We start from the raw sequence: 57,671 nt of genomic DNA on the forward strand, positions 1-57,671 counted from the left end.
GGGTATTGCGGCCGCGCGAGAAACCGGAGGCGTGCTGCCGGCAGGATCGACGGCGGGCGTCTGCGAAAGGTCGACGCCGGTCGTCTGCTGGTGGGCGACGCCGGGCACCGCTTCCGTTGTACCGGCGGGGACCGCCGGCGTTGCCGGCGTCGCTCCGGCTACCGTCGCTGCTGGCGGAGCAGAAGCGCGGACTGCCGGCAGTATCCCCGGCACGGCGGCTGTATTTATGGCGCCGGCCTGGGAGGCGGACGCCTGCTGCGTGACAGCGACAGGCTGAGCGGCAGCGGCCTGCTGCTGCCGGGTGACGGCGCCAGGGACTGCGGGCAGCGAGAAGGCAGCCGCTGCTTGGGGTTGAGTCTGGGCGGGAGCCGAACCATCGGCCGAGGTCGGCATCCCCAGGTGCGCGGCAACCTCGACGAAAGGAGCGCCCTTCGCAGCCGGGGTGGGTCCGCTGCCAGGAACCGTTGATTCGGGCGGGGCAGCGGGCTGCACGGCAGCGGATGCCGCAGGGGCCGGGGACGCCGCTGGCGCTGCGGGTTCCGCAGATGCGGTCGTGATCAACTCCGGGCTCGCGACCAGGACCCGCGGGGATCCGGCCCGCGCGGGCGTCGGCGGTACGGTCGAGGCCGTCGAGGCCACCCACACAGGAAGTTCGGACGTGGGCAGAGCGGGCGTGGCCAGCAGCCGCGTAGACGTGGGCTGCACGGTTGTCGACGTCGTCGGCGCCACGATCGAGGCCGGCGCTGCAGTCGATGCCACCGGCGTGGGCCGCACAGTTGTCGACATTCTCGGCGCCACGGTCGAGGCCGGCGCTGCAGTCGATGCCACCGGCGTGGGCTGCAGAGTTGTCGACATTCTCGGCGCCACGGCCGAGGCCGGCGCTGCAATCGACGCCACCGGCGTCGGCTGCACAGTTGTCGACATTCTCGGCGCCACGGCCGAGGCCGGCGCTGCAATCGACGCCACCGGCGTCGGCTGCACAGTTGTCGACATTCTCGGCGCCACGGTCGAGGCCGGCGCTGCAGTCGACTCCACCGGCGCGGGCTGCACCGTCGCGGCCACGCCTGACCGCTGCGTGGCGGCGGGCGTCGGGGCTGCACCATTATCTGCAGTCACGACGGCGAGCTGAACCGTTGACGACTGCGGCATCGGCGACGCTGCGGCCGAGGGCCGAACGGTGCCGGCGGCGGGCACGGTGTCGGTGCCGGCGGCGCCGGCCTGGGCCAGACGGGAATCCGGTCGGCCCGGCGCACCGGGCACGAACGTGGCGAGTCCGGCGACCGCCGGAACAGGAGCAGAGGCGTCGGCCGACGGCCTGACGGGGCTGCTTTGCTCCCCAGCTATCGGGACCGCGGGGGCAAGGGGCCGCGCATTCTGACCGGAACCGGTACCGGTACCGGTACCGGCAGACGGCGCGAAACGATTTGCGTCCGGTCCGAGGATCCGGGCCGGGGTCTCAACGGACGTCGCAGCGGCCGGAACCGCTGCAGCCGGAACCGCTGCGGATCCGGTGGCCATCGACGGGCCGGCACCATCTGCAACAGCCGGAAACGCCAGGGCAGGAACAAACTGGGCATGAATTAGCTGGCCAGGCGCAACCAGGCCCGGGACCGCCGCAGCATCGGAGGCGGCCGCGCCGGCGTCGGAAGCCCCTGCGGGAGCTCCTGCGGTGCGCTGCTGTTCCGGCGTCCCGGTCTCCGGGTCCGTGCTGGCGGCTGGGTTGAGGAAGTCGCTGAGAACGGTCGCGAAGGAGCCCGTCCCCGTGAATCCGGAGGCCTCCTGCTGGCCGCCGCGGCCCTGCGCTGACGCTGCCGGCGCTGCAGCAGCCGGGAGGAACGCCGGAGCAACGTCCGTCGACGCCATCCCGTTCATGCTGCGGCCCCTGCCGGAACGATGCGCCGGATGGATGTCAGGTTCGAGTGCTGCTCCCAGGCGTCCCGGATCTGGATGGTTTTTCCGGGCACCGGGGCGTCAATGGCCTTGCCGTTGCCGAGGTAGATGGAGATGTGGTCCCCGCCGAAGCTGACCAGCAGGTCTCCGGGCTTGGCCTCGGCCAGGGACGCGACCGGCGTTCCCTGCCGCATCTGGTCGCTCACCACCCGGGGGATCTCGATGCCCAGGTCCTTGAAGACGCGTTGGGTGAAGCCGGAGCAGTCCATGCCGGTGGCGGGGTTGGTGCCACCCCAGACGTAGGGAACGCCGATGTACTTCTTCGCCTTGGCGACGACGTCGGTCCCGGTGACGGCCCCGTCGGCGGTGCCGGCGACAGCGCCGGGAGCGGTCAGTCCCCTGAGGGCACCGACCGCCGTCGTGCCCCCCAGGCCCAGGCCGCTGGCCAGGGAGGAGACGTCGGTTCCGGCGGTTCCACCCAACGCGGCCGTGAGCGCCTGGGTAAAGGAAGCGGCGTCGCCGTTGCCCGTCGCAGTGGCAAGGGCGGACGCGGCGGCGGACTTCGCTGCTGCGGCGTTTGCCTCTGCGGCCGGGCGCGTCAGTTCCGCAATCATGGTCTGGATGCCCTGCATCCTGCCGATCGCCTCGGTCATGCTCATTGCTTCACCTGCTGCTCATCGCGGTGCCACACTGTCGATGCGATTTCGTCCAGCGTGGATTGTTCGACGCGGAGGTCCTCGGTGGCGACCTCGGCGTGGTGGCGGGCCTGCAGCTTTTCCAGGCCGACGGAACGGGTGCGCGCGGCGATGAACTCGCTACGCGCGTCGGTTTCCTCGGACTCCGCAATCCGACCGAGGCTTTGCAGGTCCGCGAGCATGCTGTGGGAGGAGGACCGCGCAGCCGCAATGGCGCGCAGCGAGGCGGAACTGGAGATGGGGTCGTCGGTGGCACCCAGGTCCCGGCGCGCCGCGGCTTCCCTGGCCCGGACGGAGCTGGAGCGCGAGCGGGCGCGGGCCAGCCCTGTGGCGGCCTGGTCCTGCTGGATCTGGCGGAGGCGCAGGAGCCCTGCCAGTGAGAATTGGCGGTTCATGCTGCGGCTCCCAGGATCGAGGTGAGGTGATCGAGCCGCTGCCAGGACTCGGGATGGGCCGTGGATTCCTCCATCGGCTGCTGCAGGAATCTGCTCACGTCCTGCTCGTGGTTCAGGGCCGCGTCCACCAGGGGGTTGGTTCCTGTCTGGTAGGCGCCGACGTCGATCAGGTCCTGTGCCGCCTTGCGCGCGGCGAGGACCCTGCGCAGGGTCGCGGCGGCCTCGAGGTGGGGCCGGGAGTTGACCTTGGTGGCGACGCGGGAGACGGACCCGAGGACGTCCACGGACGGGAAGTGCCCGGTGACGGCGAGTTTGCGGTCCAGCACCACGTGCCCGTCCAGGATGGACCGGGCCGCGTCGGCGATCGGTTCGTTGTGGTCATCGCCGTCGACGAGCACCGTGTAGATGCCGGTGACGGACCCGGTTTCGGCGGTTCCGGCGCGTTCCAGCAGCCGGGCCAGGATCGAGAAGGTCGACGGCGGGTAGCCGCGGGTGGCGGGCGGCTCGCCGGCGGACAGGCCGATCTCGCGCTGGGCCATGGCCACCCGGGTGAGGGAGTCCATCATCAGGACGACGTCCTGGCCCTCGTCGCGGAAGGATTCGGCGATCCGGGTGGCGGTGAAGGCCGCGCGCATCCGCATCAGGGCGGGTTCGTCCGAGGTTGCCACAACGACGACGGAGCGGGCCAGGCCGGCTGGGCCCAGATCGTCCTCGAGGAATTCCCGGACTTCACGGCCGCGCTCCCCCACGAGGGCGATCACGGAGACTTCGGCGTCGGTGCCGCGGGCGATCATCGAGAGCAGGGAGGACTTTCCGACGCCGGATCCGGCGAAGAGGCCCATGCGCTGGCCCTTGCCCAGCGTGGTCATCGTGTCCAGCACGCGGACGCCGGTCTGCAGCGGGGTCTCGATCCGGGCGCGCTTCATCGCATTCGGGGCTTCGTTGTCGATCGGCACACGGGGTCCGCTGTTGAGCGGGCCCTTACCGTCGATGGGCCGGCCGAGACCGTCGAGAACCCGGCCGAAGAGGCCCGGCCCGGTGGGGACGAGGACGGTGCCGCCCTTGGCCCGGACGGGGTCGCCGGCGGCAACGCCGGCGAGCCGGCCCAGCGGCATGCAGCGCACCGCGCTGTCGAGGGCCGCGACCACCTCGGCGTCGAGGCCCGGGTTCTGCCCCACGGTCACAAGGTCGCCGAGCGCGCAGTCGAGTCCGGACACTTCAAGGCCCAGGCCCATCACGGAGGTGACGACGCCGACCCGCTGGGGGGCGGCGGCCCGAAGGGCTGCGGCGTAGTCGGCTCCCTTGGGGCGCCACCCGGCGATCATGCCTGGTCTCCGGAAAATCCGTCGCCCAGAAGGGCGGCACGGGCACGGGTCAGGGCGCTGCCCAGGCTGGCATCGAACCAGCCCTGCTGGTACTCCACCTTGGCGTCGCCACGGTGGAGGGACTGGTCCGCGAGCAGCGGCAATCCGGCGGGCAGGTCCAGGCCTTCCTTGGCGAGGACCTCGATGTCGGCCGGGTTGAGCCGGATCGCCAGCACGGTGGCGGCGTCGTTCCCGGACAAGGCACGCTCCAGGGCGGCGCGGGCGGTGCGGGTGCCTTCGGCGAGTTCATAGCCCAGGATGGCCTCGGCGAGCTCCAGCGCGGTGCGGGCCAGGACTCCCTCGGCGTCCTGCAGGGCCTGGACATTGCGGTCGGCGAAGTCGGTCCGCGCCACGGCCAGGGCACGGACGGCACGGTCGAGGTCCTGCTGACCGGCGGCGAGTGAGGCAGCCTGCTCCGCGGCCATCCGGTCCCGCCAGCGGCGCTGTTCTTTTGCAGCCGCGCGGACGCCGGCCGCGTAACCGGCGGCATGGCCCTCGGTGTAGCCGGCTTGTTCGCTGGCGGGCCCGCTGGAGCGAAGCGAGGGGAAGACAATCCGTGCCGGGACGGTGCCGGCCGCGGGCCCGTCAGTAAACATAGTCTTCTTCGTCCCCGCGCTGGATGGTGATGGAACCTTCCGCGTCGAGTTCGCGCATGGCCCGGACCACGGCTGCGCGGGCTTCTTCGATCTGGGAGGCACGCAGCGGACCCAGGGCGGCGATCTCGGATTCGAGGATTTCCAGGTTGCGGCCGGAGACGTTGGTGGTGATGGTTTCCAGGACCGGCTCGGAAGCGCCCTTCATGGCGACGGCCAGCACGGACGCGTCGAGGCCACGGAGCACCAGCTGGACGTCCTTGCGCTCGAGCTTCACGATGTCGTCGAACGTCACCATCTGGGCGCGGATCTCCACGGCGAGTTCCGGATCCAGCAGGTCCAGGCCGTCGAGCACGGAGCGTTCCGTGCCGGCGTCGGTCCGGTTGATGATCTCCAACAACGGCTGGATACCGCCCACCACCTTGGAGGCCTGCTGCGACACGGCGGCGCCGCCGCGAAGCTTGAGGGTGTCCGCCACGATCCCGATCGCTTCGGGTGCGCCGGAACCCATCGTCGCGATACTCAGTGCGACGTCGGCCCGCAGCGAGCCGGGCAGCCCGGACATCACGGCGGAGGCTTTGCGGGGGCTGAGGTGGGCCAGGACCAGCGCGATCGTCTGCGGCAGTTCGCCGTCGATCAGCGCCAGAACCTGCACCGGCTCCAGGTCTTCGAGGAATTCGAAGGACTTCCCGGCCATGTTGACGGTCAGCCGGTTGATCAGCCCGGCAGCCTTTTCGGACCCGAAGGAGGCCTCGAGCAGGCCTTCGGCGAGCTCACGGCCGCCCCGCGCCTGCCGGGGGCTGGACAGCGCGGCGTGGTGGAAGTCCTTCATGATCTGCTCGGCCACGTCCGGGTCGACCTTCCGGAGCCGGACGATCTCGGCGGCAATGTCTTCCGCCTCGGAATCGGTGAGCTGGGCCATGACCTTGGCGGCGTTGTCCGGGCTCATCTGCATGAGCACGACGGCGGCACGTTGGGTGCCGGTAAGGGTGACTTCGGCTAGTTTCATACCGGCTGCCTGTCATCCATGAGGCTGCGCAGGTAGTCGGCCGCCTTCTCCGGGTTGGCGGCAACCATGCTGTCGATCTCGACGCGGCGGCGCTCGGCCTCGAGCTGTTCGGGCGGCGGCCCCGGCAGCGGGGGCAGGGCGGTGAGCGGAATGGCCGACGTCGCGGGTGCCGGCGGCAGCGCCGTGACAACCGGCATCACCGGCAGGAGGTCCAGGTCCAGCCGTTCGCCGAGGTCCACCGGTTCGCGCTTCTGGCGGCGGCGGAGCACGATCGCGATGACCAGCGCCAGGATCAGCAGCCCCAGCAGGACGCTGCCGGCGGTAACAAGCGTCCCGAAAAACTCCGCCTGCTTCTGCGCTTCGGCTTCGGCTTTGGCGGCCTCGAGGGACGCGGCGGCCTGGTCGGCGGCGGCGGTGCTGAAGGGGACGACCTCCACCGTGACCACGTCGCCCCGTTCGGCGTCGATGCCCGCGGCGGCGGTAACCAGTGCGGTCAGGGAGGCCAGGTTCAGCCCGCCGGCGGCGGCCTGGTTGACGGCCACGGAAATCGTCTGGCGCCTGACGGCGCCCGGCGGAATAACACGGTCCTCGGTGACCTTGTTGACGGCGTTGTTCCTGGTGGCGGTGGCGGATTCGAAGGTGCCGTCTCCGGTGGCGCCGCCGGGAACCGCGATGTTGTCCGGGCCGAGGACCCCCGCGGCTCCTCCCCCGGTTCCGGTGTAGTTCTCGGTTTTGGAGGACTCGCTGAGTGGAAGGGCGCCTTCGGCGTTGGAGAAGGTTTCGCTCTTCTGCTGGGCCGATTCGCCGGTAACGTCCGCGGCCACGGCCACGGTGGAGTTTCCGGGACCGACCACGCGGTCCAGGACAGCCTTGACGGCGTCGGAGGTCCGCTGCTGGAAGTCCGTTGCCTGCTTGGCGGAGGATCCGGCGGCCCCGCCGCCGACCGCGGAGAGGACGTTCCCTGCCGAGTCGACGACGGAAACGTTCGTGGGCTTGAGGTTTTCGATGGCGGCGGAGGTCAGGTGCACGATGGCCTGGACCTTGTCGCCGGAAAGCGTGGAGCCTGGCGTGGTTTCCACGAACACCGAGGCGGTGGTGTCAGGAGTCGTCGACACGAAGACGGTCCTTTCCGGGATGGCCAGGCGGACGGCCGCGGTGTTCACGCCGTCCATGGCCGAGATGGTGCTGGCGAGCTCGCCTTCGAGGGCGCGCTTGTAAGTGACTGACTGCTGGAACTCGGAGGACGTGACGCCCATTTTGTCCAGCAGCGAATAGCCGGTGGCGGCCGCGGTGGGGAGGCCGGCGGCGGCGGCCTTGAGGCGTTCGTCGTAGACCTTCTCCTGGGGCACGAGGATGGTGGAGCCGCCGTCGCTCAGTTCGTACGGCACGTTGTCGTTGCGCAGCAGCTCCACGATGCCGTTGGCGTCGGTGTCCTTGAGGCCGGAGAACAGCGGGGTCAGGGCGGGCTTGGTCAGCCACGCTGAAAGGGCGATGATGCCGACCACCAGCAGGGCGGCGCCGATCACGGCGATAGTCCGCTGGCCGGCGGTGAATCCTTTGAGGCCCGCGCCGAAGCGCTGGAAAAAGCCGGTAATCTGCGGAGGCATCAGGCCTGCATCCTCATGATCTCGTTGAACGCGTCAACACCCTTGTTGCGCACGGTTGCCATGAGCTCAAGGGTGATCTGGGCGCGGCTGGATGCCAGGGTCGCGTTGTGGATGTCGTTCAGGTCGCCGGTGACCGCCGAGACGGCCAGCTCTTTCGACGTCGACTGCAGCTGCTGGAGGTTGTCCACGGCGCCGGTGAGGGTGCTCGCGAAGCCGGACCCGTCAGTGCCGGCGACGAAATTCGAGGGAAGCACGCCCTGGACGGGAGCGATCGGGGAAACAGGCATCAGGATCTTCCAATCTCAAGGGCGGCCAGATACGTCTCGCGGGCGCGGTCCACGACCTGCGCGTTGGCCTGGTAGCCGCGCTGGGCGATGATGAGCGCGCCCATCTGCTCGGCCATGTCGATTTCCGGGTACTTCACGTTCCCGTCGGCGTCCGCCAGCGGGTGGTCCGGCTGGTAGACGATCCGGCCCTCGGCGTCGCCGAGCTGGGTGCTCTTGACGTAGACGCCGGTGCCGTCGGAGCCTTCGGCGGCTTCCACGTAGCGGGCCTGGAACGCGTCGCCGCTGGTGGCCGAGGCGTTGTTCATGTTGGCAAGGTTGTCCGAGACGGCGTCGAGCCATTTGCGGTGGACGGTCAGGGCCGAACCGGCGATGCCGATTGCGTCGAAGGTCATCAGCTGGTCCTCATGGCGGCACGCAGGGAATTGAACTCGCCGCCGGCGGCGCGGGCCGCGAACTGGAAGCGCAGCACGGTGTCGATGTTGGACAGGGTTTCCGTGTCCAGGTTGACGTTGTTGCCGTTCAGCCCGGTCGGTTCGAGGGACGCCGAGGTGGTGGCTGCGGCGTGGCCGTCGCCGGACTTCACGGAGGCTGCGAGGGCTGCCTCGAAACTGACGCGCTTCGCCTGGTAATTCGGCGTGTTGACGTTCGCGATGTTGTTCGCGATGGTGCGCTGGCGCAGCGCAAGGCCGTCCATGGCGCTAGCCAAGGCGGCGGAAGTCACGGATTCGAGCACAGAGTCCTGCCTGGGATGGAAAGAAATGGCCGATCCGTGGCCGGTAAACGAGCGATCCGTGCTCTATCAGTTGTTATCGGCACTGGTCAGCCGCTCGTTAGGAGAAAATTAGACGGGTTTCTTGAGCGGCCCTGGGTCCGGCGTTTTTCACCCGTTGACGTCGAGGTAGACGGCACCCGAGGACTCGCCGACGCCGGGCACCGAGGAGACCGCCTGGAGCTGGCGGGCCACGTCCAGTCGGGCTTCTTCGAGCCGCCGGGCGACCCGCTCCTGGGCCTCCGAGAGTGCGACGGCGCGGCGCCGGACTTCGGCCGGTAGCGGGCCAATGGGCGTTGGTGGCTCCCAGCGCTTCTCTGGCTGAGGCGCCACCACGGGCCGGGGTGCGGCGGACAGCGGGCCAAGCGGGTCTCTTAAGGTGCGCTCGGCTGCGCCCACCGCCGCCTCCAGCACGTCCAGGATTGCCGTCCAGGCGGCCAGTGTGGTGTCCACGGCGGCAATCGGGGTCAGGGTTGATTCGGAGTGTTGGTTCCCGGCTCCCCCAAAGTCGGTTTCCACGTCCGCGTGGTTACCCAAAGCCGAGGCTCCCGCCACCTGTTCCGGGCTGGTTGTTCCAGGCGCCTGCCGGCGGGAAGCCTGTCGAGGCAGCGGCCGGGAAGGTGGCTGTTGTTCCGTAGCCTGCGGAAGCTGGGGCGGCGGGCGGCGCCGGAACCGCAGCGGCCGCCTCATGCCAGGCCTGGCGCAGGGGCTCCAGGAGTTCGATGGCTTCGCGGGTCAGTACCGGATCGCGCTGGATGTTCGCGTTAACCAGGGCGGTGAAGGCGTAGTTGTACACGCCAAGGAGACCGTCGGCGCCGTCCCACGCGTCGGTCTTCAGGGACGAGATGAGTTCAGCGATGATGGCTTGGCCATGGAGGAGGTTCTCCGAAGCGACCGGCCAGTTGGCGGCCTGCTGCGCGCTCTCCGCCCGTCCCAGGTCGAGGAGGAGACGGTCGTAGAGCATAGTGAGGAGGCGCGCCGGCGGAGCCGAGAGGACGGAATCAGCGAGGTATTGGTTCCGCTGGGCGGCGGTGCCGTAGCCGTTGCCATAAGTCGTGGTCATGCGGAGCTACTTCCTGAAGAAAGGCCGCCGAGCTGGGCGGTGAGCCAGGACTGCTGGGCCTGCATGTTGCTGAGGGCCACTTCCAGACCGGAGTACGTCCGCTGCAGCGTGGCTTTGCGGGATTCGAGCCGGGTGTCCCAGTCGCTGATGCGATTCGCGAGGTCACGGACTTCGGATTCCTGGCCGGTGATCTTTTTGGTCAACGTGCCGTCGTACTTGTCCGAAGCGGTGGTTGCGGCCGCAGCAATACGCGTGGCGATCTCCTGGACCTTGGCCGCGGTGCCGGCAGGGTCCGCAGCCAAAGCTGCGGCGAACTTCTTCTCGTCAAACTCCATCGTTCCGGTCTTGGTGATGCTGATCCCGATTTCCGACGGCGACCGCGGCGGAGTCCCGACGGGCAGGGACGCCGCAGACAATATGCTCTGGTTCACGGAGCGCACCGCGCTGTCGCCGGCGAAGATGCCAGCGGTGGTGGAGGTCCCGCTTGTGTTTGTGGTGCTCGTGACGGCGGTCTTGCTGGCCACGAGAGAGAAGATTCCGTTGACGCCTGAAACGAGGTCGGAGGCAAGCTTGGTGATGCCGGCGTCGTCACGGGCCACGGTGAGCGTGACGGGAGTGGCAGTCACTTCTTTGGCTGTGATGGAAACACCGGGCAATAGATCGGTGAAGGTGTTCGTCGAGGACTTCACGGTCTGGGCTGCTGCCGTGCCCGGCCAAAGTGAGATTTCGGCGTCTTGCGCCGTCTTGACAGTTGTGAAAGTAGTACCGGGATCACTGATGGTGAAGGCACCGGCTTCGCCGGACTTCGTCGCGGCGAACTGCAGGCGGTATTCACCCCCGCCGACGGCTACCTTGCTGGCAGTGACGCCGGCGCCGGCCGCGTTGACGGCGGTCACGACGTCGTCGAGGTTGCTAGTGAGCGGCTCGATCGTGTAATCAACGCCCCCGCTGTTGATGGTCATGGTGGTGTACGGCCATCCCGTCACCGCGTTCACTTTCGGCGTCACTGTGACTTGGGTCTGGGCCAGCTTGTTGACCTGGAAGTCGATGGAGCCGGCCTTGGCGGCTGAAGTCGTCGTGGCAACAACCTTGTCGCTGCTGGTCGTCGCGGCATAGAGGTCCATGGCGCCGGGCTTGGCTGCGGCGGTGGCCTGGGTCGCGAGGGCGGCGACCTTGCTGTTCAGGCCCTGCAAAGCGGACACCATGGACTGGAGGTCGTAGGACTTGTTCTTGAGCAGCGTTTGCGGGATGGCCTCAACCTGCATCACGGAGTTGATGAGCGCGGTGGTATCGAGCCCGCTGGCTAGTCCGTCGAGTGAGATTCCCATCGATGCCTCTCATTGCTGCAAATGATCACTGGTGCTGAGTGTTCGGAAATTCAGATGTTGCGAGTAAGGGCCGGACGATGGATTGCTCTCATCGTCCGGCCCTTCCGCAGCATGATTGATCGGTGGTATCTCTTTGTCGGATCAGGGTGGCAGCCTTACTGCCGGACCGCCGGAACCGGTTTAGCGCAGGAGCGAAAGAACACCCTGGCTGGACTGGTTTGCCTGGGCCAGCATGGCCGTGCCGGCCTGGGACAGGATGTTGGCCTTGGTGAACTTGACCATTTCCTGCGCCATGTCGACGTCGGCAATGCGGGACTGAGCGGCCTGCAGGTTTTCACCGGAGACATTCAGGGTCTTGATCGTGTGCTCAAGACGGTTCTGGGCTGCACCCAGATCCGAGCGGGAGCTCGAAACGGCTGCGATCTGCGTGTCGACAGTCGCAACTGAAGTCGAAGCAGCAGCGGCAGTCGTATAGGTGTTGGCCTTGACCGCCGCACCGATCACGGCCAGGTCCATGCCTGCGCTGGAGGTGCTGACGGTGATCTGGTCATCAGCGGGGGTCGAACCAGCACCGATCTGGAACGTCATGGAACCTGCACCGCTGCCGGACGTGCCGCCCGAGAGCAGCTTGATGCCGTTGAAGTTCGTGGAGGTACCGATACGAAGCAGCTCGTCTCCGAGTGCGTCGGACTCGGTCTTGATTGCCGTACGGGCTGCGGCATTGTTCGAGTCATTGCCGGCCTGGACAGCAAGGTCACGTACACGCTGCAGGATGGAGTGGACCTCGGTCAGGGCGCCTTCCGCGGTCTGGATGACCGAGATGCCGTCCTGGGCGTTGCGGGCGGCCTGGGCCGAACCGGTGACCTGTGACTTCAGGCCCTCGGAGATGGACAGGCCTGCTGCGTCATCGCCGGCGCGGTTGATGCGCAGGCCGGTGGACAGCTTCTCCAAGGACTTGGAGAGGTCGTTCTGGGTGGCGTTGAGGCTGCGGTAAGTGTTGTTTGCCGCAAGGTTGTTATTGATGACGAAGCCCATGGTGTTTCCTCCGTGAGTGGGACTGTAAGCGATGGCCCGTCCGTGGGCCTTCAGGAGTAGCTATCGCCCATTCCGAAGCACAGGTAAGCAGAAATCCAAAATTCTTTTCCGGACGGCTTTTCCTTGCCATTCCGCCTGTAATCCGCCTTATTTCCGCTAACGGATTCCACTCCCCTGCCGATAGTTTCTACGAACCTTGCTGATGGCTGCAGCTGACTCCTTATATGCACTGCATGCCCGGCACCATCGCGTTAGTCACCTCTGAGGGAGCCGTCCGGACCATGGCCATCCACGAACTTTCAGCCCTGCTGTGGCGGGAGCGTGAACTCCTGGACGTTCTCACTTTCAAACTTGAGGAGGAGCAGCTGCTGCTCACCGCCGGCAAGTCCCGCTGGCTGCCCCACGGCACCCGGGAAGTCGAACAGGTCCTGGGGCACCTCTCCCAGGCGAGCCTCGCACGGACCATCGAGGCCGCCGTTGTCGCGGAATCCTGGGGCCTGCCCACCAACGCCTCCCTCGGCGAACTCGCCGCCGCGGCGCCGGAAGGCGCCTGGTCCGAGGTTCTCACGGCCCACCTGAGCGCGCTGACCCGACAGACGACCTTGATCAAGGAACTGCGCGACTCCAACGAGCAGTACCTGCGCACGGCAGTCCGCTCCACGCAGGAGTCCCTGGCCGATCTCCGCCCCGCCGCCGGCACGTACGACGCGCATGGCAAGACCGGGGAAACCGCCGGCTCACGCATCTTCGACAAGCAATTCTAAGGAAGACGACCATGAGCACCTTCGGCGCCCTGAACACCGCCTACCGTGGACTGACCGCCGCCCAGCAGGGCATGAACGTTGCCGGCCAGAACATCGCCAACGCCGCCACCGAGGGGTACACCCGGCAGCGCGTGCAGCAGTCATCGAACGCTGCACCGGGCGCGCACGGCCTCAATGGCTCCGGCCGTCCCGAGGCAGGGCAGGGCGTGTCCGTGGACGCCATCGCCCGCATCGGCAACAGCTTCCTGGACGCCGGAGTCCGCTCGGCGGGCGCTCAAGCCGGCTACGCCAGCGTCCGCTCCTCCGCGCTGCAAGGCATCGAAGGCATCCTCCAGGAACCTGGTGACAACGGCATTTCCACCGCATTGCATGGTTTCTGGTCCGCGTGGCAGGGAGTAGCAAACCAGCCTGACCAGTCGGGACCGAAAGGCTTGCTGCTGAACGCTGCCAATTCCGTGACGGACAAGATCTCCTCTGCTTACAAGGCCCTCGACTCGCAGTGGAGCAGCGTCCGCGCCCAAGCCTCTGACAATGTCAACGCTGTCAACGCGGCCGCAGCCCAGGTGGCTGCTTACAACACAACCATCCGCTCCACGCTCGCTGCTGGCGGATCAGCCAATGAGCTGATCGACGCCCGCGCCAAACTGACCGATCAGATCGCCAGCCTCGCCGGCGGTTCTGTCCGCGAAAAACCCGACGGCACGCTGGACGTCCTGATCGGCGGAAATGCCCTTGTCACGGGCGGTTCCTTCCGAACGCTCAAGTTGGTGGGCGCGACGGCCATGGCTGACGCCGCTACCGACGCCCCGCGCGTCGAGTGGACCAACCCGAGCGGCACCGCAGCCCTCGACGGCGGTGAACTCGCCGGGGCCCTTTCCGTGCTGGCTCCGGCAGATAAGGGCGGTGCAATTGCCCAGGCAGCCCAGTCCTACAACACTTTCGCGACCACCATCGCTACGGCAGTGAACACTGTCCACCGGTCCGGAGTCACGGGCTCCGGCGCCACCAACGTGGACTTCTTCACCACCACCGGTACAGGCCCCGCCGCGCTGAGCATCGCCGGCCCCGCCAATGTCGACAACATTGCCCTCAAGGCATCGACGGGCGGCGCCCTCGACACCAGCATTGCGGACAAGATTTCACAGCTCGGCACCGGTGCAGGTTCGCCGGACAAGGTCTGGGCGGGCATCGTGACCAACATCGGTGTCCAGTCGCGCGGAGCCCAGCAGCACGAATCGTTGAGCTCGGCAGCAGAGATCTCCGCACAGAGCAGCCGCGCCTCGCAGGCATCCGTCAGCTTGGACGAAGAGAACATCAGACTGCTCGCCAACCAGCATGCCTATCAGGCCGCGGCCCGTGTGATGACCGCCGTCGACGAAGCCCTTGACGTCCTGATCAACCGCACCGGATTGGTAGGAAGGTAGACATGCTGAACCGGGTAACAAACCTGACCATGAGCGCTAACGCCCAACGGACCCTGCAGACCCAGCAGTCCAGGCTGGCGGAGCTGCAGGAAAAGGCGACCTCGCTCAACAAGATCTCCCGCCCCTCGGACGACCCGGCCGCCACTGCCAAGGCGCTCGAAACCCGTGCCCTGCTCGCCGCCAACGCCCAGTACGGCCGCAACATCGACGACGGCGGAACCTGGCTGACGGCGGCGGATTCCGCCCTTGAGCAGGCCACCAATGTGATGCACCGGGTCAAAGACCTCACGGTGTTGGCGGGAAATGGCTCGCTGAACCAGTCCGGCAAGGACGCCATCGCCCTCGAACTGGAGGCCCTGAACAAGGACCTTGTCTCGATCGCCAACAGCAAGCACCTGGGCCGGAACATCTTTGCCGGCAGCTCGGATGAGGCCGCGGCTTTCAGCCCGGCAACCCCGCCCTTGTTCAACGGCGTCTCCGGCAGCAGCGTGGAACGCCGGATCAGCGCCACCCAGACGGTGCGCGTCGACGCCGACGGCGAGGCGATCTTCGGCAGCGGCACCGGCTCCCTTTTCGACGTCGTCAGCAAAATCGCCGCCGATCTGCGGAGCGGCACGGACATTACGCCGCGGCTCGCGGCGGTGGAGACTGGTTTCAAGAACGTCGTCAACGGACGTGCTGAAATAGGAACACGGCAAGCGCAGCTGGAACGCGCCGGCAACGTCAACACCGAACTGGAGGCCACCTTGGATGCACAGAAGATGGGCATTGAAAAGGCAGATCTTGGCAGTGTCATCCTGGATCTGAAGCTTCAGGAGACCAGCTACCAGGTGGCCCTGGCCGCCACGGCGCGGGTGCTGCAGCCCACGCTGATGGACTTCCTCCGGTGAGCACCGCCGTGATGAACCCCTCCGTCTCCTTCACCGCCCCCATGCCGGGCCTCGAGAAAGTGCACGACTTCACGCTACGGAGCGTCGAAGGTGCGACCGGACTCTACGCCCTGGAATCGGGCTCCACCCCGGTGCGGCTCTTCCTCGCGGACGCGGCCGTCTTTGTGCCGGGCTACGCCCCGCCGATTCCGGCCGGAGCGCTGGACGCCCTGGAACTCGGGCAGGGCGAGGCGCCCCAGATGCTGGTGGTGCTCAACCACGCCCCCGGCTCCACCACGGTCAACCTGATGGCACCGATCGTGCTCAACCCGGCCACCGGCCGCTGCACCCAACTCGTGCTTGACGGCCGCGACTACCCGCTCCGGGCGGACCTCAACTCGCTGTAAGCGGCCCCCGTCTTACAAAACCCCCGGCGTCACCCGGTCGGCGTAAGCGGCCTCTGCCTTACGAAACCGCCAGCCTCACCAGAAGTGGGCGACGTCAACCACAAGCCGGGTTCCGGCGTCGGGCCCCTCCAGGGTGAAGACGCGGAATGGAAGGCGAGCGCGGACTCCGAGCCCGAGGTTGGTGTAGCCCTCAAAACTGCCGGCCCAGGCCGCCTGCCGGAAGGTCTGGTAACCGGTCACGTTGCTGAGTTCGTTCCTGTCCGCCGGGTTGTAGGTGGAGTTTCCGTTGTCGTCGTACGCGGGAGAGTTCACGGTCAGCTGGAGGAACGCCTGGCCCCTCAGCGGCACCCCGAACCCCGAGCCGTCCTGGGTCACCTGCGGAACGTAGCGCACGTTGTAACCTGCCACAGCGCCGTTGAGATCGACCACCACCCGGTCGAAGCAATAGTGCTGGCCGGTGCGCACGTTGGTCACCGTTGCCCCGCTCAGTGGCGGATCGGCCTTGGCCAGCGATCCCCACACCAGGCCGCAATACGGTTCGGCCGACGCCACCCCGGGTGCGACGAGTGCCATGCCGACGGCCAGCAACACTGCTGCCAGCCATACCTGAATCTTCTTCAATCCGGCCACCCCCCTGAAACGATGAGATGCTTCAAGCGTAGAAGCGCAGACGCCCGGAATCGAGGGCCGGACGGACTTCGGCGCCGAACCGTTAGCGGCGCCGCCCGGGGTCACCGGTCCGTGATCTGGAGCGCGTTCCTCACGCGTGATACGGCAGAGCGCCGGTCCCAGCCCGGGTACCGGCGCTCTGCTGAGTCACAAGCTGTTGAACTAGTAATGGGGCGTTGCGCGGTGGAGAGCCCCTAGCCTTCGCAGTCGCGGCAGTATTTCAGGCCGTCCTTTTCCTTGGCCACCTGGGACCGGTGACGGACCAGGAAGCAGGAGGAGCAGGTGAATTCGTCTGACTGCTCCGGGACAACGATGACGGTCAGCTCTTCGCCGGACAGATCAGCGCCGGGAAGATCGATACCTTCGGCCGTGTCGGTCTCGTCGACATCAATCACCGCGGTCTGGGCGCCACCGCCGCGCGACGCCTGAAGGGCCTCCAGCGATTCGGCTCGAGATTCTTCGTCTGTCTTGTTGCGGGGGGCATCGTAATCGGTAGCCATAGCGGGATTCACTTTCGTTGCTGCGCAGCGCCATTCCAGGCACCTCAGTGAAGCAGTTTAGGTCAAAATGCCCGGACTTGAAGAATAGTGTGTTCAACCCGACATCGGCGTCCCGCGGCCCGTCCCGGAGCCCTTCCCGCCGCCACGTTTGAGCACGCCGGTAGCGATCCCACGGCCCACGTCCTAGCCTTGAAGGACCCTGTTCAGGACCGTTGCGGACCGGACCCAAAGGAGGCTCCTTCAATGGCTGCGAAACTCAACAAGAAATCGCTGGAACACGCCAAGAAGCTGATCAAGGAGGGACACGTCCACCGGGATGAACGCGACGACTGGAGCGAGCACGCGCCGTCGACCGAGCAGGAAAACAAATTCATCGACAAGCACGGTTTCGATGAATTCACCCGCTGGCACTTAGGCCTGGACCGCGAGGCGTCCGAGGGAACGAAAGGCAGCGTGAGCTTCCCCTTCGGAGACTTCACGAAGATCCACCGCTGCGCGGTCATCTCCCTGGAAAGCCGGGCAGCACAGTACGGTCATGACGATATCGCCAAGGCGGCAAAGGACCTCCTGGAGCGGATCGACGCCGAGTAGAGGGCGCCGGGCGGGCCGGCCGCCGACTACGCCACGGGCCAGACGACGAGTGTCTTCCACTGTGAGGAGTCCGGCTCCCTCCCCGGATCGCTGAGGTAGTACTCCCACATCTCCTCCGCGGGTGCGACAGCCTCGGCTGCCATCCGCGCCATGAGCGCCTGATAGGTTTTCTCGAGGTTCTCGTACGGTCCGATGTGCATGGCCTCGTACGCTTCCCCGGCAGGGAGCGACCCGGCCGTCACGCCGCCCTCGCCCGGTCCCGGGAAGGGCGCGGCCAGCGGAAAGCCGGCCTCGACGTCGACGACGTCGCTGGGCACCCCCCGGTACAGCGCGAACGGCGGTCCGGCCAGCTGGACATGCTGCTGCTGCACCGCGCCCACGACGGCACCGTACGCGCGGCCGAAGAATTCACGGAGACCGGTCACCGGCACCCTTTCACGCACGACGGCGGTCGGCTGCTCGTGGAGTTGGGCGGACGTAATCTCCGGCGTCTTTTCCGGATTCGCTTCAGTCATATGCCCAGCCTCCGTCCGCCCACTTTCCCGGTCTAGGGCCTAACGTCCCACCGGATTCACCGGTCCCGCGCCCGGTTCCCGGGTGGCATCTTCAACTGGCGCCGGCCGTCACGAAATGAACTTTATTCATTTAGGTCTTGCCCTACCGACGTCGGCCCCCGATACTAAATGAACGTCATTCATTTCGTGACGCCCATCTCACTGGAGTAAGTACATGATCGAAATCACCTGCCTGAACGCCCCCACTTCCCCGGCGCGGACCACGCCGTCGAGCCGCGCGGCCCTCCGGGTCGGTGTGGTCCAGCACCGCTGGCACGCCGACGTCGCCGCTCTCCGCGCCGAACTCGACGAGGGCATCGAGCGCGCAGCCCGGCTGGGAGCCACCGTTGTCTTCCTTCCCGAGCTCACGCTCTCCCGCTATCCGGCGGATAGGCTGCCCGAAAACGACACCTCACGGCCCGGAGCTGTACGTGCCCGCCCGTCGGACCTGGCGGAGGACCTGCTGACCGGGCCCACGTTCCGGTTCGCCGCCGAGGCTGCCCGCCGGCACGGGGTCTGCGTCCACGCCTCGCTGTACCAGCGGGCGGACAACCCGGACGGCACGGATGACGGTCTCGGACTGAACACGGCAATCCTGGTGTCCCCGGCAGGCGAACTGCTGGCCCGCACCCACAAGCTGCATATCCCGGTCACGGCCGGCTATTACGAGGACAAGTTCTTCCGCCCCGGCCCGGCCTCGACGGACGCCTACGAAGTCCATGCCCCGGCCGAACTCGGCGGCGCCCGGCTGGGCATGCCCACCTGCTGGGACGAATGGTTTCCGGAAGTCGCCCGTCTCTATTCCCTCGGCGGGGCCGAAATCCTGGTCTACCCCACCGCCATCGGCTCCGAACCGGACCACCCGGACTTCGACACCCAGCCGCTCTGGCAGCAGGTCATTGTCGGCAACGGCATCGCCAACGGCCTCTTCATGGTCGCGCCCAACCGCTGGGGGAACGAGGGGACGCTGAACTTCTACGGCTCGTCGTTCATTTCCGATCCGTATGGCCGGATCCTCGCCCAGGCGCCGCGGGACGAGTCCGCCGTCCTCGTCGCCGACCTGGACCTCGACCAGCGCCGGGACTGGCTGACGCTCTTCCCGTTCCTGGCCACCCGGCGTCCGGACACCTATGCCCGGCTGAGCGATCCCGTGCGCCCGGAAGCGCCGTTCGGCGGCGAGGCGCCCCTGTATCTCGAGGTGACCGCATGAGCAACTGGTACATGCCCGCAGAGACCGCCCCGCAGGAGCGGATCTGGATGGCTTTCCCCACCGGCGGGTACACGCTCGGCGACTCCGCCGAGGAAGCCCACGCCGCCCGGTCCGTCTGGGCCGCCGTCGCCAACGCCGTCGTCGACTTCGAGCCGGTCACCGTTGTTATCAGCCCCGACGACGTCGACACTGCCGCGCGCTATCTCCGGCCCGGCGTCGAGGTGCTCACCGCGGAGCTCAACGATGCCTGGATGCGCGACATCGGCCCCAGCTTCGTGCTGGACGGCAACGGAAACCTTGGTGCCGTGGACTGGGTGTTCAACGGCTGGGGCGCCCAGGAGTGGGCCTCCTGGGACAAGGACTCCCGGATCGCCGCGGAGGTCGCCGGCCGCTCGCAGGCCACGCATATTCCGTCCCCGCTCGTCAACGAGGGCGGCGGCATCCAGGTCGACGGAGAAGGCACCGTACTGATCACCGAATCGGTCCAGCTGGATCCCGGACGCAACCCCGGGCTGAGCAAGGCCGACGTGGAAGCCGAACTGGCCAGGACCATCGGTGCCACCCATGCCATCTGGCTCCCCCGCGGCCTGACCCGGGACTCGGAAAAGTTCGGCACCCGCGGGCACGTGGACATCGTGGCCGCCATTCCGTCACCGGGCACGCTGCTGGTCCATTCCCAGCAGAACCCGGAGCACCCGGATTTCGAGGTCAGCCGCGAGATCATCACGTTCCTGTCCACCACGCGGGACGCCGCCGGCCGGGAGTGGAACATCATCGAGGTCCCGGCGCCGCGGGCGCTCTCGGATGATGAGGGCTGGGTCGATTACAGCTACATCAACCACCTCGTGGTCAACGGCGGCGTTCTAGCCTGCACGTTCGCGGATCCCAACGACGAGAAGGCCCTCCGCATCCTCGCGCACGCCTATCCCGGACGTCGGGTTGTCGGCATCGATGCCCGCGAGCTGTTCGCCCGCGGGGGCGGCATTCACTGCATCACCCAACAGCAACCTGCGCTCTCCTAGAAAGGGTCGGACATGACTCAAACCATCCGCCAAAGTCCCACACCGGAGCCGGGGGCCGGTGCCGGCGGCACCGGTTCTGCCCACGGCATCACCGCGAAAGGCCTGAAAGGCGGACAGCTTGGCCTGCTCGCCGTCGTGGTCCTGGGGATCTCGACCATCGCTCCTGCTTACACCCTCACGAGCGCTCTCGGGCCGACCATCAATGAAGCCGGATTGCAGCTGCCGGTGATCTTTCTAATCGGGTTCATCCCGATGATCCTGGTTTCGCTCGCCTACCGGGAACTCAACGCCGACTCCCCGGACAGCGGCACAACGTTCACCTGGGTCACGAAAGCCTTCGGCCCCTGGGTGGGCTGGATGGGCGGCTGGGGGCTGCTGGCGGCCAACATCATCGTGTTGTCGAATCTGGCCGGCGTCGCGGTGGATTTCTTCTACCTTTTCCTGGCGCAGCTTACCGGCTCACCGGAGCTGGCCGATCTCGCGGCCAACAAACCCCTGAACGTTCTCACCTGCTTCGTGTTCGTCGCCCTGGCGGTCTGGATCAGTTACCGGGGCCTGCACACCACCAAGCTGGTCCAGTACGGGCTGGTCGGCTTCCAGTTGCTGGTTCTGGGACTGTTTGTCGTGATGGCCTTCGCCAACTGGTCCAGCTCGGAAACGGCCATCCCGTTCAGCTGGGAATGGTTCGACGTCACCAAGATTCAGACTTTCGGCCAGATCGCGGCCGGAATCTCACTGTCGATCTTCGTGTACTGGGGCTGGGATGTCTGCCTCACGGTCAATGAAGAGACCTCCAACGGCAAGAAGACCGCCGGCATCGCCGGAACCCTGACCGCCGTCGTGGTTCTGGGCATCTACCTCCTGGTGACGATCGCAACCATGATGTTCGCCGGGATCGGTGACGTCGGGATCGGCCTGACCAATGCCGATAATCAGGCGAACGTCTTCACTGCGCTGGCGTCCCCCATCATGGGTCCATTCGCCATCCTGATGTCGTTGGCGGTGCTGTCAAGTTCGGCGGCGTCGCTGCAGTCCACGTTCACGTCGCCCTCGCGCAGCCTTCTCGCGATGGCCCACTACGGCGCGCTGCCCAAGGTGTTCAACCACGTCAGCAAGCGCTTTTCCACCCCGGGATTCGCCACGGTGGCGGCTGGGGCGGTCTCCGCGGGCTTCTATGCCGTAATGCATGTGATCAGCGAGAACGTCCTCAACGACACCATTCTGGCGCTTGGCCTGATGATTTGCTTCTACTACGGGCTGACGGCCTTCGCGTGCGTCTGGTATTTCCGCGGCAGTGCCTTCAGCAGCGCCCGCCACTTTGTCCTGCGGCTGCTGTGCCCGCTGCTGGGCGGGGCGGGGCTGTTCGTGGTGTTCCTGCAGACAGCCGTGGACAGCTGGGCGCCCGAGTTCGGCAGCGGTTCCGAGTTCATGGGCGTCGGACTGGTCTTTGTCCTGGGCATCGGCGTCCTGGCACTGGGCGGGGTGTTCATGGTCCTGATGGCGCGGTTCCGGCCGGGCTTCTTCCGCGGCGAAAGCATCCGGCAGGACACCCCGGCGCTCGTGGCCCCGGAGTAGCCCCAGGGGAGGCCCCGCCGGCCCGAGTAAGCTCCGAGCCGGCGGGGTCTGTGGCGCCGCGTGACAGCCGACGGACTCGCGGCTACGGTCGAGGAGAGCACAGGACGGAGCGCCGCATACGGCGGCGAGCCCACGAGCAAGGGGAAGACATGCGCATCGTCATCACCGGAGCCACAGGCAACGCGGGCACGGCCCTCCTGAGACGGCTGGCCACGGCTAAGGCCGAAGGCGAGGACCTACAGATCGTGGGGATTTCCCGGCGCCATCCGGATTCCCGCGTCCCGCCTTACCGGGGCGTGGAGTGGCACAACGTCGATGTCGGCGAACCTGCTGCCGTTCCGCGCCTCGAAACCATCCTGCAGGGTGCCGACGCCGTGGTCCACCTCGTCTGGCAGGTCCAGCCAAACCACCGGCTGGACGAGCTTTTCCGGACCAATGTGACCGGCACCGCGAATGTGTTGACAGCCGCGAGCCGGGCGGGAGTGGGGCACTTTGTTTGCGCCTCATCGGTCGGCGCGTACTCACGGGCGGGCAAGGACCGGCGGGTGGCCGAAGACTGGCCGGTGGACGGTATCCAGGGATCCCACTACAGCCAGCACAAGGCTCAGCAGGAGGCCCTGCTGAATGAATTTGAGGCCGCCAACCCGGCTGTCACGGTCGCGAGGCTCCGCCCCGGTCTGATCTTCCAGGAGGACTCCGGCAGCGAGGTCGGAAAGTATTTCCTGGGCCGGCTGATACCCCGGGTGCTTCCGCCGAAACCCCGCATTCCGGTCCTGCCCGTTCCGCAGGAGTTGGTGTTCCAGGCGGTGCATGCCGATGACGTTGCAGATGCCTACTGGCGGGTCCTGCACCGACGGGCAGCCGGCGCGTTCAACGTGGCCGCCGAACCCGTGCTTGACCCGAACGCACTGGGCTGGCTGTTGGGGGCGCGGCGCATCCTGCCGCTGCCACTGGCGGTCCTGCGGGTCGTCGTCGATCTCGCCTGGCGGGCTCGCTTGCAGCCGACGGATGCCGGCTGGGTGGATATGGCCGCCGGGGCGCCGGTTATGGACACGACGAGGGCACGGGAAGAGCTCGGCTGGTCCCCCGGCCGCTCCTCGCTGCAGGCGATAGCGGAGGTCCTGGCCGGGCTGGGAAGAGGCGCCGGCGTTGCCGGCTCCCCTCCCCTGCAGGCGCGGTAGTCACATCCGCAGGGTGTTGGCTCAGGCCCACCGCAAAATGCCAGCCGGTTTCCAGTCTCAGCAGTTGGGCGAGTCATACTCGTAGGTCCCCGAATCGGCGGCGGCTGTTCCGGTGCAGTCCCCGTTCTGGGGCACTGCGTGCCCGTCCAGGTCCAGGGTGGAGAAGCTGGTTCCGGCACGGTCGATGGCCGGGCTGGTGCTCGTGAGGTGGAGGTCGGTCGGTGCGTTCACGAAACGTGCCGGAGCATTGGTGGACGTGCTGTTGCGCGTTACGTTAATCGGACCGTTGAGGACATTCTGCCGTTCGGTCCAGCCGGAGCCGTTGATCCACAGGGAGTTCTTGACGCCTACCAGGATATTGCCCCGGATCACCGTCGATGAAGGGCAAGTCGCATGGCAGACAATGCCTTGGGACTGCGGGCCGTTCAGGTAGACGGTATTGAATTCGAAAACAGTGCCGTTTGTGGGTCCGACTGAGGTGCCTGTGCCGCGGGCGACCAATCCCTTGGCCTCGGAGCAGTTGGCGCCGCACGTTGAACGGACCAGGTTGTAGCGGAAGGTGTTGCCGTCCGCAGTTCCTGAGGACCTTCCGATCTCGGCGAAGTTGTTGTTGTCCAAGGCCACATTGTGGTGAATGTAGTTCCGGTTGCCGTTGTAAATTTCGACTGCACTGCCGTCGCGGTTGTAATCATAGGAAGACGCGTTGGAGCCGCTGACCGTATTACCGGAGACCTCATTGTCGTTGCCGTTAATCAGCACGCCAAAAGCGCCGGAGTCATCACTGCAGTTCACTGCCTGGGAAGTCCCGCAATTTGTGCCTTGCGTTTTCACGTTCATGATGTTGTTGTTCGTCAGTGTGTTGCCGGTGTATTTTCCGAAATCAGACCCGGTTCCTGCCTTGATCCCCACGGCATTGTTGGCGGCGCTGGAGTTCCGGACCGTGGTGCGGTCACCTGTGACGCTGATGCCTGCGTAGCCGCAGGAGACACCGCGCAGTCCGTCAACAATGGTGTAGTGGCCGTTGATCCTGATGCAGTTCCCGGAATTGCCGCCGGTGATAGTCGGAGTGTTGCCGGTTCCATAGCCGTTCAGGGTGATGGGAGCGGTGGAGGTCCCGCTCTGGGCGGTCACAAGGCCTCCGGTCCAGGTGTCGCCTTTGCGGAATCTGATGGTGTCGCCAGGGGCGAGGACAACGGAATTTACCTTTGTCAGCGATTTCCACGGCGCCAAGCTTGAGGTTCCCGAACTGCTGTCGTTCCCCGCGGCACTGACGTAATAGGTTCTACCCGCAGCCGAGGCCGGAGTCGGAGTTCCTGCCAACAACCCGCTGGCCATGAGAGCGGTCATGAATACGGCTGCGGCGACGGACCTGATCTTCATGTGTGTCCCTAAGTTTTGAGAGTGGACGGAGTTGATCGCATTCAAGCCCGGGGATTTCCTGAAAGCAGCCAGAGCCGAGCTGCCTTGTGGAGCGGGACCTCAAGGCGTAGGGAATCGGAGACTGTTGCTTTCGACTGACGAGGCACGATTTGCGCCTCCACTGCCTGCGTCCGGCCACGTCGGCAGGTAAGCCTGTTTCCGGAGTAAATCGCAACCGTGTGCGGTTAAACGTAGGTACGGCTCAGGTCGAAGTCAAAGATATTGGCAGAATAACGGCCGAATGACCTGCCGTGAGGACCACCGAATTCGGTCAGTGAAGCGCTGACCGGCGCATTTAATGTTGTGGCAGGCCGCCGCTCGAACTCGGCAAAGATTTCTCAGGAACTGGGAGCAATTCGCCGACTCGGACGGGAAGAACGTCCCGGCCGTCTCTCCGCGACCGGGACGTTCCGTTTCTCGACGGACAAGGGAGGCGCGCCGTTTCTCGACGGACAAGGGAGGCGCGGAAGAGCTTGACGCCGTCGCCCGCCCAACGTGCCGTACTCCGTTCCATAGCTACGAAGCGAATTTCAGGCAGGCACTAGCCCCCGCGCCGCGCCGAGAACCGCTCAAGGACCCGCTCGAGCCGACGGACGATGCGCGTCCACGGCCCGTACGGTCCCCAGATCTCCGGCGGGAAGAGCCGGCGCCAGAAGGTCAGGAACCGGTCCGCGATGCGGTACCACCAGGAGAGTTTCCAGCACCAGATGACCTGGACCCAGCTGGGGGTCGCGTACTCGCACAGGTTTACCAGGCCGGAATCGACGTCGAGAATCATGTCCTCCATCTCGGCCCAGCTCGGGAAGAAGGTCTGGTTCTTGTTGAACTCGATGCAGAAGCCGCCGAGCTTGCCCTTCCGGGGGTTGAGGAACTCGCGCGTGAAGGCCCAGTCCCCGCTGGCGCCGGAGGTCGGGTAGGTGGTGCCCCAGAGCCAGAAACCCTGTTTGCTCACGTACCCCTGATTGCGGACGGCGTTGATCCCGTCGCCGACCACGGCGGCGGCGGCCTTGACCTCCGCCAGCCGGGCCGCCGGGAGGTATTCACCGTAGGCGTCTCCGGAGACGCCGCGCTTCCCGTCCCAGGCGGTGTTCATGAACGACTTGGACGGGTCTGCGGGCTGGTTCTCGTCGTCGCCCCAAGGGTGGAGGACGACTCCGCTGTAGGAGTGTACGTCCACGAAGTAGCGGGCCCTCGGGAACCGGTCCACGAGCCATTGGACGTTACGTGTTTCCGGCTCGGAGAAGGGGCCGGTCCCGTGGAAGATACCCGATCCCGGATCGGCCGATGCCAGCGTCACGGGATTCGCCGCGGGGGAGAACTTGGTCTTGAAGTCCCAGAGGAAGTCGTAGTTGCGGTTGACGTCGACGCCAGCGTCTCCGGTTGAGCCCCCGCCGCTGGCCGGGTTGCGGTTCTTCCGCCACATCGCCTGACCGGGCCCGGGGGTCCCGCCCATGCTGTAGGCCCGGCCGTCCGGGTTGATGTCGGGGAAAACGACGACGTCGGTCCGGTTCACGATCCCCTTGACTTCCGCGGCGGAAAACGTCTTCGCGCCGTACGCGAGGCCCGCGTGGGTGGTGTACGCCTCGAGGAGGTCGGCGGCGAGGTTGACCAGGATGTCCGGGCCGCCCCACTCACGGGCGTGGACGCCGCTGACGAACACGAACGCCGGACGGCAGTGGAATTTTCGGTTGCCGCGGATCAGCAACGCGTGGCTGCGGCGTCCCTCGTGGGTGGTATTCGGCAGCGGGAGCAGCTGTGTCAGGCGCGGGTAGGCGTTATTCAAGCCGATCAGCGCCGACTCGATCTCGGTGACGTTGAGGAAGGTCATTGCCGTGCCTTTCCGGCCGGGCCGTCGGCCGGGCCGCCGGGCTTGCCGCCGCCGGTGTCCCCGTGGACCTTGCGGCCCAGGCCCTGCGGCGCGGCGCGGCCGCCGTCGAACCGGTCGCCGGCACCTACCTCGGCGAGGCGCACGCGCGCCTGCTCCGACAGATTGGCGCCGACCTGGATCTCGTACCCCTCGGCGCGCAGGGATCCGATCTGCCGGGAGGTGAGGAACAAGTCCAGCCATCCTGTCCCGTCGCGGTTGTCGCTGATGTGCGGGTGGTCGCCAACGTCGAATTCGCCCCGGCGGAGCAGTTGGTCGACCTGCTCCGGGGTGCCCTTGAGGCGGACGGCGAACTGGTCGTCTTCGCGCTCCGGTCCGCTGTCCTCGGCTGTCCGGTCCGTCATGGCTTGGCCTCGGTCCACTGGGTTGGTTCGGCCCCCACGCATAGGGTACGGCAGTCTTCGAACCGGCGACAGACTGCGGGCCTACCACGGTCCGACGGCGAGGCTGAGCCACGGCGCTCTTCGCGGCCTACGGCACCTCGGACGCGATCGTGGTCTATTGGCTGGACGCCGCAGCATATCCGCATTGCCCCTTCGTGCGGGCGGCTAACCAGTTTCCGCCCATGAAAAAACCCCTCCATTCGGGCAAAATCGACGGAATGGAGGGGTTTGTGGGGCCCCCTGTCGGATTCGAACCGACGACCCCCGCTTTACAAGAGCGGTGCTCTGGCCAACTGAGCTAAGGAGGCATTCCTTCGCGCCAAGCGGGACCATGCCCGGGAAGGGGCTGGCGCCAGGGCGCTAGATAAGGTTAGCCCACTGACCCCCGGTGGTAAAAACCCGGCCGGGACGCGCGCCGGGCCGCCACACGAACAGCCGCCAGGCCGCCACACGGACGCGCGCCGGACCGCCCGACGAACCGCAGGCCGGCACAAAAAACAGCCGGCCCGGTTCCGGACGAATCCGCGACCGGGCCGGCTGCTGTTGCCTTGCGGTGGTGCTGTTACTGCTTGGCGTCGATTGCGGCTGTCAGGAACTGTTCAAACGGAATCTGGGCGCTCTCGCCCTTGCCCCACTGCTTGCCTTCGACGAAGACGGTGGGCGTACCCGTGACGCCGATGGCCGAGGCTTGCTGGGTGGAGTACTTCACGTACGGGCGGTAGGTCTTGTCATCCACGCACTGGTCGATGTTCTTCGCACCGATGTCGGTGGCCATCCTCTTCAGGTCCGCATCGGAAAGGCCGGCCCCGCCTTCGGCAGGCTGCCGGTCGAAGAGCGCGTTGACGAAGTCCGCGTACTTCTCCGGGGACTCGTTCACCACGCAGGCGGCAGCGTTGGCCGCCCGGGAGGAGTAGTTGGTGGTGGACCGGGTGTCCAGGAAGCCGAGCGGCCGGTACTCCACCGAAATTTTTCCTTCGTTGCGCAGGCCGGTCAGGGTTTCGTTGTACCGCGCTTCGAAGTCCTTGCACACGGGGCAGATGAAGTCGACGTAGAGGACGACCTTGACCGGCTTGTCGGCCTCCGGCTCGGCGCCCGGCGCGGTGACCTCAGCCGGCGGCGTGGCCGGCGCTGCCGGAAGGTCAGCGAGCTTGACGGTCGCCGGGGCCAGCTTGGCCACCTCGGAATTGGCCAGCAGCGTGACGCCACCGTGGACGTTGCCGTTGGCCGGCGTCGGCCCCTCATCGGCGATCGGGGCGTTGCTCTGAATGTTTGAGGTAACCACCAGCGCCACGACAACGATGATGGCCACGACGGCCGCAACAATGCCCCAGCCGATGAGCAGCTTGTTGCGCTTTTCCTTCTTCAGCTGCGCCTCGCGGATTTCACGGGCTTTCTCGCGGGCCGCGGCAGTGCGCTCTGCCTTGGACTGACGGGGGTCGTTTGCGGGGCTCATTAATTCCTCGTGTCGATCGGCCTGAAATGCTCCACTGGGTGGCAACTTCATCATTTTAGGGGAGAAACCCGAGAGCTTGCGCTTTCAAGTTTCCCTTCACGCCTCCCAACGGACAAATGGCCCGGAAGATTCCGTCCGGCTAGGGTGGGCTGAGAGCCACGAGCGACCCCAGGGGGCAGCAATGCAAGCGACCGACCGCGCCGACCGCGCCGACCACGGCGAGGAACAGACCTCCGAAGCGGAAGGAACAATCCAGGGCACGGCATCCGAAGCCACCGCCGGGGCGGTCTCACTGTACGACTTCATGGTGGTCTCCAACCGCCTGCCGGTGGACCGCTGCTCCCCGGACGAGCCCGGCTGCGAGGACGGTTGGCGCCGCTCCCCCGGCGGCCTCGTCACCGCCCTGGCACCCATGATGACGAAGACGGACGGCGCCTGGGTGGGCTGGCACGGCGCCCCCGATGAAACCGTGAAGCCTTTCAGCCACGGCGGCATCGACCTGGTCCCGGTCCAGCTCAGCACGGAGGACATCGAGCTCTTCTATGAGGGCTTTTCGAATGCCACCCTCTGGCCGCTGTATCACGACGTGATCGCACCGCCGGAGTTCCACCGGACTTGGTGGGATGCCTACCGGCGGGTCAACCGAAGGTTCGCCGACGCCGTCATCCAGCACTCGAGCCCCGGCGCCACAGTCTGGGTCCAGGATTACCAGCTCCAACTCGTCCCCAGGATGCTCCGCGAGGCGCGACCGGACCTGAAGATCGGCTTCTTTAATCACATTCCCTTCCCTCCGCCGGAAATTTTCGCCCAGCTGCCGTGGCGCCGGGCCATCATCGACGGGCTGCTGGGGGCCGACCTGGTCGGATTCCAGCGAAGCAGCGACGCCGGAAACTTCATGCGCTCCGCCCGCCGCTTCCTCGGCGCCAGCGTCAAACAGCAACAGATCCATGTCCGCGGATCCGACGGCGAGACCACCCATATTGCCCGCGCCCAGGCGTTCCCCATCTCGATCGACGTCCAGCAAATCAGCGAACTGGCGGTTAATCCTGAAATCATCGAGCGCGCCCACCAGATCCGCCGCGATCTGGGCAATCCCAAGACGATCCTGCTCGGCGTCGACCGGCTCGACTACACCAAGGGCATCCAGCACCGGCTCAAGGCGTACGAGGAGCTGCTGGCGGACGGCAAGGTCAGCGTAGAGGACGCCGCGCTCATCCAGGTGGCGAGCCCCAGCCGGGAACGCGTGGAGCAGTACCGGCTGCTGCGCGAGGAGGTCGAGGGCACCGTCGGCCATATCAACGGCACCTACGACACCCTGCAGCACACCGCCGTGCGCTACCTGCACCACAGCTACCCGATCGAGGAAATGGTGGCGCTGTACCTTGCAGCGGACGTCATGCTGGTCACTGCCCTCCGGGACGGCATGAACCTCGTGGCCAAGGAATACGTCACGGCCCGCACGAACAATGACGGCGCGCTCGTGCTGAGCGAGTTCGCCGGCGCCGCGGACCAGCTCAAGCAGGCGCTGCTGATGAACCCGCACGACATCGACGGGCTCAAGGACACCATCATGAGGGCCGTCAAGATGCAACCGGGCGAGGCGGGGCGCCGGATGCGCTCGATGCGCAAACAGATCCTGGACCACGACGTCGACCGCTGGTCTTCCGACTTCCTCAGCGCCCTCGAAGAGAAGGTAATCCGCGATGACTCCTGAGACCGCGCCGCTGTCCCTCTCCCCCGAACTGCTGGCCGCCATCCGCCGGGTGGCAGCTACGGACGACCTGCTGGTCGCGATGGATTTCGACGGCACCATGGCACCCCTCGTGGACCACCCCGCGGATGCCCGTTCGCTCCCGCGTTCGGCGGCGGCCTTCGCCGCGTTGACCGGGCTGCCACGGACGACGACGGCGCTCATCTCGGGACGCGCGCTGGAGAGCCTGCGGGCTGTCGCCTTTCCTCCGGAGCAGACCCTGCTGATCGGCAGCCACGGTGCGGAAGTGTGGATGGGCCCGGGTTCCTCCCCGCTCGTCCTCGACGACGCGCAGCGTGAGTTGCTCGCCGGCGCGCGCCGGGTGCTGGAGGAGATCGTCGAAGAGGCCCCGGGCACCATGCTGGAGGATAAGCCCGCCGGCGTCGTGCTGCACACGAGGCTTGCCGCCGACGACGTCGCCGAAGACGCCGTGGCGGCGGCCCGCGCCGTGCTGCAGGACCGGCCAGGCGTCTTCCTGAAGAACGGCAACCGTGTACTGGAAACCGCCGTGGTCCGTGCCTCCAAGGGAGAGGGCGTGGACTTCCTGCGGCAGGCGACCGGGGCCTCCGCCGTGCTCTTCGCCGGCGATGACGTCACTGACGAGGACGCCTTGGGCAGGCTGCTCCCGGGGGATGTGGGCGTGAAGATCGGCCTGGATTTCACCCAGGCCGAGTTCCGCGTCGAGGCGCCGGTGCATGTCGCCGAACTGCTGGAAGCCCTCCTCCGGGAACGCAGGCATGCCGTGGGCTCCTGACGTCATGTAAGACGGATCACGTGTGACATTCGCGACTTTTTGGCCCTATTGCTAAAAATCTGACATACTCTGGTTGTGATGTGGCGCACAGTACCGTGCGGCGTCACTGGATACTCCTCGGCTTCGGCCGGGGAGTATGCGCACGACTGGACAACGATAATTGAATTAACAACTGCATAAAAAGGCCATTCACTACGGATCGTCCGGCACGTACCTGCCGGTGAAGGGATTGATAACTGTGGCTACAGTTACTTTTGACAACGCAACACGCCTGTACCCGGGCACTGACAAGCCCGCTGTTGACAAGCTCAACATTGAAATCGCCGATGGCGAATTCCTGGTCCTCGTTGGACCCTCCGGCTGCGGAAAATCGACCTCCCTGCGCATGCTCGCAGGCCTTGAGGACGTCAACGCCGGCCGAATCCTGATTGGCGACCGCGACGTCACGGACGTTCCTCCCAAGGACCGCGACATCGCCATGGTCTTCCAGAACTACGCCCTGTACCCGCACATGACAGTTGCGGACAACATGGGCTTCGCGCTGAAGATCGCCGGCGTCAGCAAGGAAGAGCGCGCCGAGCGTGTCCGTGAAGCTGCCAAACTCCTGGACCTCGAGCCCTACCTGGACCGCAAGCCGAAGGCACTCTCCGGTGGTCAGCGCCAGCGTGTTGCCATGGGCCGCGCGATCGTCCGTAACCCGCAGGTCTTCCTCATGGATGAGCCGCTGTCCAACCTTGACGCCAAGCTGCGCGTGCAGACCCGTACGCAGATCGCCTCCCTGACCCGCCGCCTGGGCGTCACCACGGTCTATGTGACCCACGACCAGGTCGAGGCCATGACGATGGGTGACCGCGTCGCCGTGCTGAAGGACGGCCTGCTGATGCAGGTCGACACCCCGCGCAACCTTTACGACAAGCCGAAGAACGTCTTCGTGGCCGGCTTCATCGGCTCCCCCGCCATGAACCTGCTGGAACTTCCCGTCGTCGACGGCGGTGTCCAGTTCGGCGGCACCGTCTACCCGGTTCCCCGCGATGTCCTCGAGGAAGCCCACGGCCGGACCGTGACCGTCGGCTCCCGCCCGGAAGACCTGGAGAACGCACCGGCGGGCGAAGGCCTTCAGGTTGAGGTCGACGTCGTCGAAGAACTCGGCGCCGACGCCTACGTCTATGGCCACACCACACTGGACGGCCAGAGCCACGACATCGTGGCCCGCGTCGACGGCCGCCGCCCTCCGATGAAGGGTGAGTCCATCTGGGTCCGCCCGCAGTCAGGCCACGTACACCTGTTCGACACCAAGACCGGCCTGCGCCTGGGCGACTAGGCCCCACCGCTCCCTAACCTCGCTCCGCTTCGGCCAGGGAACCCTGGCCGGCGTGGGCCCAAGTAGCACTGCACGACTGACGGCGGTCCTCCCCAACCGGAGGGCCGCCGTCGGCCGTTAACTGCCGGACCGTTCCGGCCACGCCGGTACCCGCAGTACCTTCGCCCTGGAAGTTTTACGGCAGCCTGGCCCGATTGTTAGGGCCGTCGCCCCGAGTACGGAAGAATTGGCACATGACCGAGGAAAGCAACGCCCAGTGGCACGACGAACCCACCGACTACGGTCAGCTCGGGAAGCTGCCCCGATTTGAAGCCGCCAGCGCCAATGACGCCAAGCGCGCGGTGGCCTCCAGTTCGCTGAGCATCACCGCGGCCGCCGCCGAGCCGGAACTGCTTGACCTGCCCTGGCACATCGCGCTCGAGGACTGGCCCGCGGAAAACCTCGCCGCCCTCCCCCGCGGCATCTCCCGGCACATCGTGCGGTTCGCCCACCTCGGCGGTTCCGTCATCGCCATCAAGGAAACCTCCGAGCACGTTGCACGCCACGAGTACCACATGCTGCGCAAGCTGGCCCGGCTGGACGTCCCCTGCGTGGAGCCGGTGGCCGTCATCACCGGACGCACCACCCCGGACGGCCGCCCCCTCAATCCTGTCCTCATCACGCGGCACCTGAAGTTCTCCATGCCGTACCGCGCCCTCTTCTCCCAGATGCTGCGCAAGGACACCCTCACCCGCCTCATTGATGCGCAGGCGCTCCTGCTGGTCCGGCTGCACCTGATCGGGTTCTACTGGGGCGATGTCTCGCTCTCCAACACCCTGTTCCGCCGCGACGCCGGCGCGTTCGCCGCGTACCTGGTGGATGCGGAAACCGGCGAGCTGTACCCGGACCTGTCCACCGGGCAGCGGGAATACGATCTCGAAATCGCGCGCGTCAACATCGCCGGTGAACTGATGGATCTGCTCGACGGCGGGCTGATCGAGGAAAAGGTGGACCCCGTGGCCACCAGCGAGCTCATCATGGACAGCTACCGCCGGCTCTGGACGGAACTGACCGAGAAGGAATCCTTCGAGATCGGTGAGCGCTGGCGGGTAGCCGCCCGCATCCGGCGGCTCAACGAACTCGGGTTCGACGTCGGCGAATATGCGATCAAGACCACGCAGAACGGCTCCACCATCCAGCTCCAGCCCAAGGTGGTGGACGCCGGGCACCACCAGCGCCGGCTGCTGCGCCTGACCGGACTGGACGCGCAGGAAAACCAGGCCCGCCGGCTCCTGAATGACATGGACTCCTTCCGGGCGGACAACAACCCGGACATGGACGAGGAATACAGCGCCCACCTCTGGGTCAGCCAGATCTTCGAACCGATTGTCCGTTCCATCCCCCGCGACCTGTCCGGCAAGCTCGAACCGGCGGAGGCCGTGCACGAGATCCTCGAGCACCGCTGGTACATGTCCGAGAAGGAGAACCGGCACATTCCGCTGGCCGAAGCGGTGCAGTCCTACATCGACTCTGAACTGCGCCACCGCCGCGACGAGGCCGCCATCATGCTCAACCCGGACACCGAACTCCTGAAAATCCTGGAGGTCGAAAACGAGGAATCCCGCTACGGGGCCGACGAATCCATCGAGGAATACCCCGACTCCGACGACTAGGACCGCGTTCGGGTCCTGGCGCGGCCGGGTTAAATTGCCTTGCCGGGGTTCAGGATGCCGGCCGGGTCGAACAGTTCCTTGATCCGGCGCTGCAGCTCACGCACCGGCTCCTTCTGTTCGAGGCCGAGCCAGCGCAGCTTGTACTGGCCGATTCCGTGCTCCCCCGTGATGGTGCCACCCATCGCCAGGGCCACGGTGATGGACTTGTCCAGGGCCGCGCCGAGGCGTTCCATCGCGTCGGCGTCGACGGCGTTGTCCACCCGGTCCACCCAGAAGGTGGGGTGCAGGTTCCCGTCGCCGGCGTGCGCCACGACCTTCAGCCGGACCCCGTACGCCACCGCCATGGCCTCCAGCTCGGCGACGTAGTCCACGAGCCTGGATCGGGGCACGGCCACGTCCTCGCCCACCCGGTACTCGTCGTCGACCTCGACGCCTCGGCTGTTGCGGCGCAGCTCGACGAGCCGCTCGGCCTCGGCATTGGCCTCCAAGGTCACCTCGGCCCCGCCCGCCACCAGCAGGGGCCGGATCGCCGCCGCCTCGGCCGCGGCGCCAAAGCCGTCAGTCTGGATGAGGAGCAGGGCTGCGCCGCGCACCGCCAGGTCCGAGCCGTGGATGTCGTCGAGCTGGGCGAGCGAGCCGCCGTCGAGCAGCTCCATGATGGCCGGCTGCACGCGCGCCTGGCCGACGGCCAGGACGCCCGCGGCGGCGCTGCGGAAGTCCGGGTAGAAGGCCGCGATCGTGTGCACCTCGCGCGGGAGGTACTTGAGCCGGACGGTGACGCCAACGACGATCCCCAGGGTCCCCTCGGAGCCCACGAACAGCCCGGTCAGGTCGTAGCCGGCGACGCCCTTGAAGGTCTGGTGGCCGGTGCGGATAAGCGAGCCGTCAGCGAGCACGACGTCGAGCGCCAGGACGGAGTCGCGCGTCACCCCGTACTTCGCACAGCGCAGTCCGCCCGCGTTCGTGGCCACGTTCCCGCCAATGGTGGACATCCTGAAACTTGCCGGGTCCGGGGCGAACATCAGCCCGTGCGCGGCGGCGGCGGCGTTGAGGTCCGCGTTGATGACGCCGGGTTCGACGACGGCCGTCTCGTCGTCCGGGTTGAGGTCCAGGATGCGGTTCATCCGCTCCAGGCTCAGCACTACGCAGCCCTGGCTGGCGTGGGCGCCGCCCGACACACCCGTGCCTGCTCCGCGGGCGACCACGGGCACTCCGCGGGCTGCACAAGCGCGGACGGTCACCTGGACATCCTCCACGGATTCGGCGAAAACCACCGCCTGGGGCAGCTGGAAGTCCAGCACCGGGGCCTGATCCACGGCGTACGCAGCCAGCGCCGTCGCGTCCAGCACGACCTTGGCCGGGCCCAGGGCTGAGGTGAGCTCGTCAATGATGCTCATGCGGTCTCCAGTTCTTCTAATTCGGCCTTCAGTCTAAGGCGCGAAGGCGGACTCCCTGGCTTGGGGCGTAGTTCATCCGGCGGAGCTGGGCTGGCGGGCCGTCAGTCATCGGCTCCGCCCATGAACCGCACGAACCGCTGCAGCACGACGGGCCAGCCTGCCGTGTATTCCGCCCGCGTGGCTGCCGGGTCCTCGGCGCCTTCCCAGCCGCTATGCACCAGGCGGAGTTCGGTGCCGCCCTCGACGGCGCGTAACGCCACCCGGAGCTCTGTGGACCATACTGCCGAGCTGCCCGGATGCCAGCTCGCATGGAAGGACAGCGGCGGCTGCCAGTCGTCGATCGACCCCCAGATCGCCGTCCTGCCGTCGTCCGCGGTCTCCAGAATGAGGTTCTCCTCGAACTCTACATAGGAACCTGCCCCGAAGACGCCATGGTCTTCGAGCGGCCACCAGAGGTGTGTGTGCTCCGTAAAGCCCACGAACGCCCTAGCAACGGCGCCTGGCACGACAACGGTATAAACAAGGGGCTCCAAGCCAGCGCCTGGCTCCGGTTCCGGGCTATCGGACGGGTCGGTAGAAGCGTGGCTGAAGAGGTTATCCATGGGCATTTACTCTACCCGCGGCACGCCCCGCCCTTACCTTTCGGTGGTCTCCCACCCGTCGGCGCCCGAGGCGGCCGCCTCTACGCCCTCATCTGCGATAAGCCGGTTAAATGCGGGAGAGCCTCCAACCTGGTGGTTGGAGGCTCTCGACCGTTTCTAATGAGTGTCCGGCGGTGACCTACTCTCCCACACCCTCCCGGGTGCAGTACCATCGGCGCTGTGGGTCTTAGCTTCCGGGTTCGGGATGGGACCGGGCGTTTCCCCCACGCTATGACCGCCGTAACCCTTGCTCCCGCCCCGCCTGGCTGTGCCCGGGGGTGGGAAAACTTTGGTGTTACAACATGTGCTCTGCCCTTGTTGGGGGCAGTTGTGGTGTTGTTATTCAGTTGGAGGTTCTCAAGCAACGGGTTTGTTGGTTGGGAACCACATAGTGGACGCAAGCAGTCTTGTTTCTTTGTACCCTCTTCATGGTGTGAACGTCTTTTGAATCCGTTCACGGAGAGGGTGTGTGGTGTAAGTTATCGGCCTATTAGTACCGGTCAGCTTCACGAGTCGTTAGTCCTCGCTTCCACATCCGGCCTATCAACCCAGTGGTCTGGCTGGGGGCCTCTCACACACAAGGTGTATGGAAATCTCATCTCGAAGCGAGCTTCCCGCTTAGATGCTTTCAGCGGTTATCCCATCCGAACGTAGCTAATCAGCGGTGCACTTGGCAGTACAACTGACACACCAGAGGTTCGTCCGTCCCGGTCCTCTCGTACTAAGGACAGCCCTTCTCAAATTTCCTGCGCGCGCAGCGGATAGGGACCGAACTGTCTCACGACGTTCTAAACCCAGCTCGCGTACCGCTTTAATGGGCGAACAGCCCAACCCTTGGGACCTACTCCAGCCCCAGGATGCGACGAGCCGACATCGAGGTGCCAAACCATGCCGTCGATATGGACTCTTGGGCAAGATCAGCCTGTTATCCCCGAGGTACCTTTTATCCGTTGAGCGACGGCCATTCCACAATGTACCGCCGGATCACTAGTCCCGACTTTCGTCCCTGCTCGAGATGTCTCTCTCACAGTCAAGCTCCCTTGTGCACTTACACTCGACACCTGATTGCCAACCAGGCTGAGGGAACCTTTGGGCGCCTCCGTTACTTTTTAGGAGGCAACCGCCCCAGTTAAACTACCCATCAGGCACTGTCCCTGACCCGGATTACGGGCCGAAGTTAGATGTCCAAAGTGACCAGAGTGGTATTTCAACGATGACTCCACCCGAACTGGCGTCCGGGCTTCAACGTCTCCCACCTATCCTACACAAGCCACTCCGAACACCAATACCAAACTATAGTAAAGGTCTCGGGGTCTTTCCGTCCTGCTGCGCGTAACGAGCATCTTTACTCGTACTGCAATTTCGCCGAGTTTATGGTTGAGACAGCGGGGAAGTCGTTACTCCATTCGTGCAGGTCGGAACTTACCCGACAAGGAATTTCGCTACCTTAGGATGGTTATAGTTACCACCGCCGTTTACTGGGGCTTGAATTCTCAGCTTCGCCTTGCGGCTAACCGGTCCTCTTAACCTTCCAGCACCGGGCAGGAGTCAGTCCGTATACATCGTCTTGCGACTTCGCACGGACCTGTGTTTTTAGTAAACAGTCGCTTCCCCCTGGTCTCTGCGGCCCCTGCACGCTCCGGACAGCAAGTGTCCATCACGATGGGGGCCCCCCTTCTCCCGAAGTTACGGGGGCATTTTGCCGAGTTCCTTAACCATAATTCTCTCGATCGCCTTAGTATTCTCTACCTGATCACCTGTGTCGGTTTGGGGTACGGGCGGCTAAAACCTCGCGTCGATGCTTTTCTCGGCAGCATAGGATCACCGAATCCCCCCATACGGGGGTCCCATCGGGTCTCAGGCATCATGAACGGCGGATTTGCCTACCGTTCGCCCTACATCCTTAGACCGGGACAACCATCGCCCGGCTCGGCTACCTTCCTGCGTCACACCTGTTAATACGCTTGCCTCCCGGGATCAGGTCCCGCGCTCCACCAAAACCCTTCCACCACAAGGGCGGTCGGGCAGGTTTCGGGCGGTTAGTATCCCCCGTTCAGCATGGGCGGTTTTTCGCCGGTACGGGAATATCAACCCGTTGTCCATCGACTACGCCTGTCGGCCTCGCCTTAGGTCCCGACTTACCCAGGGCAGATTAGCTTGACCCTGGAACCCTTGATCATTCGGCGGACGGGTTTCTCACCCGTCTTTCGCTACTCATGCCTGCATTCTCACTCGTGTAGGCTCCACCGCTGGTTTACACCGCGACTTCACTGCCCACACGACGCTCCCCTACCACTCCAGACGCCTGAACCAACCCCACAACGGGGGCGGCTTGGCTATCATCTGAAATCCACAACTTCGGCGGTGTACTTGAGCCCCGCTACATTGTCGGCGCGGAATCACTTGACCAGTGAGCTATTACGCACTCTTTTAAGGATGGCTGCTTCTAAGCCAACCTCCTGGTTGTCTTCGCAACTCCACATCCTTTCCCACTTAGCACACGCTTAGGGGCCTTAGTTGGTGGTCTGGGCTGTTTCCCTCTCGACTATGAAGCTTATCCCCCACAGTCTCACTGCTGCGCTCTCACTTACCGGCATTCGGAGTTTGGCTGACGTCAGTAACCTTGTAGGGCCCATTAGCCATCCAGTAGCTCTACCTCCGGTAAGAAACACGCAACGCTGCACCTAAATGCATTTCGGGGAGAACCAGCTATCACGAAGTTTGATTGGCCTTTCACCCCTACCCACAGCTCATCCCCTCCATTTTCAACTGAAGTGGGTTCGGTCCTCCACGACGTCTTACCGTCGCTTCAACCTGGCCATGGGTAGATCACTTCGCTTCGGGTCTAGATCACGCCACTGCAACGCCCTATTCAGACTCGCTTTCGCTACGGCTTCCCCACACGGGTTAACCTCGCGACGTAACACTAACTCGCAGGCTCATTCTTCAAAAGGCACGCCGTCACCCCAACACAGCAAGCTGCGGAGGCTCCGACGGATTGTAAGCACACGGTTTCAGGTACTGTTTCACTCCCCTCCCGGGGTACTTTTCACCTTTCCCTCACGGTACTGGTCCGCTATCGGTCATTAGGGAGTATTTAGGCTTATCAGGTGGTCCTGACAGATTCACACGGGATTTCTCGGGCCCCGTGCTACTTGGGATACTTCACCAGGCGGTACACAACATTTCGGTTACGGGGCTCACACCCTCTCTGGCCGGCCTTTCAAGACCGTTCACCTATGCCTGTACTACTCACCTTCTCAGTCCGGCAGAACTGAAGCGGGAAGTCCCACAACCCCGACCATGCAACGCCCGCCGGCTATCACACATGGAACGGTTTAGCCTGATCCGCGTTCGCTCGCCACTACTGACGGAATCACTATTGTTTTCTCTTCCTGCGGGTACTGAGATGTTTCACTTCCCCGCGTTCCCTCCACGCACCCTATGTGTTCAGATGCGGGTCACCAGGCAGCTCGCGCCCCTGGCGGGGTTTCCCCATTCGGACACCCTGGGATCACAGTCCGGTTATCGACTCCCCCAGGCTTATCGCAGATTCCTACGTCCTTCTTCGGCTCCTAATGCCAAGGCATCCACCGTGTGCTCTTAAAAACTTGACCACAAAAGATCAAAAAACTAATTTTCGAGAGAACCATGAAAACCACACCGCACCACCAGCCACACCCGAAGGCACAACCACCGGCAACGGCACAGATCCAGGTTCATATTCTTGGAAATTGCTTCTTATAAAAGATGCTCGCGTCCACTATGTAGTTCTCAAACAACAACCCCGTACCACACCCCCACACACCAACCCTCCCAAACGGAAGAGCCCCACGTGCATGCCCGGTGCAGCCAGGAAACCAGAAACACACAAGCCCCGGGAGTCACCTCCCGGTCCTGTTGTCTCAGGACCCAACAGTGTGCCAAACACTAAACCGTCTCCCTCTCCTCCCGGGACCGTTCCAGGACCTGCTCCGAAGAGCCGGTCCGTACTGGGTCAGGAAGAGACGATGACGGCCGCTATTCGTTGATATTCCACCCGTGAGCACCCGCCGCAGAACAAACGTCTGCGCAACGGGCGTACTCCTGACAAACCCTCCACACTCACATACATGAGGCAAGGTGATTGTAGGTGCTCCTTAGAAAGGAGGTGATCCAGCCGCACCTTCCGGTACGGCTACCTTGTTACGACTTAGTCCCAATCGCCAGTCCCACCTTCGACAGCTCCCTCCCACAAGGGGTTAGGCCACCGGCTTCGGGTGTTACCAACTTTCGTGACTTGACGGGCGGTGTGTACAAGGCCCGGGAACGTATTCACCGCAGCGTTGCTGATCTGCGATTACTAGCGACTCCGACTTCATGGGGTCGAGTTGCAGACCCCAATCCGAACTGAGACCGGCTTTTTGGGATTAGCTCCACCTCACAGTATCGCAACCCTTTGTACCGGCCATTGTAGCATGCGTGAAGCCCAAGACATAAGGGGCATGATGATTTGACGTCGTCCCCACCTTCCTCCGAGTTGACCCCGGCAGTCTCCTATGAGTCCCCGCCATCACGCGCTGGCAACATAGAACGAGGGTTGCGCTCGTTGCGGGACTTAACCCAACATCTCACGACACGAGCTGACGACAACCATGCACCACCTGTAAACCGACCGCAAGCGGGGCACCTGTTTCCAGGCGTTTCCGGTTCATGTCAAGCCTTGGTAAGGTTCTTCGCGTTGCATCGAATTAATCCGCATGCTCCGCCGCTTGTGCGGGCCCCCGTCAATTCCTTTGAGTTTTAGCCTTGCGGCCGTACTCCCCAGGCGGGGCACTTAATGCGTTAGCTACGGTACGGAAAACGTGGAATGTCCCCCACACCTAGTGCCCAACGTTTACGGCATGGACTACCAGGGTATCTAATCCTGTTCGCTCCCCATGCTTTCGCTCCTCAGCGTCAGTTAATGCCCAGAGACCTGCCTTCGCCATCGGTGTTCCTCCTGATATCTGCGCATTTCACCGCTACACCAGGAATTCCAGTCTCCCCTACATCACTCTAGTCTGCCCGTACCCACCGCAGATCCGGAGTTGAGCCCCGGACTTTCACGGCAGACGCGACAAACCGCCTACGAGCTCTTTACGCCCAATAATTCCGGATAACGCTTGCGCCCTACGTATTACCGCGGCTGCTGGCACGTAGTTAGCCGGCGCTTCTTCTGCAGGTACCGTCACTTTCGCTTCTTCCCTACTGAAAGAGGTTTACAACCCGAAGGCCGTCATCCCTCACGCGGCGTCGCTGCATCAGGCTTGCGCCCATTGTGCAATATTCCCCACTGCTGCCTCCCGTAGGAGTCTGGGCCGTGTCTCAGTCCCAGTGTGGCCGGTCACCCTCTCAGGCCGGCTACCCGTCGTCGCCTTGGTGAGCCATTACCTCACCAACAAGCTGATAGGCCGCGAGTCCATCCAAAACCACAATAAAGCTTTCCACCCCCCACCATGCGATGAGGAGTCATATCCGGTATTAGACCCAGTTTCCCAGGCTTATCCCAGAGTTAAGGGCAGGTTACTCACGTGTTACTCACCCGTTCGCCACTAATCACCGGTGCAAGCACCGGGTCATCGTTCGACTTGCATGTGTTAAGCACGCCGCCAGCGTTCATCCTGAGCCAGGATCAAACTCTCCGTTGAAGTAAAACAAAAACAGACACAACCAACACCCCCGGGAAAACGGGAGAAACCGGCTGCACAAAATTTGAAACCAGCTGTAAAAACCAGACCACACCACGGGGTGGCGGGCCCGGCAAAACAACCAATCCATATAAATAAATTGGTATCAACAAACTTGGCACACTATTGAGTTCTCAAACAACAGACACACCCGGCACCACCACAACATCTCAGCCGTGGATCGCTCCGGAGCAACTTTTCAAACTTACCCGGCCGCTTCACCCTAGTCAAATCGGCGGTTCCGACTCAGTGTTGCCATAGGCATCTGGGTCTTCTTGGCCGATCAACTCCGGGGAGCAGCGCGGAAATAAACTCTACCACCACTTTGACCGGGAGGCAAAGCGGCCCTCAACCGTCCCCCTGCCGACGCCCAAAAAGCCCGGAATCTCAAGGATTCCGGGCTTTCGGCGTTGGCTAAGACTAGGCCAGCGGTTTGAAGTACGCGGCCCCCAGGGGCGGCAGCGTGACGGTAAGCGTGGCCGGCTGGCCGTCCACGCCGTCGTCGGAGGCTGTCAGCTGACCGCTGTTCAGAACACCGGAACCGCCGTACGCGGCAGCGTCGGTGTTGAGCACTTCCTGCCACTGCCCAGAAACAGGGACTCCGAGTAGGAAGTCCGTGTGCGGGCCGCCCGAAAAGTTCAGCGCACAGACAAGCGGGTTGCCCGCCGCGTCGCGGCGGATGAAGGTCAGCACGTTGCGGTCCGAGTCACCGCCATGGATCCACTGGAAGCCGGCCGGATCGTTGTCCAGCTCGTACAGGGCCGGAGTGGAACTGTAGAGCTCATTCAGGTCCTTGGTCAGGAGCTGCACGCCGCGGTGTGCCGGAATGTCCGCGAGATACCAATCAAGGCCGTGCTGTTCGGACCATTCCGCTTCCTGACCGAACTCGGTGCCCATGAAGATCAGCTGCTTGCCCGGGTGCGCCCACTGGAAGGCCAGGAAGGCGCGCAGGTTCGCCAGCTGCTGCCAGCGGTCCCCCGGCATCTTGCGGAGCATGGACCCCTTGCCGTGCACGACTTCGTCGTGGCTGATCGGCAGCAGGAAGTTTTCCGTGTACGCGTACACCATGGAGAAGGTGATGGTGCCGTGGTGCCACCTGCGGTTGTACGGGTCCTCGGCCATGTACTTGAGCGAGTCGTGCATCCAACCCATGTTCCACTTCATCCCGAAGCCCAGACCGCCCTGGCTGGTGGGCGCCGTGACACCCGGGAAGGCCGTGGATTCCTCGGCAATCATGACGACGCCGGGGTGCGTCTTGTAGACGGTGGCGTTGACCTCCTGGAGGAAGGAGATCGCCTCGAGGTTCTCGCGTCCGCCGAAACGGTTCGGCTGCCACTGGCCTTCCTCGCGGGAATAGTCGAGGTAGAGCATGGAAGCGACGGCGTCCACGCGCAGACCGTCAATATGGAATTCGTCGAGCCAGTAGAGCGCGTTCGCGACTAGGAAGTTGCGGACTTCGGTGCGGCCGAAGTCGAAGATGAGCGTTCCCCAGTCCGGGTGTTCACCCAGGTTGGGGTCGGCGTGCTCGTACAGGGCCTCGCCGTCGAACCGGGCGAGTGCCCATTCGTCCTTGGGGAAGTGCGCCGGCACCCAGTCCAGCAGTACGCCGATACCGGCCTGGTGCAGTTCGTCCACGAGGTGCCGGAACTCGTCCGGGTGCCCGAAGCGGGACGTCGGGGCGAAATAGGACGTCACCTGGTAGCCCCAGGATCCGCCGAAGGGGTGCTCGGCCACGGGCATGAATTCCACGTGCGTGAAGCCGAGCTCCTTGACGTAGTCGACGAGTTCCTTGGCAAGCTCGCGGTAGCCGAGGCCGACCCGCCAGGAGCCGAGGTGGACTTCGTAAACGCTCATCGGCGAGTTGTGCGGATCCCGGGCCGACCGGGCCTCCATCCACTCGGCGTCCTTGAAGACGTAGGACGGTTCCACGACGCGGGACGCCGTCAACGGCGGCACCTCGGTGCCGAACGCCAGCGGGTCCGCTTTCTCCACCCAGTAGCCGTGCCGGGTCCTGATTTCGAACTTGTAGCACGCCCCTGCCAAAACGCCGGGCAAGAAGAGTTCCCAGACTCCGGAGGAGCCGAGTGAGCGCATGGAGTGCTCGCGGCCGTCCCAGCCGTTGAAGTCGCCCTTGACGCGCACGGCCTGGGCGTTCGGGGCCCACACGGCGAAGGAGACCCCATCGACGTCGCCGAGGGAGGATTTGTAGTGCTGGACGTGCGCGCCGAGGACGTCCCAGAGCCGCTCGTGCCGGCCTTCGCCGATGAGGTGGAGGTCCACCTCCCCGATCGTGGGCAGGTAGCGGTACGGGTCGTCGGTAAGCTGCGGGGACTGGCGCTCGTACGTGATTTCCAGCCGGTAGTCGGGTACATGCCCGCGCTCCGGCGCTTCCAGCACCGCGACCCACACGCCGTCGGACTCGTGTTCCATGGGCACGATACCGGCCGCCGTCACCACGGCGACGGTCTCGGCAAGGTGCCTCACCGTGCGGATGGTGACGTGGCCGTGGTCGTCCAGGTGCGCGCCCAGGACTGAATGCGGCGCGTGATGCTCGCCGGCGGCGACCCTCGCGAGGGTGTCCGCGTCCACAGGGAGCGGAGCTCCGGGCCGATCGATCCGTGCTGGTCCTGTCATTTTGATACCTTCCGCTGCGGCTACGGCGGGAACGCCGGAGCCTTTCGTGCCGAGTAGACGGCGTGATGCATTGACCGGAATGGAGAGCCAGTCCGGTCGGTTCCTCAGTTCGTAGATGACTTCATAGAGCGCTTTGTCGAGCCAGAGGGCCACGAAAAGGGGCGAATCGCGGTCGATGCTGCCGGGGACGACCTCCGCGTAGCCGGCCAGGAAGGCCTCGGCGCAGTCGTCCACCCAGGACTCCGGAACGACGGCGCCGGAAGACTCCCGGACGGCCGCACCGGCGGCGTAATCAAAGGACCGCAGCATCCCGACGACGTCGCGCAGCGGCACGTCAGGGAAGTTGCGTTCCGAGATGGGCCGCAGCGGCTCTCCCTCGAAGTCGAGGATGGCCCAGCGAGGCGCGGCGCCGGCGGCGCCGGGAACCTGGAGGATCTGTCCGAGGTGCAGGTCCCCATGGATTCGCTGCAGGGGGCCGGCGCTGCAGCCAACAAGTTCGGCAAGGAGCTCATCGAGGGCGGCGTCCTGGCCGCCGACTATGCTGGCCGCCTGCGCCCAGGACTGGCGGACGCGCTGGGCCACGCCGGGCGCAATGACACCGCCCGGAACGGCCTCGGAGGCCACCCCGAGGAACTCGGCCAGGCGGCGGTGCACGGTGGCCGTAGCTGCGCCGAGCGCGTGCGCCTCGGCGGTGAAGTCCCGTCCCTGGCTCGCCGCATCGACGGCCAGCCGCCAGGCATCAAGCCCGCCGGAGAGGAACTCGTGGGCCACGGCAAGCTCGCCCCGGGCGGTCCGGGTCCCGCCCTGCGGGTCGCCCGTAGGGGTGTCCCATTCGCCGGTGACCCAGCCGAGGGTGGCCGGGACCTCCGCCGTGCGACCGGCGGTGAGGGCCGCCCCGATTTCAACTTCGGGGTTCTGGCCCTCGGAGAGGACGCGGAAGAACTTCAGGATCGCGGCCGATTCGCCGTCGTGCACAATCACCGAACTGTTCGATTGCTCGCCGGAGAGGACTTTTACGGCGCCGGTGGCTAAGGGCAGGCGGAAGCCGGATGCCACGAGATGCCCGGCGGCGTTACCGACCGGGCTTGTGCCGCTGCTGCGCATAAGTTCCAGCCACGCCTCGACAAACCCGGGGTCGTGGACGCCGTCGTAAATCCAGCGCTGCCCGGCCGCGGCACTCGAAGCATCGGCCTCAGCCGAAGCCCAAGCCGGCTCTCCTGATGCGTCGCCGTGCGCGGCACCGGCCCGGTCTGTCTCCCCCACCAGCGCGGACTCCGCACCAGGCAGCGGGGCATGGCGGAAGCTGAGCGGCACCTGCACGACGTCGGTCCGGTTACCGTCCGCCGTCGGGTAGGTCACCGCGAGCAGCCAGACCTCAAACTCGGCGTCGGCGCGTCCTGGGGCCAGACCCAGCGCGCCTACCGGCTCGAAGCTGAACTCCGCCGTCTTGACAGGAAACCAGCGCTGGCCCGGAAGCCAGCCGCCGAGCAGTCCGCTCAGGGCGAGGGGCAGGGTAGGTCGGGACATATCAGCCTTCGATGGACAGGATGGGCATCGCCTGGGTGAAGGGAGAGGCCGGATTGGAGGCAGCCGAGCGGATCCGCAACCAGAAGAAATCGTGGCTGCCCAAGGTCAGGGTCAGCGTTCCGTCCGCGCCGATGCCGGGGAAGGCCTGTCCGCCGAACACGTCCCGAAGGCCCCGCCCGGAGAACCTCGGCACCCGCAGCGTGGTCGCGACGGGGTGCTGGGAGAGGTTGAAGGCGCACAGGACCGTTTCGGCGTCCTCGCCGGCCGAATTACCCGCCGGGAGCTCCCGCAAGTAGGCGAGAACGACGTCGTGATCGGCTTCGACGTGCTCGAACCCGCCCAGACCGAAGGCCGGGTGGCTCTTGCGGACACTGAGGATCTGCCGGGTCCAGCGCAGCAGCGAACCCGAATGGGAGGCCTCGGCCTCGACATTGGCCATGCTGTAGTTGTAGACCAGCGACTGGATCACCGGCAGGTAGAGCTTGCCCGGATCCGCATGGGAGAACCCGGCGTTGCGGTCCGGGTTCCATTGCATCGGCGTGCGGACGGCGTCGCGGTCCTCGAGCCAGATGTTGTCCCCCATGCCGATCTCGTCCCCGTAATACAGGAACGGGCTGCCGGGCAGGGACAGCAGCAGGGCATTGATCAGTTCGATTTCGGAGCGGGAGTTATCCAACAGCGGGGCGAGCCGGCGCCTGATGCCGATGTTGGCGCGCATGCGCGGGTCCGGCGCATACCAGCCGAGCATGGCGGCACGTTCGTCGGCGGTGACCATTTCCAGGGTCAGCTCGTCATGGTTGCGCAGGAACGTCCCCCACTGGGCCCCCTCGGGAATGTTCGGAGTGTCCTTCATCGTCTCGATGATGGGCGCAGCCTTCTGGTCCCGCAGGGCGTAGTAGAGCCGCGGCATGATCGGGAAGTGGAAGGCCATGTGGCATTCCGGTTCCTCTTCGGTGCCGAAGTACTCGACGACCTCTGCGGGAGGCTGGTTGGCTTCGGCGATGATGACGCGGCCCGGGTAGCTTTCGTCGACCATCTTGCGCAGCTTGCGGAGGAACTCGTGGGTCTGCGGCAGGTTTTCGCAGTTGGTGCCCTCCTCTTCAAAGAGGTACGGGATGGCGTCAGCCCGGAAGCCGTCAATGCCCTGGTCCAGCCAGAACCGGACGACGTCGAACAGCGCGTCGATGACCTTCGGGTTCTCGAAGTTAAGGTCCGGCTGGTGTCCGAAGAAGCGGTGCCAGAAGAACTGGCGGCGGATCGGGTCGAAAGTCCAGTTGGACTCCTCGGTGTCGACGAAGATGATGCGGGCGTCTTCGTACTTTTCGTCGGTGTCACTCCAGACGTAGAAGTCGCCGAAGGGCCCGTCCGGGTCCTTGCGCGACTCCTGGAACCACGGGTGCTGGTCCGAGGTGTGGTTCAGGGGCAGGTCGATGATGACACGGACGCCGCGGGCGTGGGCTTCAGCTACAAGGCGTTTGAAGTCGCTGATGGTGCCGAACTCGTCCAGCACGGAGTTGTAATCCGAGATGTCATAGCCGCCGTCGCGAAGCGGGGACTGGAAGAACGGCGGCAGCCAGAGGCAGTCGACGCCCAGCCATTGCAGGTAGTCCAGTTTCTCGATCAGGCCGTGGAAGTCGCCGGAGCCGTCACCGTTGCCGTCTGCGAAGCCGCGGACCAGCACCTCGTAGAACACCGCCTTGCGGTACCAGAACGGGTCGTGTTGGAGGCCCGGCGCGTTCAGTTCGAAAGTCGCCTTCGGGCTGAAGTGCTGGTTGGGGTTGGTCGGGCCGAAACTCACTCGCACTACCTCCGGATGCTAAGAATGTGGGCGGGTTCGACATGGGCGTCCAGCCGGACGTAGTTGTACTCCCCCCATTCCCAGCTTTCGCCGGTCAGGAGATCATCCACCATGAACCCGCCGTTGTGCGTCAGGTCGTCGGGGTCCAGCTCCAGGGCAGCCAGGTCCAGTGCCACGGTGCTCTCCCGGATGCCGTGCGGGTCCACGTTGACCACGATGATCAGCGTGTCCTTGGTGCCGTCGGGAAGAGTCTTGTGCTTGGAATACACGATGGTGGCGTCGTCCGTGCTGTGGTGGATCGTCAGGTTCTGCAGGTCCCCCAGAGCGGGGTGGGTGTGCCGGATTTCGTTGAGCCGGGTCAGGTACGGCGCCAGCGTCCGGCCCGATGCGGCCGCCGCGTCCCAGTCACGGGCCTTGTACTCGAACTTCTCGTTGTCGATGTACTCTTCAGCGCCGGGCCGGGCCACGTGCTCGTACAGCTCGTAGCCGGAGTAGACACCCCAGATGGGGCTTGCCGTGGCGGCGAGGACGGCACGGATCCTGAACGCTGCCGGCCCACCGAACTGCAGGTACTCAGTGAGGATGTCCGGGGTGTTGACGAAGAAGTTCGGCCGGAAGTAGGCCGCGGACTCGTGGCTGACCTCCTGGAAGTACTCCTCCAGCTCCTCCTTGGTGTTCCGCCAGGTGAAGTAGGTGTAGGACTGCTGGAAGCCGGCGCGGCCGAGGGCGTGCATCATTGCCGGCCGGGTGAATGCCTCCGCGAGGAAAACGACGTCGGGGTGCTTCTTGTTCACCTTGCCGATCAGCCATTCCCAGAACCACACGGGCTTAGTGTGCGGGTTGTCCACGCGGAAGATTTTCACTCCGTGGCCCACCCAGAGCAATACGATGCGGAGGATCTCGTTGGACAGGCCCGCAGGGTCGTTGTCGAAGTTGATCGGGAAGATGTCCTGATACTTCTTCGGCGGGTTTTCCGCATAGGCGATGCTGCCGTCCACGCGGGTGGTGAACCATTCCGGATGGCTTTCCACCCAGGGGTGGTCCGGGGACGCCTGCAGGGCCAGGTCCAAGGCAACTTCCAGCCCCAGCTCTCCGGCCCGCGCCACGAAGGCGTCGAAGTCTTCGAAGGTGCCGAGGTCGGGATGAATGGCGTCGTGTCCGCCCTCCTTGCCGCCGATGGCCCACGGTGAACCGGGATCGTGCGGTCCGGCCAGCAGCGTGTTGTTCGGGCCCTTGCGGTGCTGGACGCCGATCGGGTGGATCGGCGGCAGGTAAACGATGTCGAAGCCCATTGCCGCAACGGCGTCGAGGCGCTTCGCGGCGGTGCGGAAGTTACCGGATGTCCATTCGCCGGTTTCGTGGTTGCGGACGGCGCCTTCGGAGCGCGGGAAGAATTCGTACCAGGCACCCTGGCCGGCGAGTTCGCGCTCCACGAGCAGCGGGTAGGGCTCGGAGACTGTCACCAGTTCGCGGATCGGCTGGCGTTCGACGATGCCCGTCACTTCTGCGGAGAAGCCCGCGGCGAGGCGTTCCTCGGGAGTCAGGGAAGCATCGGAGAGCACGACGACGGCCATCCGCAGCGTGCGCCGGTCCGCGGATGGGCGGGAGGAGTCTTCGGACGCTTCGGTGAGCAGCGCGGCGCCCTCGGCAAGCATCAGGTCGACGTCGATCCCGGCTTCCACCTTCACTTCGGCGTTGTGGTGCCACGTGCCGTAGCGGTCGTGCCAGGCCTCAAGCACGAAAGACCAGTTGCCGGTGCTGGACGGCGTGAGGAGTCCTTCCCAGCGGTCAGTACCCTGGCCGCGCGGTCCCCTGGGCGGGGCGAGGCGGACGCGCTGGCGTTCCTTCCCGCGGGGATCGAGGAGCACTGCGCTGACGCCGAGCTGGTCATGGCCCTCGCGGAAGGCGGTGGTACCGACCACCACAGTCTGGCCCACGACAGCCTTGGCGGGGAACTTCCCGTCTTCGACCGCAGGCTGCACGGCGGTGATCGGAAAGCGGCCAAATCGAAGGCCATCCGTGATCAGGGCCTTGGGCTTTTGCTTGGACACGGCACTGGTTCGCGAGTTATTCGTCACAGGCTCGACGTTATCTACAATTCCGGCAGATGGCTAAGCCTGCGAAGTTTTTTCCGAGGTTTCCGGACTTTTCCGCCGGGGACCCGTCATTTATCGGAAAGAAACCTAAACCGGTGACGTAACTCTCGGTAGTCCGTTAGTGTTTCGCTCGTGAAGGCTATCCGCAGATTTACCGTCCGAACCGTTCTCCCGGAGCCCATCCGGCCGCTGGCCCGGCTCGCCACCAACCTAAGGTGGTCCTGGCATCGGCCCACACGGGACCTTTTTGAGGGGCTGAACCCCCGGATCTGGGCCGAGAGCGGCCACGATCCGGTGACGTTCCTGGGCCTCGTGAGCCGGGAAGAATTGCAGCGCCTGGCGGCCGACGGGGACGTCGTGCGCCGCGTCCAGACGGCGGCCGAGGACCTGGACCGGTACCTGCAACAGCCGCGCTGGTACCAAAGCCTGGGCGACGACGCGCCGTCCTGCATCGCGTACTTCTCCCCCGAGTTCGGCATCACCGAAGTGCTGCCGCAGTACTCCGGCGGCCTCGGCATCCTCGCCGGCGACCACCTCAAGGCAGCCTCGGACCTGGGCGTTCCGCTGATCGGCGTCGGCCTCCTCTACCAGGCCGGCTACTTCAAGCAGTCGCTGTCCCGCGATGCGTGGCAGCAGGAGACCTATCCGGTCCTGGACCCGGACGGCCTGCCGTTGACCCTGCTGCGCGAGGCGTCCGCGGACGGCACCGGCAGGCCGCTCCAGATCTCTCTGCCGCTCCCGCAGGGAAGGCGTCTGCTGGCGCACGTGTGGCGGGCCGACGTCGGGCGCGTTCCCCTCCTGCTGCTGGATTCCAACGTTCCGGGCAACGACGACGCCGCCCGTGGCATCACCGACCGCCTGTACGGCGGCGGTGGCGACCACCGTCTCCAGCAGGAACTCCTGCTCGGCATGGGCGGGGTCAAGGCCCTGCGGGCATACCAGAAGCTCACCGGGAGCCCTGCCCCGGAGGTGTTCCACACCAACGAAGGCCACGCCGGTTTCCTGGGTGTCGAACGAATCCAGGAAATGATGTCCGCCGCGGAGCCGATGAGCTGGGAAGAGTCCCTGGCCACCGGCCGCGCCTCCACGGTGTTCACCACCCACACGCCGGTTCCGGCCGGCATCGACCGCTTTGAGACCTCGCAGATCCAGCACTTTTTCGAGGCCGGCCTGGCCCCGGACGTACCGGTGTCCAAGATCCTGGACCTCGGCCGGGAAGACTTCACCGACGGTAACCCGTTCGTCTTCAACATGGCGGTCATGGGCCTCCGCCTCGCCCAGCGCGCAAACGGCGTCGCGAAGTTGCACGGCGTGGTCTCGCGCGGCATGTTCTCCGCCCTGTGGCCGGGCTTCGACCACTCGGAGGTGCCGATCACCTCCGTCACGAACGGCGTGCACGTCCCCACCTGGGTGGATCCCCGCGTCTCCAAGCTGGCACGCGACCAGTTCGGTTCCGAGGCGGAGGCCCAGGGCAGGTGGGACCTTGCCTACAACGTCAGCGACGAGGATGTCTGGGCTCTCCGCCGCGAGATGCGGGTGTCGCTCGTCGAGGATGTCCGCCGCCGCCTCCGGGCTGCGTGGAAGAAACGCGGCGCGGCCGACGCCGAGCTGGCGTGGACCGATTCCGTGCTGGATCCGGACATCCTGACCATCGGCTTTGCGCGGCGGGTGCCGACCTACAAGCGCCTCACCCTGATGCTGCGCGAGCCCGAACGCCTTAAGGCCCTGCTGTTGCACAAGACGCACCCGATCCAGCTGGTGATCGCCGGGAAGTCGCATCCGGCCGATGATGCCGGCAAGAAGATGATCCAGGACCTGGTCCGATTCACCGATGATCCTGCGGTGCGTCACCGGATCGCGTTCCTGCCCAACTACGACATCGCCATGGCCCGGACTCTGTTCCCCGGCTGCGATGTGTGGCTCAACAACCCATTGCGCCCGTTGGAGGCTTGCGGAACATCGGGCATGAAGGCCGCCCTCAACGGTTCACTGAACCTCTCGGTCCTGGACGGCTGGTGGGACGAGATGTACGACGGCGAGAACGGCTGGGCGATTCCGACCGCCAACAACGACGCTTCCCCGGAAGAACGCGACGACATCGAGGCGGCGGCGCTCTATGAGCTGCTCGAGACGCAGGTGGCGCCGCGCTTCTACGGGCTGACGGTGTCCGCCAGCGCCGGCGCCGCTGGGCCGTCGCTGCCCGGGCCGCAGAAGGTGCCCACGCACTGGGTGTCGATGATCAAGCACACGATGTCGCACTTGGGTCCGCAGGTGTCCGCGGACCGGATGCTCAAGGACTACGTCAACATCATGTACCGCCCGGCTGCGGTCGCGGGCCGGCGGGCCGTGGAGGACAACTATGCGCAGGCGAAGGCCCTCGCGGCCTGGATCTCCCGGGTCCGCGCCGCCTGGCCGCACATCCAAGTGGAGCACGTCGACTCGGTGGGTGTTTCCGAGGACCCGCAGATCGGTGACCTTCTCCAGGTCAACGCCTATGTCGCCCTGCACGAGCTCTCTCCCGACGATGTGTCCGTGGAGGTGGCCTACGGCAAGGCCGGAGACAGTGATGAGCTGGCCGACGTCACGGTGGCTGAACTGAAGGCGGTCGAGGGCCTCGGGAAGGGCCGGCACCTGTTTAGCGGCACTGTCCTGATCGACCGCTCCGGGTCCTTCGGCTACACCGTCCGGGTGCTGCCTGCACACGAGGCGCTGGCTTCCAAGGCGGAACTGGGCCTGATCGTCAACGCCTGATCCTGGACTTTCGGCGGCGCCGGCTGCCTCGTTGGGTTAGAGGCAGACGGCGATGAAGTCGAGGTGTTGTCCGGCGTAGCGCTCGGCGTCCTGCAGGACTTCGCAGATGATGCCGAAGGAGCGGTCCGCGCGGAAGACGGCCGGCACCTGCCAGATGAAAGTGACGGGGGCCAGGCCGTCGTCGGAGACCGAATCCGCGAAATCGTGCAACGAATCATTGAGGGCGTCGAGGTCCAGCCCGTCTTCGGGCTCGACGCTGATGGTCGCCGCGAAGGTCTCAAGGACCGCCTGCATTGTTTCCGCGGCGGGAACCAACAAGGCCCGGCGGCCGGCGTCGCCGAGCAGTGCCTGCAGTTCTTCGATGGTCCAGGTGTCTGCCGAGTAAATCTTCATGGTTCCCCTACGGTGCTGGTCTGTGGAAGTCCCGGTGCCCGAGGGCTGCTGGGCTAGGTGCGATAGATGCTGATGGAATTGGCCTGCACCACGTCGCGCTCCCCGGAGGACACCCGGACGCCCTGGCGCCGGTCGTGCAGTTCAGAGGTGGTCAGGCGCAGTTCGAATAGCCTGCTGCCGGTGCCGTCGTCGTTGGTGAGCAGGGGCAGGGTGACCTTGACGTCCTGGGCGCTGCCGTTGACCACGACCAGCCCGTCCATGTGCCCGTCGTCGGAGCCGAGCAGGAGCTGGACCACACGCTTGGAAGGGTCCTGCCAGATATCCCCGGTCATCCGCTCCCCGTGCGCATCGAACCAGTGGAAGTAGGACTGGTTCTCGCGGGTCGGATAGTCGTGCGGCTGGCCGGCCAGGAATTCCTTCCGCAGCCTGATGACGCGCTTGGTGCTGCGCAGCATCGCGTGCGACTCGGGGGTGCTGGTCCAGTCGATCCAGGCGATGGGGTTGTCCTGGCAGTAGGCATTGTTGTTGCCCTGCTGGGTCCGGCCCACCTCGTCGCCTGCGGTGATCATGGGCACACCCTGGGAGACCATCAGGGAGGCCATCAGGTTTCGGCTGGTCTGGGCGCGCCGGGCGAGGATGTCCTCGTCCTCGGTGCGGCCCTCGAAGCCGTGGTTGTAGCTGCGGTTGTCCCCGTGACCGTCGCGGTTCTGCTCGCCGTTGGCCTCATTGTGCTTTCGGTCGTAGGACACCAGATCGGCCAGGGAGAAGCCGTCATGGGCCGCGATGAGGTTGACCGAGGCCAGCCGGGACCGGCCCGAGGCCTCAAAAAGGCTCGCGGAGCCGGACAGCGCGTCCGCGAGGCGGGCCACTGAGCCGCCGTGGCCGCCGGCGTCGATCGCGGCACGGTCGGCAAGCCAGAAGGTGCGGACCGCGTCACGGAAGTGGTCGTTCCAGTCCACCCAGCCAGCCGGGAACCGGCCGGTCTGCCAGCCGCCGTAGCCGAGGTCCCAGGGCTCTGCGATCAGCTTGGAGGTGGAGAGGACGGGGTCGGCGGCGATCGCGACCAGGAACGGGTGGCGGGGATCGAACTCGTTGGCGGCGTTCCGGGCCAGGGTCACGGCCAGGTCGAAGCGGAAGCCGTCGATGTGGAATTCGTTCACCCAGTAGCGCAGGGAGTCCAGCACCAGCTGGACGACCCGCGGTTCACCGAAGTTCAGGCTGTTTCCACACCCGGTGGTATCCACGTAGCGGCCATGGCCGTCGTTGCGGTAGTACTGCATCTCGCCCAGGCCACGGAAGCTCAGCGGGCGCCCGTCAGGGCCGCCCTCGGCCGTGTGGTTGTAGACAACGTCGAGGATGACCTCCAGTCCGGCGGCATGAAGGAGCTTCACCATGCCCTTGAACTCGTCCTGGACTGCCTGCGCCCCGGCGGCCTGCGCAGCCTCGGTGGCGTAGCCGGGGTGCGGGGCGAAGAACGCGGCGGTGTTGTACCCCCAGTAGTTCGTCAGTCCGAGGCTTTGCAGGTGCGGTTCGTCGACATGGAATTGCACCGGCAACAGCTGGACCGAGGTGATGCCGAGGGCAATGAGGTGCTCGATCATGGCCGGGTGCGCCAAACCGGCGTATGTTCCCTGGAGGTCCTCCGGCACGTCCGGGTGAAGCATGGTCTGGCCGCGGACATGGGCCTCGTAGATGATCGTGTTGCGCCATGGAATCCGCGGGCTGCTGTCCAGGCCCCAGTCGAAGTCGCCGGACACCCGGACGTTCGTGATGAAGTTCTCGCGCTGGTCCACGGCCCGGCCGTACGGGTCCAGCAGCAGCGGCTGCTCGCCTTCGGCGTCAAAGTCCACGGCCGGCATGGACAGCGGCAGTGCCTCGTGGTCCGGCGAGGGTCGGAGCCCGTAGCGGGAGCCGACGGGGAGGCCCTCCACGATGCCGTGGTGGACGCCGTCGGTCACCTTGGGCAGCGTCTTGAGCTGCCACGCACCCCCGGGGGCCTGATAGGCGATGTCGAGCGTGGTCACGGCCGGGGCGTAGACGGCCACGTTCACGAAGGCACCCCGAGGGTCGTCCATGAGCGGCGAACCCGTGCTTGGAACGCTGACGCCCAGCGGAAACGCCCGCGAGGCGTCTACGGTGGAGGCTGTATCTATGTAAGGCATGACCATTGCTTATAGCTTAGCGGTGCGGAACCAACCGCCCCTGTCCCTGTTTTTCCTGACCATGTGCAGTGTACGGAATAGACCGCTGCATACTGGAATGAAGCGCCGAAAATGGAGGTAACTGTGCGTATTGCACTGGCTCAAATCATCACCGGACGCGATCTTGCCGCGAATCTGTCCCTCGTGGAGGACTACGCGGGGCAGGCCAAAGCCGGCGGCGCGGACCTAGTGGTCTTTCCCGAGGCGACCATGCGCGCCTTCGGCAATTCGCTGCTGGACATCGCCGAACCCCTGGAGGGCCCTTGGGCCACGCGCGTGCGCGCCATCGCTGCGGAGCACAACATCGCCATCATCGCCGGGATGTTCACGCCGGGAACGGCCGACGACGGCGTCCGCGGCAAGGTCCGCAACACCCTTCTGGTCACCGGCCGCGGCCTGGACACCAGCTACGACAAGATCCACCTCTTCGACGCCTTCGGCTTCGCCGAATCCGACACCGTGGAGGCCGGCGAAGACCCTGTCACCTTCCGGTTGGATGGCGTCACGTTCGGACTCGCGACCTGCTACGACGTCCGCTTCCCTGCGCTCTTTACCGAGAACGCGGACCGCGGCGCCGACGTGAACATCGTCTGTGCCTCCTGGGGATCGGGTCCAGGGAAGGCCGAGCAGTGGAAGTTGCTGGCCCGCGCGCGCGCCCTGGACTCCACCACCCTCGTCCTTGCCTGCGGCCAGGGCGATCCCGCCAGCGACGGAACAGAGGTCAAGGGTGCCGCCCCCACCGGCGTCGGGCATTCCGTCGCCGTGTCCCCCTTCGGCGACGTCCTCGAAGAGCTCGACGGCGGCCCTGGCCTGCTGTTCGTTGACCTGGACACCGCCATAGTCAAGGAAGCCCGCGCCAAGCTCCCGGTCCTCGCCAACCGCCACAAGTTCTAAGGCGCCGTGCGCACGCGTCACCCCGGTGTGCAGCGGCAAAGTACTTGCGAGGAACGACGCTCCCTCATCTTTCGCATCTCAACCGGAAACGCTCCCTCACGTTCCGCGACTTAACGGGAAACGCTCCCTCACGAGACGTCAGGGAGCGTTTCCATATCTTTCACGAGACGTGACGGAGCGTTCTCCCTTCTTTTGCCAAAGGTGAGGGAGCGTGTGCTATCCACCCGCCAAAGGTGAGGGAGCGTGTGCTATCCACCCGCCAAAGGTGAGGGAGCGTCAGCTGTTGTTGAACAGAAGGTGAGGGAGCGGTTACTTAGCCGAACGCTGGCGGGAGATCTCGTAGAGGGAGATGCCGACGGCCATGGAGGCGTTGAGCGATTCCATGGCGGAGTCGATCGGGATCGAGACGATCTGGTCGCAGTTTTCGCGGACCAGGCGGCTCAGGCCCTTTCCCTCGGAACCGACGACGATGCAGACCGGCTCGGTGGCCAGGGACAGGTCCGGCAGCGAGACGTCGCCGTCGCCGTCGAGCCCGAGAACGTAGATGCCCATGTTCTTGAACGCCTTGAGCGTGTTGTTCAGGTTGGCGGCGCGTGCGACGGGGACGCGGACGGCGGCTCCCGCGCTGGTCTTCCAGGCCGAAGCGGTGACGCCGACGGACCGGCGTTCCGGGACGACGACGCCGTGGCCGCTGAAGGCCGAGACCGAGCGGATGATGGCACCGAGGTTGCGCGGATCGGTGATGCCGTCCAGCGCGACGAAGAGCGGGGCGTTGGCGACGTGGCCCTTCTTCCAGGCGTCGAGCGTGAACTCGGCGAGCTCGTACGCGTCCTGGTATTCGTACGGCGGGATCTGCAGCACCAGGCCCTGGTGGATGGCGTCGTCGGTCATCCGGTCCAGCTCGGGCTTGCCGGTTTCCAGCAGCGGGATACCGCGCTCGGCGGCAAGCTTGAGGGATTCCTTGACCCGGTCGTCCATCTCGATGCGGATGGCGACGTGCAGCGCCTTGGCCGGAATGCCGGCTCGCAGTGCTTCGACCACGGAGTTGCGTCCGGTGACGACTTCCTCGGTGGCGCGGCCCTTGGGGCCCGAGCGGGCGCCGGCGTTACGCGGGGCACCGGGCCGTTTGGCCGCAGAGCGTTCCGCGAGCTGCTTGTTCTTGTGGGCCTTGTGGTACGGGCGGTCCTCCGCCTTGGGCGTCGGACCCTTGCCCTCGAGAGCCTTGCGGCCATGACCGCCGGTTCCGACGGTGGGGCCCTTCTTCATTTTGATAGACCGGCGACCGTTGTTGGCCATGAGTTCCACCCTTTTAAATACGCGATTCATTGATAAGTCTGAACTCCAGTCTACTGACTCGAGTTAAATCCTCGACCGCCGGCCGGGATGGTGGCGTTCCCGGTGCGCGGTTCCGGCCGGGCAGGGCCGGCTCCTCAGCTGCGCTTGAGGCTCCAGCTTGCGCCGTCGGCACCGTCCTCGACGACGACGCCGGCCGCCGCGAGTGTGTCGCGGATGGCGTCCGAGGCGGCCCAGTCCTTGCTGGCCCGGGCCTGCGCCCTCGCCGCGAGCTGCGCCTCGACGAGAACGCCGAGGGCGGTGTGGCCTTGTTCGTCCGCGGCCGGGGCCGCAGTGTCGTTGAGACCAAGGACACGCAGCATGCCCGTCACGCTGCGGAGCGCCCTGCGGGCGTGGTCGTGCTCGCCGGCGGTGAGGGCGGTGTTGCCGGCGCGGACGGTGTCGTGCAGCGCTGCCAGCGCCTGCGGGACGTTGAGGTCATCGTCCATGGCCGCCGCGAAAGCATCGGGGACGGTGCCGTCACCGCCCGACGCCGGGCCGGCGCCATCCGCGCCGGCCAGGGTCCGGCCCGCGCGGCTGAGAAAGCCATCGATCCGCTCCATGGCGGCGGCGGCTTCCTGCAACGAGGTGGGCTGGTAGTCGAGGACCGAGCGGTACTGGGCCTGTCCCAGGTAGTAGCGGACCACCCGGGGCGAGGCCAACGCCAGCATTTCGGCCGGACTGACCGTGTTGCCGACGGACTTGGACATCTTTTCCCCGCCGTAGGTGACCATGCCGTTGTGCATCCAGAAGCTGGCAAAGGGGTGGCCGGCCGCCTGGGACTGCGCCATCTCGTTTTCATGGTGCGGGAAGCGCAGGTCGAGGCCGCCGCCATGGATGTCGAACCCGGTGCCGAGATATTTCGTGGCCATCGCCGAGCA

Annotated in this window: 46 protein-coding genes, 1 tRNA gene and 3 rRNA genes (2 of these 50 cut by a window edge); 16 read left to right on the forward strand and 34 right to left on the reverse strand. The window is 65.5% G+C overall.

Features of this window, described 5'->3' with window-relative positions; genetic code table 11:
• Positions 1-561, reverse strand: partial view of a flagellar hook-length control protein FliK gene (locus QFZ69_RS17555; RefSeq protein WP_306913172.1) — the 5' end (the start) only. Its footprint begins 615 nt before the window's first position; the window shows 561 of its 1,176 coding nt (coding positions 1-561); its start codon is at positions 559-561; the stop codon falls past the left edge of the window.
• On the opposite strand from QFZ69_RS17555, the gene QFZ69_RS17560 reads away from it, so the two are divergent.
• The gene (locus tag QFZ69_RS17560; RefSeq protein ID WP_306913174.1) at positions 554-1,129 is read left to right on the forward strand and encodes a hypothetical protein; all 576 of its coding nucleotides are present in this window, start codon (positions 554-556) and stop codon (positions 1,127-1,129) included. The two genes, QFZ69_RS17555 and QFZ69_RS17560, sit on opposite strands and share 8 nt — an antisense overlap.
• Positions 1,130-1,868: 739 nt before the next feature.
• Here QFZ69_RS17560 and QFZ69_RS17565 read toward each other — a convergent pair.
• The 13 genes from QFZ69_RS17565 to QFZ69_RS17625 all read right to left on the reverse strand — a co-directional run bounded on the left by QFZ69_RS17565 (position 1,869) and on the right by QFZ69_RS17625 (position 12,035).
• Entirely contained in the window at positions 1,869-2,549 is a 681-nt protein-coding gene (locus QFZ69_RS17565) for a C40 family peptidase (RefSeq protein WP_306913175.1), read from the reverse strand.
• On the reverse strand, positions 2,546-2,980 hold the full coding sequence (locus tag QFZ69_RS17570) for a flagellar FliJ family protein (protein ID WP_306913176.1): 435 nt from the start codon (positions 2,978-2,980) through the stop codon (positions 2,546-2,548). Before QFZ69_RS17570 ends, QFZ69_RS17565 begins: the two co-directional genes overlap by 4 nt.
• The gene (locus QFZ69_RS17575) at positions 2,977-4,305 is read right to left on the reverse strand and encodes a FliI/YscN family ATPase (protein ID WP_306913178.1); all 1,329 of its coding nucleotides are present in this window, start codon (positions 4,303-4,305) and stop codon (positions 2,977-2,979) included. The genes QFZ69_RS17570 and QFZ69_RS17575 overlap by 4 nt, the downstream gene beginning before the upstream one ends.
• Positions 4,302-4,940 (reverse strand): FliH/SctL family protein, encoded by a 639-nt coding sequence (locus QFZ69_RS17580; RefSeq protein ID WP_306913179.1) that lies wholly within the window; start codon positions 4,938-4,940, stop codon positions 4,302-4,304. The genes QFZ69_RS17575 and QFZ69_RS17580 overlap by 4 nt, the downstream gene beginning before the upstream one ends.
• The gene (gene fliG, locus QFZ69_RS17585) at positions 4,930-5,946 is read right to left on the reverse strand and encodes a flagellar motor switch protein FliG (protein WP_306913180.1); all 1,017 of its coding nucleotides are present in this window, start codon (positions 5,944-5,946) and stop codon (positions 4,930-4,932) included. The genes QFZ69_RS17580 and fliG overlap by 11 nt, the downstream gene beginning before the upstream one ends.
• Positions 5,943-7,553 (reverse strand): flagellar basal-body MS-ring/collar protein FliF, encoded by a 1,611-nt coding sequence (gene fliF / locus QFZ69_RS17590; protein WP_306913181.1) that lies wholly within the window; start codon positions 7,551-7,553, stop codon positions 5,943-5,945. The genes fliG and fliF overlap by 4 nt, the downstream gene beginning before the upstream one ends.
• Positions 7,553-7,840 carry a flagellar hook-basal body complex protein FliE gene (gene fliE, locus QFZ69_RS17595; protein ID WP_306913182.1) on the reverse strand — a complete coding sequence of 96 codons (288 nt, stop codon included), beginning with the start codon at positions 7,838-7,840 and terminating at the stop codon, positions 7,553-7,555. The genes fliF and fliE overlap by 1 nt, the downstream gene beginning before the upstream one ends.
• On the reverse strand, positions 7,840-8,232 hold the full coding sequence (locus tag QFZ69_RS17600; RefSeq protein WP_306913183.1) for a flagellar basal body rod protein FlgC: 393 nt from the start codon (positions 8,230-8,232) through the stop codon (positions 7,840-7,842). The genes fliE and QFZ69_RS17600 overlap by 1 nt, the downstream gene beginning before the upstream one ends.
• On the reverse strand, positions 8,232-8,573 hold the full coding sequence (locus tag QFZ69_RS17605) for a flagellar basal body protein (RefSeq protein WP_306913185.1): 342 nt from the start codon (positions 8,571-8,573) through the stop codon (positions 8,232-8,234). The genes QFZ69_RS17600 and QFZ69_RS17605 overlap by 1 nt, the downstream gene beginning before the upstream one ends.
• Positions 8,574-8,720: 147 nt before the next feature.
• Positions 8,721-9,128, reverse strand: coding sequence for a hypothetical protein (locus tag QFZ69_RS17610; RefSeq protein WP_306913187.1), 408 nt, complete (start codon positions 9,126-9,128; stop codon positions 8,721-8,723).
• A gap of 10 nt (positions 9,129-9,138) precedes the next feature.
• Positions 9,139-9,672, reverse strand: coding sequence for a flagellar export chaperone FliS (gene fliS, locus QFZ69_RS17615; RefSeq protein WP_306913188.1), 534 nt, complete (start codon positions 9,670-9,672; stop codon positions 9,139-9,141).
• Entirely contained in the window at positions 9,669-11,000 is a 1,332-nt protein-coding gene (gene fliD, locus QFZ69_RS17620; protein WP_306913190.1) for a flagellar filament capping protein FliD, read from the reverse strand. Before fliD ends, fliS begins: the two co-directional genes overlap by 4 nt.
• Before the next feature lie 180 nt (positions 11,001-11,180).
• Complete coding sequence (locus QFZ69_RS17625) at positions 11,181-12,035, reverse strand: flagellin (protein ID WP_306913191.1); 855 nt, start codon at positions 12,033-12,035, stop codon at positions 11,181-11,183.
• 233 nt (positions 12,036-12,268) lie between these two features.
• On the opposite strand from QFZ69_RS17625, the gene QFZ69_RS17630 reads away from it, so the two are divergent.
• From QFZ69_RS17630 to fliW, 4 genes are read left to right on the forward strand one after another with little or no spacing between them, the layout of a single operon-like run.
• Positions 12,269-12,799 (forward strand): flagellar protein FlgN, encoded by a 531-nt coding sequence (locus QFZ69_RS17630; RefSeq protein WP_306913193.1) that lies wholly within the window; start codon positions 12,269-12,271, stop codon positions 12,797-12,799.
• Positions 12,800-12,810: 11 nt separating this feature from the next.
• On the forward strand, positions 12,811-14,223 hold the full coding sequence (flgK, locus tag QFZ69_RS17635) for a flagellar hook-associated protein FlgK (RefSeq protein WP_306913195.1): 1,413 nt from the start codon (positions 12,811-12,813) through the stop codon (positions 14,221-14,223).
• Positions 14,224-14,225: 2 nt separating this feature from the next.
• Positions 14,226-15,113 carry a flagellar hook-associated protein FlgL gene (gene flgL / locus QFZ69_RS17640; protein WP_306913197.1) on the forward strand — a complete coding sequence of 296 codons (888 nt, stop codon included), beginning with the start codon at positions 14,226-14,228 and terminating at the stop codon, positions 15,111-15,113.
• Positions 15,110-15,499 carry a flagellar assembly protein FliW gene (gene fliW / locus QFZ69_RS17645; protein WP_306913198.1) on the forward strand — a complete coding sequence of 130 codons (390 nt, stop codon included), beginning with the start codon at positions 15,110-15,112 and terminating at the stop codon, positions 15,497-15,499. The genes flgL and fliW overlap by 4 nt, the downstream gene beginning before the upstream one ends.
• A 75-nt stretch (positions 15,500-15,574) precedes the next feature.
• Here fliW and QFZ69_RS17650 read toward each other — a convergent pair whose 3' ends face one another.
• Positions 15,575-16,120, reverse strand: coding sequence for a hypothetical protein (locus tag QFZ69_RS17650; protein ID WP_306913199.1), 546 nt, complete (start codon positions 16,118-16,120; stop codon positions 15,575-15,577).
• Positions 16,121-16,362: 242 nt separating this feature from the next.
• A complete protein-coding gene (locus tag QFZ69_RS17655) occupies positions 16,363-16,668 on the reverse strand; it encodes a DUF4193 domain-containing protein (RefSeq protein WP_306913202.1) in 306 nt (101 codons plus the stop codon).
• A 243-nt stretch (positions 16,669-16,911) separates the two neighbouring features.
• On the opposite strand from QFZ69_RS17655, the gene QFZ69_RS17660 reads away from it, so the two are divergent.
• On the forward strand, positions 16,912-17,259 hold the full coding sequence (locus tag QFZ69_RS17660) for a hypothetical protein (protein ID WP_306913203.1): 348 nt from the start codon (positions 16,912-16,914) through the stop codon (positions 17,257-17,259).
• Positions 17,260-17,285: 26 nt separating this feature from the next.
• Here QFZ69_RS17660 and QFZ69_RS17665 read toward each other — a convergent pair whose 3' ends face one another.
• The gene (locus QFZ69_RS17665) at positions 17,286-17,774 is read right to left on the reverse strand and encodes a GyrI-like domain-containing protein (protein WP_306913206.1); all 489 of its coding nucleotides are present in this window, start codon (positions 17,772-17,774) and stop codon (positions 17,286-17,288) included.
• A 214-nt stretch (positions 17,775-17,988) separates the two neighbouring features.
• Here QFZ69_RS17665 and QFZ69_RS17670 point away from each other — a divergent pair, with 214 nt between their 5' ends.
• The 4 genes from QFZ69_RS17670 to QFZ69_RS17685 all read left to right on the forward strand — a co-directional run bounded on the left by QFZ69_RS17670 (position 17,989) and on the right by QFZ69_RS17685 (position 22,801).
• On the forward strand, positions 17,989-19,023 hold the full coding sequence (locus QFZ69_RS17670; RefSeq protein ID WP_306913208.1) for a nitrilase-related carbon-nitrogen hydrolase: 1,035 nt from the start codon (positions 17,989-17,991) through the stop codon (positions 19,021-19,023).
• Positions 19,020-20,045, forward strand: coding sequence for an agmatine/peptidylarginine deiminase (locus tag QFZ69_RS17675; RefSeq protein WP_306913210.1), 1,026 nt, complete (start codon positions 19,020-19,022; stop codon positions 20,043-20,045). Before QFZ69_RS17670 ends, QFZ69_RS17675 begins: the two co-directional genes overlap by 4 nt.
• 12 nt (positions 20,046-20,057) lie before the next feature.
• Complete coding sequence (locus tag QFZ69_RS17680) at positions 20,058-21,620, forward strand: APC family permease (protein WP_306913211.1); 1,563 nt, start codon at positions 20,058-20,060, stop codon at positions 21,618-21,620.
• Between the two features lie 149 nt (positions 21,621-21,769).
• The gene (locus QFZ69_RS17685) at positions 21,770-22,801 is read left to right on the forward strand and encodes an NAD-dependent epimerase/dehydratase family protein (protein WP_306913212.1); all 1,032 of its coding nucleotides are present in this window, start codon (positions 21,770-21,772) and stop codon (positions 22,799-22,801) included.
• Between the two features lie 57 nt (positions 22,802-22,858).
• Here QFZ69_RS17685 and QFZ69_RS17690 read toward each other — a convergent pair whose 3' ends face one another.
• From QFZ69_RS17690 to QFZ69_RS17710, 5 genes are all read right to left on the reverse strand, one after another.
• On the reverse strand, positions 22,859-24,181 hold the full coding sequence (locus QFZ69_RS17690; protein WP_306913214.1) for a hypothetical protein: 1,323 nt from the start codon (positions 24,179-24,181) through the stop codon (positions 22,859-22,861).
• A 580-nt stretch (positions 24,182-24,761) separates the two neighbouring features.
• On the reverse strand, positions 24,762-26,048 hold the full coding sequence (locus QFZ69_RS17695; RefSeq protein WP_306913215.1) for a M14 family metallopeptidase: 1,287 nt from the start codon (positions 26,046-26,048) through the stop codon (positions 24,762-24,764).
• Positions 26,045-26,449, reverse strand: coding sequence for a hypothetical protein (locus QFZ69_RS17700; RefSeq protein ID WP_306913217.1), 405 nt, complete (start codon positions 26,447-26,449; stop codon positions 26,045-26,047). The genes QFZ69_RS17695 and QFZ69_RS17700 overlap by 4 nt, the downstream gene beginning before the upstream one ends.
• A 270-nt stretch (positions 26,450-26,719) precedes the next feature.
• A tRNA-Thr gene (locus QFZ69_RS17705) sits at positions 26,720-26,796 on the reverse strand.
• Between the two features lie 254 nt (positions 26,797-27,050).
• The gene (locus QFZ69_RS17710; protein ID WP_306913218.1) at positions 27,051-27,941 is read right to left on the reverse strand and encodes a DsbA family protein; all 891 of its coding nucleotides are present in this window, start codon (positions 27,939-27,941) and stop codon (positions 27,051-27,053) included.
• 181 nt (positions 27,942-28,122) lie between these two features.
• On the opposite strand from QFZ69_RS17710, the gene QFZ69_RS17715 reads away from it, so the two are divergent.
• From QFZ69_RS17715 to QFZ69_RS17730, 4 genes are all read left to right on the forward strand, one after another.
• A complete protein-coding gene (locus QFZ69_RS17715; RefSeq protein WP_373461722.1) occupies positions 28,123-29,655 on the forward strand; it encodes a trehalose-6-phosphate synthase in 1,533 nt (510 codons plus the stop codon).
• Positions 29,645-30,445, forward strand: coding sequence for a trehalose-phosphatase (gene otsB / locus QFZ69_RS17720; protein WP_306913220.1), 801 nt, complete (start codon positions 29,645-29,647; stop codon positions 30,443-30,445). The genes QFZ69_RS17715 and otsB overlap by 11 nt, the downstream gene beginning before the upstream one ends.
• Before the next feature lie 238 nt (positions 30,446-30,683).
• A complete protein-coding gene (locus tag QFZ69_RS17725; RefSeq protein ID WP_306913221.1) occupies positions 30,684-31,766 on the forward strand; it encodes an ABC transporter ATP-binding protein in 1,083 nt (360 codons plus the stop codon).
• A gap of 233 nt (positions 31,767-31,999) precedes the next feature.
• Positions 32,000-33,418 carry a DUF4032 domain-containing protein gene (locus tag QFZ69_RS17730; protein WP_306913223.1) on the forward strand — a complete coding sequence of 473 codons (1,419 nt, stop codon included), beginning with the start codon at positions 32,000-32,002 and terminating at the stop codon, positions 33,416-33,418.
• A 29-nt stretch (positions 33,419-33,447) separates the two neighbouring features.
• On the opposite strand, the gene QFZ69_RS17735 is transcribed toward QFZ69_RS17730, so the two are convergent.
• The 8 genes from QFZ69_RS17735 to QFZ69_RS17770 all read right to left on the reverse strand — a co-directional run bounded on the left by QFZ69_RS17735 (position 33,448) and on the right by QFZ69_RS17770 (position 49,174).
• Positions 33,448-34,815, reverse strand: a complete 1,368-nt coding sequence (locus QFZ69_RS17735; RefSeq protein ID WP_306913225.1) for an FAD-binding oxidoreductase — start codon at positions 34,813-34,815, stop codon at positions 33,448-33,450.
• A gap of 101 nt (positions 34,816-34,916) precedes the next feature.
• Positions 34,917-35,417 (reverse strand): SRPBCC domain-containing protein, encoded by a 501-nt coding sequence (locus tag QFZ69_RS17740; RefSeq protein ID WP_373461723.1) that lies wholly within the window; start codon positions 35,415-35,417, stop codon positions 34,917-34,919.
• Positions 35,418-35,582: 165 nt separating this feature from the next.
• Positions 35,583-35,699: ribosomal RNA gene (gene rrf / locus QFZ69_RS17745) — 5S ribosomal RNA — on the reverse strand.
• Between the two features lie 226 nt (positions 35,700-35,925).
• Positions 35,926-39,073: ribosomal RNA gene (locus QFZ69_RS17750) — 23S ribosomal RNA — on the reverse strand.
• Between the two features lie 526 nt (positions 39,074-39,599).
• Positions 39,600-41,125 (reverse strand): 16S ribosomal RNA (locus QFZ69_RS17755).
• Together the 16S, 23S and 5S rRNA genes form the textbook arrangement of a ribosomal RNA operon.
• A gap of 459 nt (positions 41,126-41,584) precedes the next feature.
• Positions 41,585-45,325 (reverse strand): 1,4-alpha-glucan branching enzyme, encoded by a 3,741-nt coding sequence (locus tag QFZ69_RS17760; RefSeq protein WP_306913229.1) that lies wholly within the window; start codon positions 45,323-45,325, stop codon positions 41,585-41,587.
• Between the two features lies 1 nt (position 45,326).
• Entirely contained in the window at positions 45,327-47,123 is a 1,797-nt protein-coding gene (treS, locus tag QFZ69_RS17765) for a maltose alpha-D-glucosyltransferase (protein WP_306913232.1), read from the reverse strand.
• 5 nt (positions 47,124-47,128) lie between these two features.
• Positions 47,129-49,174, reverse strand: a complete 2,046-nt coding sequence (locus QFZ69_RS17770; RefSeq protein WP_307000314.1) for an alpha-1,4-glucan--maltose-1-phosphate maltosyltransferase — start codon at positions 49,172-49,174, stop codon at positions 47,129-47,131.
• A 177-nt stretch (positions 49,175-49,351) separates the two neighbouring features.
• On the opposite strand from QFZ69_RS17770, the gene glgP reads away from it, so the two are divergent.
• Entirely contained in the window at positions 49,352-51,970 is a 2,619-nt protein-coding gene (glgP, locus tag QFZ69_RS17775) for an alpha-glucan family phosphorylase (protein WP_306913235.1), read from the forward strand.
• A 36-nt stretch (positions 51,971-52,006) separates the two neighbouring features.
• Here the strand turns inward: glgP and QFZ69_RS17780 are convergent, their stop codons facing one another.
• Entirely contained in the window at positions 52,007-52,363 is a 357-nt protein-coding gene (locus QFZ69_RS17780; protein ID WP_306913237.1) for a barnase inhibitor, read from the reverse strand.
• Positions 52,364-52,416: 53 nt separating this feature from the next.
• Positions 52,417-54,531, reverse strand: coding sequence for a glycogen debranching protein GlgX (gene glgX, locus QFZ69_RS17785; RefSeq protein ID WP_306913239.1), 2,115 nt, complete (start codon positions 54,529-54,531; stop codon positions 52,417-52,419).
• A gap of 117 nt (positions 54,532-54,648) precedes the next feature.
• Between glgX and QFZ69_RS17790 the strand changes: the two genes are divergently transcribed.
• A complete protein-coding gene (locus QFZ69_RS17790; RefSeq protein ID WP_306913241.1) occupies positions 54,649-55,458 on the forward strand; it encodes a carbon-nitrogen hydrolase family protein in 810 nt (269 codons plus the stop codon).
• Positions 55,459-55,767: 309 nt separating this feature from the next.
• Here the strand turns inward: QFZ69_RS17790 and rlmB are convergent, their stop codons facing one another.
• Entirely contained in the window at positions 55,768-56,754 is a 987-nt protein-coding gene (rlmB, locus tag QFZ69_RS17795) for a 23S rRNA (guanosine(2251)-2'-O)-methyltransferase RlmB (protein ID WP_306913243.1), read from the reverse strand.
• Positions 56,755-56,888: 134 nt separating this feature from the next.
• Positions 56,889-57,671 carry the 3' portion of a cysteine--tRNA ligase gene (gene cysS, locus QFZ69_RS17800; RefSeq protein WP_306913245.1) on the reverse strand. The gene runs 687 nt beyond the window's last position, so the window shows 783 of its 1,470 coding nt (coding positions 688-1,470); its start codon lies off the right edge, out of view; the stop codon is at positions 56,889-56,891.

Origin of the sequence: Arthrobacter sp. V1I7 (assembly GCF_030817015.1) — a bacterium.
GTDB lineage: Bacteria > Actinomycetota > Actinomycetes > Actinomycetales > Micrococcaceae > Arthrobacter.

Excerpts from the sequence above, each read along its gene's own strand:
- QFZ69_RS17565 (WP_306913175.1), bottom strand. The coding sequence starts at position 2,549 with ATGAGCATGACCGAGGCGATCGGCAGGATGCAGGGCATCCAGACCATG.
- QFZ69_RS17570 (WP_306913176.1), bottom strand. The coding sequence starts at position 2,980 with ATGAACCGCCAATTCTCACTGGCAGGGCTCCTGCGCCTCCGCCAGATC.
- QFZ69_RS17575 (WP_306913178.1), bottom strand. The coding sequence starts at position 4,305 with ATGATCGCCGGGTGGCGCCCCAAGGGAGCCGACTACGCCGCAGCCCTT.
- QFZ69_RS17580 (WP_306913179.1), bottom strand. The coding sequence starts at position 4,940 with ATGTTTACTGACGGGCCCGCGGCCGGCACCGTCCCGGCACGGATTGTC.
- fliG (WP_306913180.1), bottom strand. The coding sequence starts at position 5,946 with ATGAAACTAGCCGAAGTCACCCTTACCGGCACCCAACGTGCCGCCGTC.
- fliF (WP_306913181.1), bottom strand. The coding sequence starts at position 7,553 with ATGCCTCCGCAGATTACCGGCTTTTTCCAGCGCTTCGGCGCGGGCCTC.
- fliE (WP_306913182.1), bottom strand. The coding sequence starts at position 7,840 with ATGCCTGTTTCCCCGATCGCTCCCGTCCAGGGCGTGCTTCCCTCGAAT.
- QFZ69_RS17600 (WP_306913183.1), bottom strand. The coding sequence starts at position 8,232 with ATGACCTTCGACGCAATCGGCATCGCCGGTTCGGCCCTGACCGTCCAC.
- fliS (WP_306913188.1), bottom strand. The coding sequence starts at position 9,672 with ATGACCACGACTTATGGCAACGGCTACGGCACCGCCGCCCAGCGGAAC.
- fliD (WP_306913190.1), bottom strand. The coding sequence starts at position 11,000 with ATGGGAATCTCACTCGACGGACTAGCCAGCGGGCTCGATACCACCGCG.
- QFZ69_RS17625 (WP_306913191.1), bottom strand. The coding sequence starts at position 12,035 with ATGGGCTTCGTCATCAATAACAACCTTGCGGCAAACAACACTTACCGC.
- QFZ69_RS17630 (WP_306913193.1), top strand. The coding sequence starts at position 12,269 with ATGCCCGGCACCATCGCGTTAGTCACCTCTGAGGGAGCCGTCCGGACC.
- flgK (WP_306913195.1), top strand. The coding sequence starts at position 12,811 with ATGAGCACCTTCGGCGCCCTGAACACCGCCTACCGTGGACTGACCGCC.
- flgL (WP_306913197.1), top strand. The coding sequence starts at position 14,226 with ATGCTGAACCGGGTAACAAACCTGACCATGAGCGCTAACGCCCAACGG.
- QFZ69_RS17655 (WP_306913202.1), bottom strand. The coding sequence starts at position 16,668 with ATGGCTACCGATTACGATGCCCCCCGCAACAAGACAGACGAAGAATCT.
- QFZ69_RS17660 (WP_306913203.1), top strand. The coding sequence starts at position 16,912 with ATGGCTGCGAAACTCAACAAGAAATCGCTGGAACACGCCAAGAAGCTG.
- QFZ69_RS17665 (WP_306913206.1), bottom strand. The coding sequence starts at position 17,774 with ATGACTGAAGCGAATCCGGAAAAGACGCCGGAGATTACGTCCGCCCAA.
- QFZ69_RS17670 (WP_306913208.1), top strand. The coding sequence starts at position 17,989 with ATGATCGAAATCACCTGCCTGAACGCCCCCACTTCCCCGGCGCGGACC.
- QFZ69_RS17675 (WP_306913210.1), top strand. The coding sequence starts at position 19,020 with ATGAGCAACTGGTACATGCCCGCAGAGACCGCCCCGCAGGAGCGGATC.
- QFZ69_RS17680 (WP_306913211.1), top strand. The coding sequence starts at position 20,058 with ATGACTCAAACCATCCGCCAAAGTCCCACACCGGAGCCGGGGGCCGGT.
- QFZ69_RS17685 (WP_306913212.1), top strand. The coding sequence starts at position 21,770 with ATGCGCATCGTCATCACCGGAGCCACAGGCAACGCGGGCACGGCCCTC.
- QFZ69_RS17690 (WP_306913214.1), bottom strand. The coding sequence starts at position 24,181 with ATGAAGATCAGGTCCGTCGCCGCAGCCGTATTCATGACCGCTCTCATG.
- QFZ69_RS17695 (WP_306913215.1), bottom strand. The coding sequence starts at position 26,048 with ATGACCTTCCTCAACGTCACCGAGATCGAGTCGGCGCTGATCGGCTTG.
- QFZ69_RS17700 (WP_306913217.1), bottom strand. The coding sequence starts at position 26,449 with ATGACGGACCGGACAGCCGAGGACAGCGGACCGGAGCGCGAAGACGAC.
- QFZ69_RS17710 (WP_306913218.1), bottom strand. The coding sequence starts at position 27,941 with ATGAGCCCCGCAAACGACCCCCGTCAGTCCAAGGCAGAGCGCACTGCC.
- QFZ69_RS17715 (WP_373461722.1), top strand. The coding sequence starts at position 28,123 with ATGCAAGCGACCGACCGCGCCGACCGCGCCGACCACGGCGAGGAACAG.
- otsB (WP_306913220.1), top strand. The coding sequence starts at position 29,645 with ATGACTCCTGAGACCGCGCCGCTGTCCCTCTCCCCCGAACTGCTGGCC.
- QFZ69_RS17730 (WP_306913223.1), top strand. The coding sequence starts at position 32,000 with ATGACCGAGGAAAGCAACGCCCAGTGGCACGACGAACCCACCGACTAC.
- QFZ69_RS17735 (WP_306913225.1), bottom strand. The coding sequence starts at position 34,815 with ATGAGCATCATTGACGAGCTCACCTCAGCCCTGGGCCCGGCCAAGGTC.
- QFZ69_RS17740 (WP_373461723.1), bottom strand. The coding sequence starts at position 35,417 with ATGGATAACCTCTTCAGCCACGCTTCTACCGACCCGTCCGATAGCCCG.
- QFZ69_RS17760 (WP_306913229.1), bottom strand. The coding sequence starts at position 45,325 with ATGTCCCGACCTACCCTGCCCCTCGCCCTGAGCGGACTGCTCGGCGGC.
- QFZ69_RS17780 (WP_306913237.1), bottom strand. The coding sequence starts at position 52,363 with ATGAAGATTTACTCGGCAGACACCTGGACCATCGAAGAACTGCAGGCA.
- glgX (WP_306913239.1), bottom strand. The coding sequence starts at position 54,531 with ATGGTCATGCCTTACATAGATACAGCCTCCACCGTAGACGCCTCGCGG.
- rlmB (WP_306913243.1), bottom strand. The coding sequence starts at position 56,754 with ATGGCCAACAACGGTCGCCGGTCTATCAAAATGAAGAAGGGCCCCACC.